At 57.6% G+C, this 57671-nt stretch carries 47 protein-coding genes and 9 pseudogenes (1 of these 56 running past the window's edge); 42 read left to right on the top strand and 14 right to left on the bottom strand.

Features of this window, described 5'->3' with window-relative positions:
- The 3 genes from nifE to AB4Y32_RS33950 all read right to left on the bottom strand — a co-directional run.
- Positions 1–124 carry the 5' end (the start) of a nitrogenase iron-molybdenum cofactor biosynthesis protein NifE gene (gene nifE, locus AB4Y32_RS33960; RefSeq protein ID WP_368725497.1) on the bottom strand. 1370 nt of this gene lie to the left of the window's left edge, so 124 of the gene's 1494 nt are visible here — the first part of the coding sequence; it begins with the start codon at positions 122–124; its stop codon lies off the left edge, out of view.
- A 187-nt stretch (positions 125–311) separates the two neighbouring features.
- Positions 312–1955, bottom strand: coding sequence for a nif-specific transcriptional activator NifA (nifA, locus tag AB4Y32_RS33955; protein ID WP_368725496.1), 1644 nt, complete (start codon positions 1953–1955; stop codon positions 312–314).
- A gap of 766 nt (positions 1956–2721) precedes the next feature.
- Positions 2722–3618, bottom strand: coding sequence for a LysR family transcriptional regulator (locus AB4Y32_RS33950; RefSeq protein WP_342937501.1), 897 nt, complete (start codon positions 3616–3618; stop codon positions 2722–2724).
- A gap of 555 nt (positions 3619–4173) precedes the next feature.
- On the opposite strand from AB4Y32_RS33950, the gene AB4Y32_RS33945 reads away from it, so the two are divergent.
- The 3 genes from AB4Y32_RS33945 to AB4Y32_RS33935 are packed head-to-tail and all read left to right on the top strand — an operon-like array spanning position 4174 to position 7424.
- Positions 4174–4872, top strand: coding sequence for a hypothetical protein (locus AB4Y32_RS33945; protein ID WP_342944294.1), 699 nt, complete (start codon positions 4174–4176; stop codon positions 4870–4872).
- An 11-nt stretch (positions 4873–4883) separates the two neighbouring features.
- Complete coding sequence (locus AB4Y32_RS33940) at positions 4884–6119, top strand: ATP-grasp domain-containing protein (RefSeq protein ID WP_368725495.1); 1236 nt, start codon at positions 4884–4886, stop codon at positions 6117–6119.
- Positions 6120–6131: 12 nt separating this feature from the next.
- Positions 6132–7424 (top strand): acetyl-CoA carboxylase biotin carboxylase subunit family protein, encoded by a 1293-nt coding sequence (locus AB4Y32_RS33935; protein WP_368725494.1) that lies wholly within the window; start codon positions 6132–6134, stop codon positions 7422–7424.
- Positions 7425–7435: 11 nt separating this feature from the next.
- Here the strand turns inward: AB4Y32_RS33935 and AB4Y32_RS33930 are convergent, their stop codons facing one another.
- Complete coding sequence (locus AB4Y32_RS33930) at positions 7436–8350, bottom strand: LysR family transcriptional regulator (RefSeq protein WP_368725493.1); 915 nt, start codon at positions 8348–8350, stop codon at positions 7436–7438.
- A gap of 280 nt (positions 8351–8630) precedes the next feature.
- Here AB4Y32_RS33930 and nodB point away from each other — a divergent pair, with 280 nt between their 5' ends.
- From nodB to AB4Y32_RS33815, 22 genes and pseudogenes are all read left to right on the top strand, one after another.
- Positions 8631–9263 (top strand): chitooligosaccharide deacetylase NodB, encoded by a 633-nt coding sequence (gene nodB / locus AB4Y32_RS33925; protein WP_342944290.1) that lies wholly within the window; start codon positions 8631–8633, stop codon positions 9261–9263.
- A gap of 460 nt (positions 9264–9723) precedes the next feature.
- The gene (nodC, locus tag AB4Y32_RS33920) at positions 9724–11064 is read left to right on the top strand and encodes a chitooligosaccharide synthase NodC (protein WP_368725492.1); all 1341 of its coding nucleotides are present in this window, start codon (positions 9724–9726) and stop codon (positions 11062–11064) included.
- 47 nt (positions 11065–11111) lie between these two features.
- Positions 11112–12044, top strand: a complete 933-nt coding sequence (gene nodI, locus AB4Y32_RS33915) for a nodulation factor ABC transporter ATP-binding protein NodI (RefSeq protein WP_342944304.1) — start codon at positions 11112–11114, stop codon at positions 12042–12044.
- Positions 12045–12836: an ABC transporter permease gene (locus AB4Y32_RS33910; RefSeq protein ID WP_342944288.1), complete on the top strand. Its 792-nt coding sequence runs from the start codon at positions 12045–12047 to the stop codon at positions 12834–12836.
- A gap of 98 nt (positions 12837–12934) precedes the next feature.
- On the top strand, positions 12935–13690 hold the full coding sequence (locus tag AB4Y32_RS33905) for a sulfotransferase (protein WP_368725491.1): 756 nt from the start codon (positions 12935–12937) through the stop codon (positions 13688–13690).
- Positions 13691–13904: 214 nt separating this feature from the next.
- Complete coding sequence (locus AB4Y32_RS33900; protein ID WP_342937492.1) at positions 13905–14495, top strand: NodA family N-acyltransferase; 591 nt, start codon at positions 13905–13907, stop codon at positions 14493–14495.
- Between the two features lie 89 nt (positions 14496–14584).
- Positions 14585–15214, top strand: coding sequence for a nodulation methyltransferase NodS (gene nodS / locus AB4Y32_RS33895; protein WP_368725490.1), 630 nt, complete (start codon positions 14585–14587; stop codon positions 15212–15214).
- Between the two features lie 12 nt (positions 15215–15226).
- Entirely contained in the window at positions 15227–16945 is a 1719-nt protein-coding gene (gene nodU / locus AB4Y32_RS33890) for a nodulation protein NodU (RefSeq protein ID WP_368725489.1), read from the top strand.
- A gap of 202 nt (positions 16946–17147) precedes the next feature.
- Complete coding sequence (gene cysC, locus AB4Y32_RS33885; protein ID WP_209938033.1) at positions 17148–17747, top strand: adenylyl-sulfate kinase; 600 nt, start codon at positions 17148–17150, stop codon at positions 17745–17747.
- 214 nt (positions 17748–17961) lie between these two features.
- Entirely contained in the window at positions 17962–19560 is a 1599-nt protein-coding gene (locus tag AB4Y32_RS33880; RefSeq protein WP_368725488.1) for an efflux transporter outer membrane subunit, read from the top strand.
- Between the two features lie 109 nt (positions 19561–19669).
- Positions 19670–20821: an efflux RND transporter periplasmic adaptor subunit gene (locus AB4Y32_RS33875; protein ID WP_368725487.1), complete on the top strand. Its 1152-nt coding sequence runs from the start codon at positions 19670–19672 to the stop codon at positions 20819–20821.
- Between the two features lie 11 nt (positions 20822–20832).
- Entirely contained in the window at positions 20833–23886 is a 3054-nt protein-coding gene (locus tag AB4Y32_RS33870; protein ID WP_368725486.1) for an efflux RND transporter permease subunit, read from the top strand.
- Between the two features lie 215 nt (positions 23887–24101).
- Positions 24102–24446 carry a hypothetical protein gene (locus AB4Y32_RS33865; RefSeq protein WP_368725485.1) on the top strand — a complete coding sequence of 115 codons (345 nt, stop codon included), beginning with the start codon at positions 24102–24104 and terminating at the stop codon, positions 24444–24446.
- A 66-nt stretch (positions 24447–24512) separates the two neighbouring features.
- Entirely contained in the window at positions 24513–24677 is a 165-nt protein-coding gene (locus AB4Y32_RS33860; RefSeq protein WP_368725484.1) for a LacI family DNA-binding transcriptional regulator, read from the top strand.
- Between the two features lie 16 nt (positions 24678–24693).
- Positions 24694–24894, top strand: a complete 201-nt coding sequence (locus tag AB4Y32_RS33855; RefSeq protein ID WP_368725483.1) for a hypothetical protein — start codon at positions 24694–24696, stop codon at positions 24892–24894.
- Between the two features lie 456 nt (positions 24895–25350).
- Positions 25351–28020 carry a glycosyltransferase gene (locus tag AB4Y32_RS33850; protein WP_368725482.1) on the top strand — a complete coding sequence of 890 codons (2670 nt, stop codon included), beginning with the start codon at positions 25351–25353 and terminating at the stop codon, positions 28018–28020.
- Complete coding sequence (locus AB4Y32_RS33845) at positions 28020–29459, top strand: radical SAM protein (RefSeq protein WP_368725481.1); 1440 nt, start codon at positions 28020–28022, stop codon at positions 29457–29459. The genes AB4Y32_RS33850 and AB4Y32_RS33845 overlap by 1 nt, the downstream gene beginning before the upstream one ends.
- Positions 29460–29600: 141 nt before the next feature.
- Positions 29601–30481, top strand: a pseudogene (locus AB4Y32_RS33840) (IS5 family transposase); the annotation flags it as partial.
- Positions 30482–31368: 887 nt separating this feature from the next.
- Positions 31369–32847 (top strand): aldehyde dehydrogenase family protein, encoded by a 1479-nt coding sequence (locus AB4Y32_RS33830; protein WP_368725480.1) that lies wholly within the window; start codon positions 31369–31371, stop codon positions 32845–32847.
- Positions 32848–32935: 88 nt separating this feature from the next.
- Positions 32936–34999 (top strand): maltose alpha-D-glucosyltransferase, encoded by a 2064-nt coding sequence (treS, locus tag AB4Y32_RS33825; RefSeq protein ID WP_368725479.1) that lies wholly within the window; start codon positions 32936–32938, stop codon positions 34997–34999.
- A 25-nt stretch (positions 35000–35024) separates the two neighbouring features.
- Positions 35025–35287: pseudogene (locus AB4Y32_RS33820) on the top strand (TOBE domain-containing protein); the annotation flags it as partial.
- A pseudogene (locus AB4Y32_RS33815) lies at positions 35274–35586 on the top strand (ABC transporter permease); the annotation flags it as partial. The pseudogenes AB4Y32_RS33820 and AB4Y32_RS33815, both read left to right, overlap by 14 nt.
- On the opposite strand, the pseudogene AB4Y32_RS33810 reads toward AB4Y32_RS33815, so the two are convergent.
- Positions 35577–35771: pseudogene (locus AB4Y32_RS33810) on the bottom strand (ATP-binding protein); the annotation flags it as partial. The pseudogenes AB4Y32_RS33815 and AB4Y32_RS33810 overlap by 10 nt on opposite strands.
- Here AB4Y32_RS33810 and AB4Y32_RS33805 point away from each other — a divergent pair.
- From AB4Y32_RS33805 to AB4Y32_RS33760, 10 genes and pseudogenes are all read left to right on the top strand, one after another.
- A pseudogene (locus AB4Y32_RS33805) lies at positions 35771–36112 on the top strand (ABC transporter permease); the annotation flags it as partial. The pseudogenes AB4Y32_RS33810 and AB4Y32_RS33805 sit on opposite strands and share 1 nt — an antisense overlap.
- Positions 36113–36130: 18 nt before the next feature.
- Positions 36131–36499: pseudogene (locus tag AB4Y32_RS33800) on the top strand (ABC transporter permease); the annotation flags it as partial.
- A gap of 316 nt (positions 36500–36815) precedes the next feature.
- Positions 36816–36953, top strand: a complete 138-nt coding sequence (locus tag AB4Y32_RS33795; protein WP_368725478.1) for a hypothetical protein — start codon at positions 36816–36818, stop codon at positions 36951–36953.
- A 52-nt stretch (positions 36954–37005) separates the two neighbouring features.
- Positions 37006–37437, top strand: a complete 432-nt coding sequence (locus tag AB4Y32_RS33790) for a hypothetical protein (RefSeq protein ID WP_368725477.1) — start codon at positions 37006–37008, stop codon at positions 37435–37437.
- A 133-nt stretch (positions 37438–37570) separates the two neighbouring features.
- Positions 37571–37893: pseudogene (locus tag AB4Y32_RS33785) on the top strand (4Fe-4S dicluster domain-containing protein).
- 87 nt (positions 37894–37980) lie between these two features.
- Positions 37981–38130, top strand: coding sequence for a hypothetical protein (locus tag AB4Y32_RS33780; protein ID WP_368725476.1), 150 nt, complete (start codon positions 37981–37983; stop codon positions 38128–38130).
- Between the two features lie 181 nt (positions 38131–38311).
- Positions 38312–39499, top strand: coding sequence for an NAD(P)/FAD-dependent oxidoreductase (locus AB4Y32_RS33775; protein WP_368725475.1), 1188 nt, complete (start codon positions 38312–38314; stop codon positions 39497–39499).
- Entirely contained in the window at positions 39477–40127 is a 651-nt protein-coding gene (locus AB4Y32_RS33770) for a HutD family protein (protein WP_368725474.1), read from the top strand. The genes AB4Y32_RS33775 and AB4Y32_RS33770 overlap by 23 nt, the downstream gene beginning before the upstream one ends.
- A gap of 44 nt (positions 40128–40171) precedes the next feature.
- Positions 40172–40921 (top strand): electron transfer flavoprotein subunit beta/FixA family protein, encoded by a 750-nt coding sequence (locus AB4Y32_RS33765; RefSeq protein ID WP_368725473.1) that lies wholly within the window; start codon positions 40172–40174, stop codon positions 40919–40921.
- Positions 40922–41851: an electron transfer flavoprotein subunit alpha/FixB family protein gene (locus AB4Y32_RS33760; RefSeq protein WP_368725472.1), complete on the top strand. Its 930-nt coding sequence runs from the start codon at positions 40922–40924 to the stop codon at positions 41849–41851.
- 1392 nt (positions 41852–43243) lie between these two features.
- Here AB4Y32_RS33760 and AB4Y32_RS33755 read toward each other — a convergent pair.
- The 7 genes from AB4Y32_RS33755 to AB4Y32_RS33725 are packed head-to-tail and all read right to left on the bottom strand — an operon-like array spanning position 43244 to position 50375.
- Entirely contained in the window at positions 43244–44098 is an 855-nt protein-coding gene (locus tag AB4Y32_RS33755) for an ABC transporter permease (protein ID WP_368725471.1), read from the bottom strand.
- 2 nt (positions 44099–44100) lie between these two features.
- Complete coding sequence (locus AB4Y32_RS33750) at positions 44101–45375, bottom strand: ABC transporter permease (RefSeq protein WP_368725470.1); 1275 nt, start codon at positions 45373–45375, stop codon at positions 44101–44103.
- Between the two features lie 2 nt (positions 45376–45377).
- Positions 45378–46532: an ABC transporter ATP-binding protein gene (locus AB4Y32_RS33745; RefSeq protein ID WP_368725469.1), complete on the bottom strand. Its 1155-nt coding sequence runs from the start codon at positions 46530–46532 to the stop codon at positions 45378–45380.
- 10 nt (positions 46533–46542) lie between these two features.
- Entirely contained in the window at positions 46543–47625 is a 1083-nt protein-coding gene (locus tag AB4Y32_RS33740) for an ABC transporter substrate-binding protein (RefSeq protein ID WP_368725468.1), read from the bottom strand.
- 52 nt (positions 47626–47677) lie between these two features.
- Positions 47678–49021, bottom strand: a complete 1344-nt coding sequence (locus AB4Y32_RS33735) for an amidase (RefSeq protein WP_368725467.1) — start codon at positions 49019–49021, stop codon at positions 47678–47680.
- Entirely contained in the window at positions 49018–49227 is a 210-nt protein-coding gene (locus AB4Y32_RS33730; protein ID WP_368725466.1) for a hypothetical protein, read from the bottom strand. The genes AB4Y32_RS33735 and AB4Y32_RS33730 overlap by 4 nt, the downstream gene beginning before the upstream one ends.
- A 5-nt stretch (positions 49228–49232) precedes the next feature.
- A complete protein-coding gene (locus AB4Y32_RS33725; protein WP_368725465.1) occupies positions 49233–50375 on the bottom strand; it encodes a M24 family metallopeptidase in 1143 nt (380 codons plus the stop codon).
- A gap of 364 nt (positions 50376–50739) precedes the next feature.
- Here AB4Y32_RS33725 and AB4Y32_RS33720 point away from each other — a divergent pair, with 364 nt between their 5' ends.
- From AB4Y32_RS33720 to AB4Y32_RS33700, 5 genes and pseudogenes are all read left to right on the top strand, one after another.
- Positions 50740–51444 carry a GntR family transcriptional regulator gene (locus tag AB4Y32_RS33720; protein ID WP_368725464.1) on the top strand — a complete coding sequence of 235 codons (705 nt, stop codon included), beginning with the start codon at positions 50740–50742 and terminating at the stop codon, positions 51442–51444.
- A gap of 77 nt (positions 51445–51521) precedes the next feature.
- Entirely contained in the window at positions 51522–52274 is a 753-nt protein-coding gene (locus AB4Y32_RS33715) for an arylmalonate decarboxylase (RefSeq protein ID WP_368725463.1), read from the top strand.
- A 215-nt stretch (positions 52275–52489) separates the two neighbouring features.
- Positions 52490–53476 carry a LysR family transcriptional regulator gene (locus AB4Y32_RS33710; protein WP_368725504.1) on the top strand — a complete coding sequence of 329 codons (987 nt, stop codon included), beginning with the start codon at positions 52490–52492 and terminating at the stop codon, positions 53474–53476.
- Positions 53477–53485: 9 nt separating this feature from the next.
- Positions 53486–53686, top strand: a pseudogene (locus AB4Y32_RS33705) (N-formylglutamate amidohydrolase); the annotation flags it as partial.
- 236 nt (positions 53687–53922) lie between these two features.
- Positions 53923–54483: a hemerythrin domain-containing protein gene (locus AB4Y32_RS33700; RefSeq protein ID WP_368725462.1), complete on the top strand. Its 561-nt coding sequence runs from the start codon at positions 53923–53925 to the stop codon at positions 54481–54483.
- 616 nt (positions 54484–55099) lie between these two features.
- Here AB4Y32_RS33700 and AB4Y32_RS33695 read toward each other — a convergent pair.
- Positions 55100–55222 (bottom strand): annotated as a pseudogene (locus AB4Y32_RS33695) (IS5/IS1182 family transposase); the annotation flags it as partial.
- Between AB4Y32_RS33695 and AB4Y32_RS33690 the strand changes: the two are divergent.
- Both AB4Y32_RS33690 and AB4Y32_RS33685 read left to right on the top strand, forming a co-directional pair.
- On the top strand, positions 55166–55393 hold the full coding sequence (locus AB4Y32_RS33690; protein WP_368725506.1) for a hypothetical protein: 228 nt from the start codon (positions 55166–55168) through the stop codon (positions 55391–55393). The pseudogene AB4Y32_RS33695 and the gene AB4Y32_RS33690 sit on opposite strands and share 57 nt — an antisense overlap.
- Positions 55394–55844: 451 nt before the next feature.
- Positions 55845–57209 carry an MFS transporter gene (locus AB4Y32_RS33685; RefSeq protein WP_368725461.1) on the top strand — a complete coding sequence of 455 codons (1365 nt, stop codon included), beginning with the start codon at positions 55845–55847 and terminating at the stop codon, positions 57207–57209.
- Positions 57210–57396: 187 nt separating this feature from the next.
- Here AB4Y32_RS33685 and AB4Y32_RS33680 read toward each other — a convergent pair.
- The coding region (locus tag AB4Y32_RS33680; RefSeq protein WP_368725460.1) for a response regulator transcription factor at positions 57397–57671 on the bottom strand (275 nt) is incomplete at its 5' end.

Genomic DNA, 57671 nt, shown 5'->3' with positions numbered 1-57671 from the left:
CAGCCGCCGCTCCCGGCGAGACTTGTTTCGCGCAGCCCTGCTTGCGCTCCTTCTCGCTCTTGGCCTGGTTCTTCGCGCAACCTGGCTCCTCGAACACTTCGGCAGTCCTCGTCTTGAACAACATCGTCGACTCCTGACAATCTGCGGTCCACGACGACAGGCAAGTTGCATACCATCGATGTAGAGCGCATGCGACACCATTGCGGCGCCGTGCAGGACCAGGAATTGTCGTCATTGGCATCATCCAGACGGAGTTGAACGGATCGCGACATTGCACGGCAATGCAGATGTACTCGCGGGCCTTGTGTCTATCAGAAGCGACGTACCTTGATCTCGTGCTTGCGCAGCGCATAACCGATCTGCCGCGGCGTGATGCCTAGGAGCCGTGCTGCTTTCGCCTGCACCCAGCCACAACGCTCCATTGCCCAGACGAGCCGCTCACGCTCGCCCTCCGGCCTGCCGTCGCCGCGAGGGACGTCGAACCGGCCGCCGTTAAGATCGGCGGCGTGGCCGCTTGCGAGCGCGTTCGACGCTTCGCTCGCAGCAAGCTCCGACGGGGGACCGGGACGCACAGCATCTTCACGCTCGATGTGATGCAATACCTTCGTCAGGCACTGGTCGATCTCGCAGAGGAAGCAAAGGCGATCTATGATCTGATGGTGTGTCATCGTCGCAGTGCGCTCAACACAGTTCTCGAGTTCGCGCACGTTGCCGGGCCAGTAACAGCTCGACAGCACGCGCAATGCTTCGTCGCTGAAGCGCAGTGAACGACCGTTCTCGCGATTGAAACGATCGAGGAAATACTGCGCCATTGCCGGAATGTCTTCGCGACGCTCGCGCAGCGGCGGCAAAAGAATACTTACCACGTTGATGCGATAATACAGATCCGCGCGGAACTCCCCGTCCCTCACCATTCGTTCCAGATTGCGATTCGTCGCAACAATCAGCCTTACGTCGACTCTTACCGGCGTCGCGCCACCTACCCGTTCGAACTCCCGCTCTTGCAAAACGCGCAAGAGCTTGGCCTGGAAGGACGGAGAGATATCGCCGATTTCGTCGAGGAAAAGTGTCCCGCCGTGCGCTAGCTCGAAACGCCCCTTGCGTTGAGATTGCGCCCCAGTGAACGCGCCCTTCTCGTGGCCGAACAACTCGCTTTCGAGCAGCGTTTCCGTGAGCGCCGCGCAATTCACCGCGATGAATGGCTGCTCCTTGCGCGGGGATAGACGACAGATTGAACGCGCGATCAATTCCTTGCCCGTACCGCTCTCGCCGCGCAACAGCACCGTCGTTCTCGACGGCGCCACTTGATGGACCTGCGCAAAAACCTGCTGCATCGCCGTCGACGCACCGATCGTGTTATCGAGCTGATATGCACGAATGGTTTCCTTACGCGGGCGCCTGACCGGCTCTGCGCCGTCGCGCATGGGCTTCTCGTCACGATGAAGCAGCAGCGCCTGTGCCATCGGCGCCGCTACAATCTTCATAAGCTGAAGGTCATCGCCGAAAATGCGTTTGCCGTCCGCATTCTCGCAAAAAGCCACAAGCACGCCGAGCGGCCGCCCTTCGTGCCGGATCGGAGTCCCGAGCAGAGCGACATGTTCACCTTCCGATACACCGAAGGCTCCGATGTCGTCCGCGAAAAGCGGTTCTTCATTCAGCTCAGGCACAACCACTGCCGCGTCGCTCGAGTGCAACCGTCCTACGATCCCTTCTCCAGACAAGAATCGCGCACTGTCGCGCCATCCCTCTGACAACCCAGTGCTGCACAAACTGCACAGATGTCCATTCGGTTCCCTGACGGCGATGAACGCGGAGCGCCATCCGAGCGCATATGACAGATAACGCAGCGACCTGTCCAACGTCCGCTCGGCATCACGGGACGAGACTAGCGTCTTTACTACTTCGTACACTACATCGAAATCTCGAGGTCTCTCGTTGACATGAAAATGCGGCATCGATTTGAACTCCGGCGCTAGCGCGCCAAGCGCCGCCGGAAACACGGCTCGACAAAAAAGTCGATACTGTGCTCGCGTCGGCGATGACAAATTTGCACGCCACAACTAAGCGCGTGTCGATGACGCCGACAAAACGGACAAAGTCGCAACTGCGATATCGAATAGGGGCGACAACCACAACAACGTGCCTGTATGCGCGCCTAGGATACTAACGGAAAAAATTGGAGGTTTTACTACAAATTCACGTCGTCTTCAGCATCGGGCAACTTATGAGGCTTGCTTATTAACTTGCACCGAAGCTCGATACAAACTGGACGGGGGCCATGTTTAGCCGGAACACGACATACGAGTGTGACGCCATGTTACGAGAACTACGCCTCGCCTCGCTCATTTCTTCTGCAACAGGTCATCTCTCAAGCACTGCGCCCGGCAGGCAGTCGGCCTTGAGCGTATGAATCGACCAATCGAGCATCCGCTTACTGTTCGAATGCACGAATAACACGAACGACCTGCTTGAGGGAAGGAAATCTGATTGCATCTCCGACTAGATTTTTCAATGACATTTGTCAAGCTTCATTCACCGGCTTGCTGGAATATCGCCGTTGCCCCCAGAGATTCCCCCTGCGCCTGGACGGTGGCAGCCCGGCGCATTTGTCTCGCGCATATACCGCGAGTTCTGATACGTCGAAAGCTTGCCCCGTCCGACGCAGCCCGCCGGAAGACGCGGATAACATGGAAGCCTGCGTAGCGGCATGCCGGTACGCCCTTAGTTGAGTGCGCCGTCGTCTGTAGATCCCAATTGCAACGCGCGAAAGAGGAAGCGCTGCAGAGCCGCTGCTGCGGACGTGCTGTCGTGTGCATTCGCGGGACTAAACAGGCCGAACTCCGCGACAGGTGGTATAGGCAGCCCGGCAGAACACGGATCGATTGCCCGCATCGTATCGCGGCGCACATGCCAATCGAGAAGCAGGGCAATACCGAGCCCGGCCTCAACGGCCGACTGGATTGCGGACAAACTGGTGCTCGTGCACGCGACGCGCCACGCGATGCCGGCTTCAAGCAATGTCGCAAAGAAGTTCTCCTGCCATCGACATGCTCCGCCGAATGCAACGATAGGAAGGGGTCCACCTCGCAGGTCAGCGTTTCGCGTGCGTGCGACGGCCCAGCGAAGCGGATGCCGCCAGGTAACGAGCGGCTCGACGTGAATCAGCGCAGGATCGCCAATCGCAAAATCCAGCGTGTTGCTTGCGAGCCGCTGGGATAACGCAGGGCTGGCGTCGACGACGATCTCCAGTGCGACGTCAGGAAACGATGCCGAGAACTGCCTGAGTGCATGGCGGAGGTGACTCATTGCGACGTCTTCCAGAATGCCAATCCTGACGGTACCTGAAACGTCGCCTGCATTGAGTGCGGAGCGGGCGGCAAGCCCAATTTCGAGCAACTTGTGCGCATACGGTAGCAGCACACTGCCCGCCGAAGTCGGCTTCACGCCGCGCGGCGAACGTTCGAGCAGGCGTTGGCCGACTTCGTCTTCAAGACGACGAAGAGCCATGCTGACGGCAGCCTGGGTGCGATGAAGTGCCATTGCAGCGTTGCTCACGCTGCCGGCCTCAATCACCGTCACGAACGTACGCAGCAGCGCGCTGTCGAGATCGCGAATCATCAATTTCCCTCATGCAGACATAAAGATTATCAGCTTATACCACGCATACACCTGGGGTTAATATCCTTCCGTCACTCACGCAGAGAACATGCGCGAGCGAGAATTTGAACGCAAAACAAGTCGAGAGCGACCACTTCGGGCTCGCGCCCAATCGCGCCGATGTGCGCTGCCACGTCCGCCCGCAGGGGTCGGCCAAAGACTGCACCATTGCCATTCATTAGGGCATACGGCACGATTCGCACAACGTGGCTGCGGGTATGCGCCGCCAATCTGGAAGGAGTTCTGCGTGTTGCCGAGCTACTAGCAGGAAGACCCGGGCAAGTCGGTTCTAATCTAATCAAACATCATTGAGAAGCATTTGAAAGTCTTGCGTCTCACCACACAACGACTGCGGCCTGCGCAACTCCGGAGAACAAGAAGCCTCATAAGTCCCGAGGTACATATTGCGTTGCTCAAAAATCACCCGGTGTCTTTTGGCTCTTCCAGCCAGCGAATAAAGAGTGGCCACAGCGCTGTTTTCTCCGTTCTTGTTTTTCTATTTTACTTGGAGGTTATATGTCAACAAGCAACGATCGCGTTCATCTAGAGCAAGTCGCTGAGCAGGCGATGAAGCAGATTTTTGCCACTTCGCCGGAAACAGCTGCGTTCCATCGTGGAGATTGGATCGACAGTGAATACTATCGCCGGCATCTCGTCGAAACCGTGTTGCGAATCCGGCTCAACAACGAAGTCGACGCATTCGCACTTTACAAAATCAGCTACAAGGACAACGTGCTCGCGCAGTTTCTCGCGCGATACCTCGCAGAAGAATACGGGCACGATGGGCTATTCTTACGTGACATCGAGAAATTCGGCCTTTCCGCAGCCGACGTCGATCGCACCGCGCCCTTTCACAGCACCGACAAATTAATTGGCTACCTCTATCTGAGCATCGGCCGCGACGGGCCGCTGCCGACGATGGTGTGGAATTGGTTCGTCGAATGGTATTCGGATCGCTACAACAAGGTCATCACTGAAGCTGCGGCGCGCGCGTTCGGACACGATTATGTGAGGGGTTCGCTCGGCCACATTCACTACGACGAATCGCGCGATCACAATGAGCGGATGTGGGTCGCCCTGCAGCGGGCAATCGACAACTGGGGCGGAACGGAAAAAGCGGAGACCTATCTGTGCCACTTCGTCGAACTGATCCACGAATACTTCGACGAATTGCTTGTGACAACAGTGCCTCAAGCTGAACCGGTTGCCACATAAGGAGCATCCGCGTGACCGCCGTCATCGTAATTGAACCGGCGTCGTCGGGCGCGTCGCTTATCGCCGCTGCTGCGCGCCTCGGTGTCGCCGCGCATGTGTTTTCGGCCAACCGTGACGAGCGCGTCGTTCTGCCTGCACTTCGCAACGCCGCCGCATCGGTCACCGTGGTCGACACCGCTTCCCCAGACGCGGTCGCCGCAACGGCGCGCGCCATGCGCGTCGACGCAATCGTGCCCGGGTTCGAATACACAGTCGGCGTAGCCGCGCAAGCGGCGGCCCGGCTCGGTCTTCCCCATTTGCCGCCTGAAGCGGCAGCGCTAACTCAAGACAAGTACCACAGCCGCTTGCACCTCGCAACTATGGGAGTGGCGGTGCCACAGTTCGCTCAAATCGCAGATCCCCGCGACATCACGACGGCCGCCTCGCAGGTCGGCTTCCCAGCCGTTCTCAAGCCTGTGGACGGCTGCGGTAGCCAACTGGTGACGCGCGTCAACTCGCTTGCCGAGCTGCAGTTCGCGGTCGAGCGCGCCATACACCAAGGCGTTGTAGACATGGGCCGCAAGATTGGCAACGTTTTGCTGCTTGAGCAATATCTCAAGGGTCCGGAGTACAGCATTGAAGGTTACATCGACGGGCGCGGGCCGCGTGTTGTCGCTGTAACCGAAAAGCTGCTGAGCGCCGAGCCGTATTTCGTCGAGATGGGACACACGGTTGAAGCAGCGCTGAGGCCAGAGCACCGAGCGGCGCTGGTCGCATACGTCGAAGAAATCACAGCACGAATGGGCCTTACACTCGGCGTCTTCCATGCGGAGGCCCGCATCACACGCGACGGTCCGGTGCTCATCGAGATCGCCGCGCGGCTCGGAGGAGACCGCATCTACCGTCTGGTTGAACTCAGCAAGTCACTCTCGTTGCCGGAAGTGATGATACGCAGCCATCTCGGCGACACCAATCCGGCGCCCGGCTACGACACAGAGGTTACGACGTGCGCGAGCGGTGTGCGGTTCCTCGCGCCTGTAACGGGCCGCTTCTCCAGCGCCGCCGCGGTCGAACGGGTGCGCGCAATGCCTGGCTTCGAGGAGATCGAGGTCCATCCCGACATCGGCGGTGCCGTGCCACAACTGATGGATTTTCGCGGCCGGGCCGGACATGTGCTGTTTACCGCTGCCGATCGCCCGACGCTTGATTTACGTCTCGCCGAGGCGCAAAGCGCTCTTAGATTTAATCGCACCCTTGACGATATCTGAAAACTTCTCGACATGACAATCAGCCTGTCTTCCAACACTAGACGCATCGTTGTGCTTAATCGTTGGTCCGACGACTTCGCGGCCTACCATCGCTATATCGACCATGCCGTGCACGACGTGGCATACGTCTGCACGCCAAACGCTGCGGCAGCACTGCGCGCGTCGCGCATCACTCACATTGAACAGCTACCCGATTTCGGCGATGAAGATGCGCTGCACGCGGCCGTGCGCGCCTGCAGCTCGGCACTGGGCGGCATCGACAGGCTCGTCGCGCTGTCCGAATTCGACCTGATGGCGGCCGCGCGGCTCCGCAATTCGTTCAGTATCCCTGGTGACCTGCCTGATGCAGTCGTCCGGTTTCGCGACAAAGCGGTCATGAAGCAAGCCGTCGCGGCAGCCGGCCTGCGTGTGCCGCGCTTTGCAGCGCTGGAAAATCTGACCTCTCCCGATGCGGAGCCGATCAATACAATGCGTTTTCCGCTCATCGCAAAGCCGCGCACCGGTGCCGCAAGCGTAGGTGTACGGCGCGTCGACACGGAGGCGCAGTTCAATGCACTGTTGCCGACTCTACCGCTCGTTGAGTACGAATGCGAGGAGTACATCGAAGGAACGATTTACCACGTTGACGGCTTCGTTGTTGACCGTGCATTTGTGATCGCGCGCGCGTCACGCTATATCAACACCTGCCTTGAGTTCGCGCAGGGCAAACCACTCGGCTCCGTAATGCTTGATCCCGGGCCGCTGAATGATGCACTGCTCGCGTTTGCAGATGCCAGCCTCCGCGCGCTCGCGTTGGTCAATGGACCGTTCCATCTTGAGATCATTCGAGGCCCCGGCGCCCTGTACTTCCTCGAGATCGGTGCGCGCGTGGGCGGGGGGGAGATCCCTTTCCTGTTTCGCGATCTGTACGGTATTGACCTGTTCGCCTTGTGGGTCGCGCAGCAGTCAGGTGACGAGGCATGTTTCGCGGAGCAAGCACGAGCCGCGTTCGCCGCATCGACGTTGCGCGCGCGCGGCGGATTCCTGATGCTACCGGAGCCAGTCGGCAAGGCGTTCGTCGATGCGCAATTGCCGCAAGGAATCGCGGCGCTCTATGAAACCGTCTTGCCAAAACAACATCATGTCTTCGACGGCGCTGGCGGCTACGATACGATCCTCGCGCGCTTTCGCTACCGGGGTGCATCAGAACACGAAATCGCCGTGGCAATTCACGCGACGCTGCGGGATTTTCGCTTCACCCTCGCGGAGGTCGCGACACTCGCGACCTTTGAAAAAGGAATTCGGCCCGGCCCGAATTCGCCGTGAAGCCATCGATACTAGCCAGCCACAAGGCTTTGCGCCTCCTGTAATAACAGCTCGCGCAACCAGATGCTTGCAGGGTCAGCGTTGTGCAGCGCAGGCCATTGGATCGATTCAGTGAACGAGGAAAGGGGCAGTGGTACCTGGACGATCCGGAGGGGAACCACTTCGGCGAAATGCCTTGCCAGCCTCATAGGGATCGTTGCTATACGGTTGGTACGCGATAGCATGGATGGAACCAGATCAAAGGTCGGCACGACAACCTCTTCGCGCCTCTTGAGACCGAGATCGAGTAAGAAAAACTCCTCGATCGAGGGCCTGCGCGCCCGTCCGAACCTCACTGTCACGTGTCCCATCGACATGTACTTCTCCAACGGGAGCCGCCGCGACAACTGTTTGTTTGTTGGACATCCGACACATACGAGCTTCTCCTCGAAGAGCGCCGCTTTGGGGTGAGAATCTGCCAGCAACAGCTCCGGCAAAATCAGAAAATCGGCGTCACCTCGACGAAGCAACTCGCCGGGCTCGTCGTCAGGAAAAAGCAGTTCAAAACTCACTGAGGGAGCTTCGCGCGCGACACGTTTTACGACATCCTGGAAATAGACAAGTGTCATGAAATCAGAAAGGCAGACCCTAAAACGGCGATTCGATTTGGCCGGTTGGAAGACGTCGCGCGAAATGATCGAAAGCTGTATGTGCGACAGAGCTTCCCGAACCGGGCCTGCGAGCTCCATCGCCCGAGCTGTCGGAACAAACTCGCGGCCCCTCATCACGAACAGGTCGTCAGAAAAATAGTCTCGTAACCTGCCGACCGCGGCACTCATGGCAGGTTGACTCAAATTGATGTTCTGCGCCGCGACAGTCAGATTGCGTTGCGTCATCAGCGCATCCAGCGCAACAAGAAGATTGAGATCGAGGCCTTTGAAGCGCATGTTCAGGTATTCGCTGTGTGGATGCGACGTATCGAAACAATCGATTGTACAAATTAATTGTCGTCCCGCAAAGTTACGCCTATCAAGACTAAAGCTGCAAGAGGTCGCACGAAGATTTTCTTCGAATTACTGACCGACCGTTTTTTGCAAATTCCCAAATTGTGAGTCATAGACAGATTTTCACCACCGCGACGTTTTCTGCGCACCACCATGAATACTCGATGACTTAGAGATGAAGGATGACATACCACAACGAGACGGGTGCGAACCGATTCGATTAGTGTCCGAAGTGCCGGACAACTTCGACCGCCAACACCAATCCCGTCAGGTTTACCTTACTTTCGATGACGGTCCAGACCTAGTATGGACGCCAAAGATACTTGACGTGTTGGGGCAGCACAAGGTGCCGGCAACGTTCTGCGTACTTGGCTTCTACGCGGCAAGTCATCCACAGTTGATAGAACGGATCATCGCTGAAGGTCACGAGATCGCCAATCACACGATGACGCATCGGGATCTTTCAAAATGCGAACCGGAACAGACACGGCGTGAGATATTGGAAGCGAACGCGATATTCAAGCGGACATGCCCTGCCGCAACGGTGCGGTATGTGCGTGCGCCATACGGAATATGGACGAAAGAAGTAATTGCCGAATCGGCAAAGGCGGGACTGACGGCACTTCACTGGTCGATAGACCCGCGAGATTGGTCTCGCCCCGGTGTCGACGCGATTGTGCACGCTGTGCTGGCGTCCGTGCAGCCAGGCTCTATTGTCCTTTTACACGATGGGAGCCCTCCTGGAGAGTGGTATCCGGATGCTCGCGCCACATCGCGCGATCAGACCGTCACGGCGCTGTCGCGCCTGATTCCAGCTTTGAAGGAACGCAGGTTTGTAATCAGTTCACTGCCTTGATGTCGACAAACTGAACCGATGAGCCCCCGCAAAAACCGGCGCCATCTATCAAGGCTGGTGCGCCTCATTACAAGAGGTTTCTCAAATCATGAGCAGCAGCTTGTAAACGGCTTCGACACGGATTAATCGATATGAACGCATCAGGAAATCCTGACGCAATAAACAGGAATCACTGACCGAGCTTTCTGCATCGGCCGATGGATATATTACTTGCCAGCTCGCTATCATGGCCGTGCACTAGCTGAGAAACCGAGCGACAAGAGAGCGCAAGATTCTGCGATCTCGCCAAGACATAGCGAGACATCATCCATGGATCTAGGCGGATTGGAGAGACACCCTTGCCCACTACCGACAGGAACTTCGCAAGCAGATCTTTGGCGTTTTCCACCTGTTCATTCTCTGGATCACGGCAGGCCTGTAATCAGATCATTTCTTAACGCCACTTAGCAAACTGACCTCGATGAACATCCCTGCCACGATCAACACGACCTCCATTTTATTGTACGCACTACTTTCGACCATTTATAAAAGCGCGCAGGTTCTACACGCCATGCCGGCTAGCGGGCCACCGGCGAGAAGTAACTCGACCAACTGCAACTCCCTGCCCGACGTCGACGTTATTGTGCCGTGCTTCAACGAAAACCCGGACACACTGCGGGCATGCCTCGCTTCAATCGCGACTCAGGAGTATGCTGGCCCCGTTAAAGTCCACGTGGTCGATGACGGTTCAGCCAATCGAGACGCGTTGAGAATGGTGTACGACGAGTACGAGCACGATCCGAGATTCAATTTTGTCCTCCTTCCCCGGAACGTAGGAAAACGCAAGGCACAAATCGCTGCGATCCGCTCTTCGTCCGCGGAACTGATACTTAACGTCGACTCAGATACGACCTTAGCGCCCGACGTCGTGAAGAAACTCGTACTAACAATGAGCGACACGGCGATCGGGGCCGCCATGGGTCAATTGACAGCAAGCAATCGCAGCGACACATGGTTGACCCGTCTGATCGATATGGAATACTGGCTCGCCTGCAACGAAGAGCGTGCCGCTCAAGCCCGTTTCGGTGCCGTTATGTGCTGCTGCGGTCCATGCGCCATCTATCGGCGATCCGCGCTTCTTTTGCTGCTGAACCAGTACGAGACTCAGACGTTTCGCGGAAAACGCAGTGACTTTGGCGAAGATCGTCATTTGACAATTCTTATGCTGGCAGCTGGTTACCGAACGGAATATGTTCCAGACGCGATCGCAGCTACCGTTGTACCAGACAAGTTGTGGCCGTATCTGCGTCAACAACTACGTTGGGCGCGCAGTACTTATCGCGACACGCTGCTTGCGCTGCGCCTCCTGCCTCGTCTTGATCGTTACCTTACGCTGGACGTGATCGGGCAAAACGTAGGGTCGCTTTTGCTTGCCGTTTCAATGCTTGCCGGGTTCTTGCAGATCGTTCTGACAGCCTCGGCACCTTGGCACGCATGCTTTCTAATAGCCTCAATGACTATGATCCGCTGTTCCGTGGCCGCAGTTCGGTCTCGAGAACTTCGATTTCTCGGATTTTCCGCGCACACATTTATCAACCTTTTGTTATTGCTTCCAGTAAAAGCCTACGCATTGTGTACGCTGAGTAACAGCAACTGGCTTTCCCGAGGGTCTGCCGCCGACGACTGTCGCGAATACGTCGATCCGCCTGGACACCCTGCGACGACAGACCCTAATGCATCGACGGGTATGGATGCGCAGTGTGACAGACAGTGCAAGCCACCGTCATTCAGAACGTCGAACAATGTAGTCCGTAGTGAATAATGCTTAGATCTCGCGCGCAAATCACGCTCTTCTTTTAACAAAGCCACATTTCGACCTTCCGTTCAATGGCTGCTGCAACGATAACGTTTACTGGCGTGAGAAAGTTATATGACGGCAAACAGGTCGTTAACGGACTTTCATTTCGCGTCGAGCAGGGCGAATGCTTTGGCCTGCTGGGACCCAACGGCGCAGGCAAGAGCACGACCGCGCGCATGATCCTCGGTATGGCGTCGCCTGACGCAGGTGCTATCACTGTCCTTGGAGAGCCCGTGCCCGTACGCGCACGTCGGGCACGGCGGCGTATCGGTGTAGTTCCGCAATTTGACAACCTTGAGCCCGGGTTTACGGTCCGCGAGAACCTGCAGATATTCGGGCGCTACTTTGGCATGAGCGCGGGCGAAGTCGAAGCGGTGATTCCGTCGCTGCTTGAATTCGCGCACTTGGAGAGCAAGGCTCACGCGCGCGTCTCAGAATTATCCGGCGGCATGAAGCGTCGGTTGACCATCGCCCGGGCACTTATCAACGACCCACAACTGCTGGTAATGGACGAGCCTGCGACCGGCCTTGATCCACATGCGCGCCGCCTCGTCTGGGACCGCTTGCGCTCTCTACTTGCGCGCGGCAAGACAATCCTTCTAACCACTCACTTCATGGAAGAGGCCGAACGATTGTGCGATCGGCTCTGCGTGATCGACAAAGGACGCAGCATTGCGGAAGGTGCCCCTCATGCGCTAATCCAGGAACAAATTGGGAGCCACGTGCTGGAGATATATGGCGGCGATTCGCACGAACTGCGTGCATTGCTCGAGCCATACGCGCAGCGCACGGAGGTGAGCGGCGAGACGCTGTTTTGCTATGCAGCCGATCTGGAACAGGTGCGCATGCAGTTGTGCAAGCGAACGGGTCTGCGCGTTCTGCAACGTCCCGCAAACCTGGAAGACGTGTTTCTTCGGTTGACCGGACGCGATATGAAGGACTAGATGATGCGTGAACTATTCACGATGACTATGCCCACCAACACTTGGAACTGGCGCATGGTATGGCGCCGCAATTATCTGGCGTGGCGAAAAACTGCACTCGTTTCGCTTATCGGTAACCTTGCGGACCCGATGATGTATCTGTTTGGATTGGGTTTCGGCGTGGGAATAATGATAGGCCGCATCGAAGGCACTTCTTACGTAGCCTTTTTGGCGGCTGGAATGGTAGCGACAAGCGCAATGACTTCCGCGACGTTCGAAACGATTTATGCGACTTTCGCTCGCATGCACATTCAGCGCATGTGGGAAGCAGTCTTGTGTACTCAACTCACGATCGGCGACGTCGTTCTCGGTGAATTGGCTTGGGCAGCAACAAAAGCCCTTTTGGCCGGCACGGCTGTTACGGCGGTTGCCACGACGCTGGGCTATGCGGCCTTTCCGGGCATTCTTTATGTCATTCCTGTCGTTATCTTAACTGGCCTCGCCTTCGCGAGTATTGCCATGGTCCTCATCGCGATCGCGCCGAGTTATGATTACTTTATCTTCTATCAAACACTTGTTCTGACACCCATGCTTTTTCTGAGCGGTGTCGTCTTTCCGGTCGCCCATCTTCCAGGTGCATTTCGACAGCTTGCGCGATTTTTGCCGCTCACACATTCCGTTGAACTCATCCGCCCTGCGATGCTTGCGCGCCCAGCCGCCGGAATCGGTCTGCATGTGATTGCGCTTTGCGTCTACACAGTCTTGCCATTCTTTCTGTCGGCAGTACTGTTTCGCCGACGTCTCCTATCTTGACGCAGATGATTGGAAACCGAGCAGGATCAGATCTTGTAATGAACTAGACAGGAATCAGTTTTTAGAACCATCGCTTCCGATTCTGTTGAAGATACGCTATGACCCACCCCATGCTGATAATTAATCCGTTTGTAATCCTCGGGATGCCAAGGACGGGCACACATTATCTTGAAGAATTGCTAAACGAACATCGCAACGTATCAAGCAATGGCGAGTTGCTCAATCCTTACGACGCGATCTGGCACAATCGCAAACGCTTGCTACTTACCGATCACGAACTCCTCGAACTCGCCTATCTACACTATCCCGCCAGAGCCGGAAAGAACGCGATCACACACGTCGGTTGCAAGATCAACCAACCTCAGCTTCAGGAACGTCCTGGGTTCTTTGATGAGTTGGCTAGATGGCCATACCTCAAGGTGATGCTTGTGATCCGCAGAAATACATTGGAATCACTGCGATCGTTGGTGCAGGCAAGGCAAAGTGGTCAATGGTTAAAGTTTGGCGCAGGCAACGACTCCGGTCCGCCTCCTCAGGTAACCTTGAAAATTAAAGACTGTGAGGACTATCTCAAAGCTGCTGACGATTTCCACCGACTGGTGATGGACTCATTCGCACCAGCGAACATTCTTACCGTCGAGTATGAAAGTCTGCTGGACAATCCTGCTTCATGTCTGCAAGCGGTTTGGTCTTTCCTCGAAATTCCTGTGCGTCCATACTCTGGCAGCACAGCCCTTCAACGTCAGGAAGTGAGGCCACTGGAACAAACGGTACTCAATTTTGAGGAGTTGAAGCGTCACTTCGCAGGCGGGCAGTACGAGAGCCTCTTCGAAGGTGGGAAGATCGATTTTTAAACACCCCTTACGAATAACTCGATCGTATAACCCGCCTGTTGACAGATCATTTTAAGTGTCGTCTTGTCTCTAAGCGAGATCTGTTTAGCTAACGAATGATCGGTTTGATTAATCCTTGCGTTCCCTTATAGCCATAGAAAACTGATGCGCACCATCGGTATGTCTGGCCGCTCGCGCAGCAGGCGATGAACGCGTCAAAACGAGGTAACTGTGCATGTCCTCAAAAGTGCAGTGGAGATTGTGCTGGGAAAATGAGCTTGAACTCACCGATCACATCGAGTTGGCCCGATTCTTCCGAACGACGTATGGGCCGACCGGGGCTTTCAACGCGAAACCGTTCGAGGGTGGCCGAAGTTGGGCCGGTGCGCGGCCCGAACTCCGCGCCATCGCCTACGATTCGAGGGGTGTTGCAGCTCACATGGGATCGCTTCGTCGTTTCATCAAGGTAGGCTCGGTCGATGTACTTGTAGCCGAATTGGGACTGTATGGGGTGCGTCCGGATCTCGAAGGGTTCGGAATCGGTCATTCGATCCGCGCGATATATCCAGTGCTGCAAGAACTCCGCGTCCCATTTGCGTTTGGCACAGTCCGGCATGCCTTAAAGAATCACTTTGCCAGATTGTTTCGGAATGGAATGGGGACAATCTTGGATGGGGTGCGCGTGCGATCAACGCTCCCAAACGTTCACCTTGACTTACCTCCTACGCGCATTGAAGACGTGCTGGCTGTGATTTTGCCGATCGGTAGCCCGCTGAGCGAGTGGCCCGACGGCGCCGCCATCGAGCGCAACGGACCCGAGCTGTGAGGCACGCCGGTTCTGTCCGGAAAGCGACGCGTCCCGCATAGCGCGTCGTACAACGACGTTGTAGTGGACTACTAGTAAGGTAGACCAAATTGAGAAATGTAACGAATTTTGAATTACTGCGTCGAGAATTGGACGCGGACGACCCGTGGCAACTGGACAGTAATCCCTTCGAACTCCAACGCCATGAGCAAATGCTCCGAATGTCACTCGTCGACGGATCTGTCTCCAACGCGTTAGAAGTCGGATGCGCGGGAGGAGCGTTTACGGAAAGATTGGCACCTCATTGCCAACGGCTCACCATTATCGACGTTATGCCACAAGCGCTCTCGAAAACACGCGAACGTCTGAAGGAGCCACCGAACACGGTCTGGATTGTTTCAGACGTACAGCATTTTTTGACCCTCGACAAGTTCGATCTGATCGTAGTGGCGGAAGTCCTTTATTACCTCGGCAACATCGAGGAGGTGCGCGCCGCTATTCGCAATCTCGTACGGATGCTTGTACCTGGTGGCCGATTGATATTCGGGTCGGCGCGTGACGCCAGTTGCCGGCGGTGGGGACACCTTGCCGGTGCAGAAACGGTCTTGGAAATTCTGAAAGAAGAACTGACCGAAGTTGAGCGCGTGGAGTGCGTCGGTGAGTCGCCCAATGAAGACTGTCTGCTCGCGCGCTTCCGGAACCGGGCTTTCCTTTCGCCTCAACCCAATTACCCTCTTTGAGTAGGGGATACTATGCGCATTTGTGGCCTCAAGCTGACACACGACGGAGCAATCGCCGTTGTCGAGGATGGAAAACTCGTTTTTTGCATCGAACAGGAGAAGCGGGAAAACAACCCGCGATACCAAAAAATCGAGAACCTGGATGCAGTTGCGGCCGCATTGAGCGAAGGTGGCTTGCGTGTCGAAGATATAGACCAGTTTGTTGTCGACGGCTGGGACGGCGAAGTGGAGTCACAGTTTCGGATGGTCAGTGGCTCCACGCTGGTCAGCCTAAATGGCGCCCCCTATATCGAACGCAAAGTAGACCATCTTCTTGCCTCGGTCGACGGCACCGGACTGCTGGTCGGCGGAGCGTCACGTACATATAAAAGCTATCCTCATGTGTCAGGCCATGTTGCCTCCGCGTACTGCACCAGCCCGTTCGCGCGGAGCGGGCAGCCCGCGTTGTGCCTGGTCTGGGATGGTGGAATGGTGCCGAGGCTGTACCACGTACAACGCCACGGAGCGCGCCTCGTTGACTGCCTGTTTCCGGTCATCGGCCAAATATACGCTGCGGCAGGTCATCATTTTGGGCCCTATAAGAAGGCGGACGGCGCGGAGTGGGATCTTGGCGTGGCCGGCAAGCTTATGGCATATATCGCGCTCGGGTCCCTCGATGAAGACATCGTCACTGAGTTTCATCGGCTTTACCAGGAACGCTTTGCCGGCGATACGGAAATTGCGCGAAATTACCGCCAGAATGTCCATCTTCCGGAAACATCGCTCGCAGCTGTACGCGACTTCTTCGAAGCAAGCCTGCCACAACTAAAGACCAAGCCTCACGAAGACGTACTCGTCTCCTTTCATGTATTCCTTGAGCGTCTTCTCGTTCACGAAATGGGAATGGCGCTCCAGCGACATTCGATTCCGGGGCCGCGAAATTTGTGTATCTCTGGCGGATGCGCACTCAACATCAAATGGAATAGCGCATTACGTGCGAGTGGCTTGTTCGACGCAATCTGGGTCCCGCCCTTTCCGAATGATAGTGGATCGGCGATTGGCGCCGCTTGTTGCGCGATGGCCGCGGACAAAGGCTTCGTACCGTTGGAATGGTCGGTCTATAGCGGACCAGCCGTGAAAACTGGCGACGTGCCGGCCGGATGGACGGCGTCTCCTTGCTCCATTGCGGAACTCGCCCGGATACTCGCGGATAATGAACCCGTCGTTTTTCTTGCCGGCCGCGCCGAGCTGGGGCCTCGGGCATTGGGTGCCAGAAGCATCCTGGCCGCTGCGACTTCGCCCGCTATGAAGGCTATCCTCAACGATATCAAGTATCGAGAGCATTTCCGCCCCGTGGCACCAATATGCCTCGAAGACCGTGCTCCTGCCGTATTTTGCCCCGGCACTCCAGACCCCTACATGCTGTTCGATCATCAGACGCGCGCGGAATGGCAGGACAAGGTTCCTGCCGTTGTGCACCTCGACGGGTCGGCTCGATTGCAGACGATCGCAAGAACTTCCGAGCATCCGGTAGCCCAACTGCTGATCGAATACGAAAAGCTCACAGGTCTTCCATTGCTCTGCAACACCAGCGCCAATCATCACGGGCGAGGCTTCTTCCCGGACGCTGCTTCAGCCTGTAAATGGGGACGCGTCGAACATGTATGGTGCGACGGTCTTCTATTGAGCAAGGCACGCGGGAACGGCCTGCCATCGTCAACCGACGAACCCGCATGCTGTGCACCAGTATGAGTGGAAAACGACTGCACCGCTCGGAATATTCCGATTCGTCGCGCTTGGGCCTTGAATGATAGGCGGCAACCTGCCGCGTCGACGGCAGATCCGTGGATGTCCATTTCCTGATCGTCCACGTTCAACTGACGTCACACTGCTGCAATGCTTGAGCGCGGACCCGAATTCCAGCAACCATCCCAACCCGCTTACGTAGGCGTGTATGACGAACGAGGCATCGACTTCACATCTTTACGCACACGACTTTCGCATTGATCCTGAGTCTAGACGACGGTTGCTACGACAAACGCCCGCCATTCTGTGGTTCACCGGTCTGTCCGGGTCTGGAAAATCGGCTATCGCTGACAGGGTTGAGGCGCGTCTTCATGCGTCCGGCCGCCTCACCTACACTCTCGATGGCGACTCCGTCAGGCTCGGTCTTTGCAAGGACCTCGGCTTTAGCGATGAGGATCGACACGAGAACGTACGGCGCGTGTCGGAAGTTGCAAAATTGATGGCTGACGCCGGCATCGTTGTACTGGTGTGCCTCATCTCCCCCTTCCGCTCGGACCGAGAACTCGCCAAATCCAACGCAGGGAAGCATAACTTCGCTGAAATTCATGTCCACGCATCTTTGGCCGTAGCCGAGGCTCGTGATCCCAAAGGGCTCTATCGGCTCGCGAGACGTGGCGCAATCCAACATTTCACCGGCGTCGACTCGCCGTACGAACAGCCGACGGCACCAGACGTCTTCATCGACACTTGTTTGCTGTCGATTAATGAGGGTGTCGAAATTGTTTTGAACTGGCTTGACAGGCATTGACCACGCGCGAAGGATGTTCGCAACCTGTTATCAGATATGCGCGCCCGAAGTTCGCTGCGGAGGCGAGCCAAATATCGCTCCAAATGAAGTCACTCATGCTTACATTGACCGCCTCGCAGGAAGACCAGCGCAGCGGGGACGGATAAGTTCTGCATCCGCAATTTTGACAACACGCCGCTCACGCGAACTAAGGTGGAAGGTGGATAGGTGTTCCATGACGTCAACCGCAGTTGGTCGCAGCCGATTGCATCGGCAATTTAGTGGTGCATTTCGGCGCCGCATTGCGCATCGCGTTTGCGCGCGCATCGCACTGGTTACAGTCCTGCTTTCACAGTTTTGTTCGCTGTCGGGTTGCGTGTTGGGTCCCGATTACCAAACGCCCGCGCCGCCCGCCACCGAAACCTACACACCCACGCCGCTGCCCGATCAAACGGCGTCGTCGCCGGGCGCATCGGGCGTGCCCCAACAGTTCGTGACCGGCCAGGACATTCCCGCCCAATGGTGGACGCTCTTTCATTGCGAGCCGCTCGACGCGCTGATCCGCGAAGCGCTCGCCAACAGTCCCAACGTCGCCGCGGCGCAAGCGGCGCTCAGGCAGGCCAGCGAGAATCTGCGCGCGCAAATGGGCACCACGCTGTATCCGTCCGTCGATGCGAAGGCCAACGCGACACGCGAGAAATTCAACGGCGTCACGTTCGGTCAGCCCGGTCTGCATAGAATACTGAATCTGTACAACGCATCGGTGAGCGTGTCATATAACCTCGATGTGTTCGGCGGTGCGAGGCGCGAGCTCGAATCGCTGCGCTCGCAGGTCGATTACGAGGGCTTTCAGTTGCAGGCTGCGTATCTCGCGTTGTCGGCGAACATCGTGACGGCGGCCGTCAAGGAAGCGTCGCTGCGCGAGCAGATCGAAGCGACCGAGCGCATCGCCACCGACGAGGACGCGCAGCTCGGCGTGTTGCGCAAGCAGTTCGAACTTGGCGGCGTGAGCCGTGCCGCCGTGCTCTCGCAGGAAACGCTCGTCGCGCAGACGCGCGCGACGTTGCCGCCGTTGCGCCAGTCGCTCGATCAGACGCGCCACCAGCTCGCCGTGCTCGCGGGCAAGCCGCCCAGCGACACGGGCGTGCCCGAGTTCACACTGGCGATACTCACGCTGCCGCAGAGCTTGCCCGTCAGCGTGCCGTCGTCGCTCGTGCGGCAGCGGCCCGACATCCTCGCCGCCGACGCCACGCTGCATCAGGCGAGCGCGCAGGTCGGCGTGGCGACGGCGAACATGTATCCGCAGCTCACGCTGTCGGCGAGCTACGGCCCGCAGGCGCTGACGCCCGCGGGCCTACTCAAGTACGCGGACATGATCTGGAACATCGGCGCGGGCGTCACGCAGCCGATCTTTCACGGTGGACAGCTGAGCGCGCAAAAGCGCGCAGCCGAAGCCGCCTTCGATCAGGCCAACGCGCAATATCGGCAGACGGTGCTGCTCGCGTTCCAGAACGTCGCCGATACGTTGCGCGCGCTCGAACACGATGCCACGGGCCTGCGCGCGCAAACGGAAGCATGGCGCGCGGCCCGCGATTCGCTCGATCTGACGCGCGGCCAGTTTCGCATCGGCGGCGTCAGCTATCTGGCGTTGCTCGATGCACAGCGCCAGTACCAGCAGACCGTAGTGAATCTCGCGCAGGCGCAGGCCGCGCGCTATGCGGACACGGCGGCGTTGTTCCAGGCGCTCGGCGGCGGCTGGTGGAACGACACGGCGACAAGTCAGGCAGCCCAGGCCACGCCGGCGGCCGCTCCGGCGTCTGCCAGGCCGCAGTGAATCCTTTCGCAATAGCCGCGGGTCGCATGCGAGCGGACGGCAGCGCCACCGGACGAGTTGGTTTGTGCCTCATCAGTACCTCAGCAGTTTGCCGTGCAAGGACGAAACGATGACAACGAAAAGACCGATGATCAAGCGGATGATCATCATGCTGATCTGCGTGGGCGTACTGCTCGGCGCGCTTGTCGGCTTCAATCTGTTCAGGGCGCACATGCTCAAAAAGTTCATGGCGAGCAATGCCGTGCCGCCCGCGACCGTCACGGCCGCTGTTGCGGGCTATCAGACGTGGCAGCCGCAGCTTGCCGCGGTGGGCAGCCTGCGCGCGGTGCGCGGCGTCGACGTGACGACGGAAGTGGCCGGGCTCGTGCGCGAGATCGCGTTCAGCTCGGGCCAGGAGGTGAAGGCAGGCCAGGTGCTCGTGCGCCTGAACGACGATTCGGACCGCGCGCAGCTCGCGTCGCTGCAAGCCGCTGCGGAACTCGCGCAAACCGTCTATAAGCGCGACAAGGCTCAGTTCGACATTCAGGCGATCGCGAAGGCGCAACTCGACGCCGATGCCGCCGATCTGAAGAGCAAGAAAGCCCAGGTCGATCAGCAGGCCGCGCTCGTCGAAAAGAAAACGATACGCGCGCCCTTCGCGGGACGCGTCGGCATCACGACGGTCAACCCGGGCCAGTACATCAATCCGGGCGATGCGATCGTCACGCTGCAAGCCATCGACCCGATCTGCGCCGACTTCTACCTGCCGCAACAGCAGCTCGGGCAATTGCAGGTCGGCCAGGCCATCGTCGTCGATACGAATGCGTTCAGCAACCGCACGTTCGACGGCAAGATCCGCTCGATCAATCCGCGCGTGGACAACACGACGCGCAACGTGCAGATCGAAGCGACCGTCGACAACCGCGAGCGCAAGCTGCTGCCCGGCATGTACGCGAACGTGAAGATCGACGCGGGCACCGTGCAGCGCTATCTGACCCTGCCGCAAACGGCGATCACCTATAACCCGTACGGCGCAACCGTATTCGTCGTGAAGCCCGGCGCGCAAAAGAACGCGCAAGGCAAGATGATGCCCGTCGCACAGCAGGTGTTCGTCACGCCAGGGCCGACGCGCGGCGATCAGGTCGCGATACTCAAGGGCATCAGCGAAGGCATGCAGGTCGTGACGAGCGGCCAGTTGAAGCTGAAGAACGGCACGCCGCTCGTGATCGACAACCGCGTGCTGCCTGCGGACAACCCGAATCCGATGCCTCAGGAACAGTAAGAGGCCACCCGATGAAATTCACCGACATCTTCATTGAACGCCCGGTGCTCGCATCGGTGGTGAGTCTGCTGATCCTCGTGCTCGGCTTGCGTTCGCTCTCCGCGCTGAAGGTCGGCGAATATCCACAGACCGAAAACGGCGTGGTGACGATCAAGACGTCGTACTACGGCGCGAGCGCAGACACGATGGCCGGCTTCATCACGCAGCCGCTCGAATCCGCAATCGCGCAGGCCCAGGGCATCGACTATATGTCGTCGAAGAGCAGCGCGGGCGTCTCGACGATCACCGCGACGCTGCGCCTGAACTACGACTCGAATCGCGCGCTGACGGAGATCAACACGCAGATTGCGTCGGTGCGCAACCAGTTGCCACCGCAAGCGCAGCAGCCGGTGCTGACCGTGCAGGTGGGCCAAACCACCGACGCGATGTACGTGGGCTTTTACAGCGACGTGCTGCCGAGCAACAACGTCACCGACTATCTGCTGCGCGTCGTGAAGCCGAAGCTCGATTCGATCCAGGGCGTGCAGACGGCGGAAATTCTCGGCGGCCGTCAGTTCGCGCTGCGCGCGTGGCTCGATTCGAACCGGCTCGCCGCGCACAACGTCACGGCCGCCGACGTCTCCACGGCGCTGGGCAACAACAACTATCTGGCGACGCTCGGCACGACCAAAGGCCAGATGATCAGCGTCGATCTGAATGCGGGCACGGACCTGCATTCCGTCGACGACTTCAAGAAGCTCGTCGTCAAGCAGAAGAACGGCGCGATCGTGCGCCTCGAAGATGTCGCAAACGTGGTGCTCGGCGCGGACAACTACGATTTCAACGTCGCGTTCAGCGGCAAGCGTTCGGTGTTCATCGGCATCAAGGTGGCGCCCGATGCGAACGTGCTCGACGTCGCGAAGCGCGTGAGAACGATCTTCCCGGACCTGCAGAAGCAGTTCCCGACAGGCATGACGGGCGACATCGTCTACGATGCGACCGACTTCATCAACACGGCCATCGAAGAAGTGGTGAAGACGCTCGTCGAAGCGCTGCTGATCGTGACGGTCGTGATCTTCCTGTTCCTCGGCAGTTTCCGCGCGGTGATCGTGCCCGTGATCGCGATGCCGCTCTCGCTGATCGGCACGTTCTTCGTGATGCAACTGCTCGGCTATTCGATCAATCTGCTGACATTGCTCGCGCTCGTGCTCGCGATCGGGCTCGTCGTCGACGATGCGATCATCGTGGTCGAGAACGTCGACCGGCATATGAAGGAGGAAGGCAAGCAGCCCTTCGAAGCCGCGCTGATCGCCGCGCGCGAACTCGGCGGACCGATTCTCGCGATGACGGTCGTGCTGGTTGCCGTGTACCTGCCGATCGGTTTCCAGGGCGGACTGACGGGCGCGCTCTTCACCGAGTTCGCATTCTCGCTGGCGGGCGCCGTGACGGTATCGGGCGTGATTGCGCTGTCTCTATCGCCGATGATGTGCTCGCGCTTCTTCCGCACGGATCAGGAGTCGGGCCGCTTCGCGCGCTTCGTCGACCGGCAGTTCCAGCGCGTGCATCGCGGCTATGGGCGTCTTCTGCATGCGATGCTCGACACGTGGCCCGTGTTCATCGTGATGGGCGCGCTGTTGTTGTGCGGCACCGTGTACCTCTTCACGACGTCGAAATCGGAGCTTGCGCCGCAGGAGGACCAGGGCATCGTGCTGTCGCAGATCCAGGGGCCGCCGAACGCGACGATCCAGCAGATGCAGACCTACGCGGACCAGGTGTTCGATATCTCGAAGCAGTTGCCCGAGTACTCGCAGATGTTCCAGCTGACGGGCGCGCCGACACTGAACCAGGGCTTTGGTGGCGTGCTCTTCAAGACGTGGGACAAGCGCAAGAAGGGCGCGACACAATTGCAGAAGGAGCTTCAGCAGAAGTGGGACAGCATTGCGGGCGCGCGCGTCGCCGCGTTCCAGTTTCCGCCGCTGCCGGGCGCGCAAGGGTTGCCCGTGCAGTTCGTCATCAGCACGACGGAGCCGTTCGAGAACCTCAATGAAGTGTCGCAAGCCGTGCTGCAAAAAGCGCGCGAAAGCGGCATGTTCTTCTTCGTCGACAGCGACCTGAAAATCGACAAGCCGGAAAGCGTGCTGCTCGTGGACCGCGACAAGGTCGCTTCGCTCGGCCTGTCGCAAAGCGATGTCGGGCAGACGCTGGGCGCGGCGCTCGGCGGCAACTACGTCAATTACTTTTCGATCGCGGGCCGCTCGTACAAGGTGATTCCGCAAGTGCTGCAAACGGACCGGCTGAACCCGTCGCAAGTGCTCGACTACTATTTGCGCACGCCCGATGGCAGCGTGATTCCCGCATCGACGGTCACGCATCTGAAGCAGACCATCGTGCCCGAGTCGATCAATCACTTCCAGCAGCTCAATTCAGCGACGATTTCCGGCGTGCTCGCGCCGGGCATCTCGCAGGGCGAAGTGCTCGACTTCCTGCGCAAGGCCACCACCGACGTCGCGCCGACGGGCTATACGGCCGACTATTCGGGCCTGTCGCGGCAGTTCGTGCAGGAGTCCGGCGGCTTCGTGATCACGCTGCTGTTCGCGACGATCATCGTGTTTCTCGCGCTCGCCGCGCAGTTCGAGAGTTTCCGCGATCCTGTCGTGATTCTCGTGTCGGTGCCGATGGCGCTGTTCGGCGCGCTCATCTTCATCAACATGGGACTCTCGACGCTCAACATCTACACGCAGGTGGGTCTCGTCACGCTAATGGGCCTCATCAGCAAGCACGGCATTCTGATCGTGCAGTTCGCGAACGAACTGCAACGCGCGGGACGCGGCAAGCGCGAGGCGCTCGAAGAAGCGGCCGGCGTGCGCTTGCGGCCGATCCTGATGACGACGGCTGCAATGGTGCTGGGCGTGCTGCCGCTCGTGATCGCATCGGGCGCGGGCGCGGCGGGCCGCAATGCGATGGGGCTCGTGATCTTCACGGGGCTGTCGATCGGCACGCTGTTTACGCTCTTCGTCGTGCCCGCCATGTATATGTTGTTGGGCGCAGACCATCACCTGAAGTCGAACCAAACGGGTGCAGTTTGATCCGACAATCTGCACAGGTGGGAACGATTCGTGCACAATCGGATGCTGAACACCGATCCTTACTGGTACAGCCGCCTGAAGCAGATGTATTGGAGGACTAGGCCTTCCGCGCCTCCCGAGTCTTCGCAGCCCCGAACGGCGACCGTTGGCACATGATGTTCATCACACGAGAGCCCGTGGGCCCAGCGATCGGACGCGGCGTGCGCGGGCATGCGATGTCGCGCGATCTCGAGCATAGATCGCTGCGCCCGCCGCTGTTCCGCTCGAAAGTGTTCGGGCAACTGGAAGTACCGCAGGTCTTCGAGCATCAGGGCCGCTGGTACTGCCTGTTCTGCACCGCGAAGGACCATATCGAGCCGACGTATTGCCGCAAGCGCATGTCCGAGTCGATGAAGGGCACGCACGATCTGATTGCCGATCATCCGCTTGGCGAATGGAAGCTGGTCGAGGAAGACTTTCCAGTCGGCAATGCAGCAGATCGCTCTGTTCCTGCCAGATCGGGGAGATCTCTGACCCGATGCCCGTCCATGCACTTGATGATGGCAGGGGTTGCAGGTTGACGCGTCGCGCTACGGGGTCTGTGGCCCCGACAGGTTGGCGGGACAGCGGCAAGACCGGGACACGCGATGAAACTCAAAGATCTTGCGCACAAGCTTGGAATGTCGCGAACCCGGGTCAGCCGTGCGCTCAACGGCCACCCGGGAGTGAGTGAGCGCACAAGTGAGGGAGCCGTTGCGGTTGCGGCGAGCGTCGGCTACCGCCCCAATACCGAACACAACACGGGCGCGTAAGGGCTACATTGACGCGATGGCCGCCGCCGGTCTGCCCGTAGACGCGCGCTACATGATCGAAGGTACGCTCAGCCGCGCCAGCAGATTCGAAGGAATGACGCGTATTCTTTCATGCAATGCGCGACCGACTGCCGTGATCGTGGAAAACCCTCCATGCGGTGCCGGCGCCATGCGTGCGCTTGTTGTTGTGCGGCAGGCGTTGTTCGCGGTCGCGTAGCACGGCTTCCTGAGTGACCGGGTGTCACAAGCTCGGGCGATCGTCCTCGCTGACACTTGCCGTGCGAGCGGCCGGTGTCTGCTCCCGCAGTATGGTGGATTCATAGAATGCTGTCACCCTACGAGTCTCTCCTTTCCAACTATCTATCTGCATTCCTAATGGTTCGGCTGCGCGCGGCCCACAATTTGTCACCCGCTTGACGAGCGAGTCGTCGGTGAGGATCTGGGAACGATACCGGGGGAGATCTCTGTCATCCCGTACGCGAACGTCGCGTCGAGGAGATGTATCTGCGACACGACGCGCTTCATCGTCTCGACCGGCATAGTTCGAAGCCCAGCGCGCCATGAAGCACTGCCGGAAATCGCGCTCGAAGCCACGGCGACATTGTGTCGCAAATGGATGGTTTTTGGTGGCGGTTATGATTCGTATTCACAAATTGTTTTAGGGTGATTCGGAATGTGTCGCAAAGATATGCATGCCTCGGCCATATTTATATCATTTGACGCCGTCGCCGTATCAGGCATCACAGTTGAAGCGTCAAAAATGGCCAAAATTCTTGCGCAGAATCAAATTAAGTCTTATCTCGACTTAGGCTACGATATAAAGATAGATAAAGGAAAATTCGGCAAACCGTATGACCACGAAAACGAGGTCTATAGGGGTATATTCGATCTGGTTCGCATTGACGATATCGATTCTATTCCCCACTACAGCGTTGATTTCCTAACGCACTCGCATAATGTTCTGATGGGTCGAGTTCCATCAGCTTCTTCCAGAGAGCAGGAAGAACTCCTGCTTGCAATTAGCGAATCTTCTCTGCGACTGGCACATCGAATCGTTCAGCTATGGGAAAAGCTAAGTATCAGTTATGTGGTTGTTGAAAATGGAACGCTTCCGGAAAATATTATCTATACCAAGGCGCTATACACAGCGATTGAAGATTACGGGAAACGTTATTGCTTAGGGAATTACGTCATCTGGCGCGATCACGATCTAATGTGGAACAGTGAAAAAAATGCGATGAAATACGGCGCGGCACCTTATCCTCATGCCGTTAAGCCTGTTAAATCCAAGTATATAACGTACGTCACACTCAATAACCACCTGAAAAATGAACTGGAAGCGTGGTGTGATCACGAAGTAAACGTCAAGGTTAAAAAAAATACCTATAGTTTCACCGAACAAGGTAAACATACCAGTATCAGGGAGAATTTCCTTATCCGCGACAGCGACATTTTGATCGCCCGCACCACTCGCATTATTCCGCAAAAGCGTTTGGACCGGGACGTTTGTCTGGTCCATCGATTAAACCAACTTTTTAGTCAGAACGATATCGACCGGAAAGTTTATTTGGTTGTGGCAGGCGATCCCGATGAAAACCGTTCTTACCATCGGGAACTGAATGCATTAGCCAAAAAATTAAACGTTGAGTCATTTATCAAATTTGTTGGTCCGCTTCGGCACAAATATATGTCTTCACTGGGAGAAGCGACGACTATTGAGGATTTATATTACTCCTGCGATCTGGTCTCTTTCCTTACTTCGTGGGATTACGACAGCTATGGAAATCCTGTTGGAGAAGCGATTAGTAACCAGCGCTGCTACATCACTACCAGCTACGAATACTATTGGGAAGTGTACGGTCAGTATGGATTTGAGGCGCCGGTTATGCCGATATCAGAGGAGCAGGACGGTTTGCCTGATGAAGCATTTATTAGGGAGGTGTACCGGTTCCTCAATAATAGGCGGTTGATGTATGACGTTGCTGGGCGGAATTTTTCCATTGGTAAGCAGTTACTCTCCAATAATGTAATTGACATTCTCGACGTGGACTGTTCTGAAGGAAAGATGCGTGATACTGTATTTGTATCAGTTGCGCTGCCAGTTTATAACGAAGGCAATCGCATCTGTGAGGTATTGCTCTCCCTGTTTAACCAGAAAACATATAACAGCATGATTACTCACAACAGCTATGAACTGATTCTTGTCGATAATAATTCTACGGACGATTCCGTTGAAAAAATTAACACTTTCAAAGCCCAAAATCCATCCATGGAGATTCATGTCCTCCATGAGCCCATTCAGGGTGCCTCGTCCGCCAGAAAACGCGGTATGGATTACGCTTCTGTGCGCGCAAAAGCCCGCGACAACCGGCTAGGAGTTCAGAAAAAACACTATATTGTGTCGGCCGATGCGGACTGCACCGTAGATCCTTACTGGCTGCACGCGCTGATTAACAAAATGGTGGAGGCAAATGGGGATCTTGGCACGTGCAATTACTACTACAACGAAGAATCCTTCCGCAATCGCCCCAACCTTTTTCGGGAAATCCAAAAAACCTTGCGCTGCCGTGACGTGTCGTTTTCACTGTTCGGCGGCTTTCCGGACGGCAAAGGGTTTGCCGTTGAGCGCAGCCTGTACGACAAAGTGGGAGGTATCGAAATTTTCTACCAGCTGAACAATGGCCGCTTTGTACAACACCTCTCCGATGACTGGGACTTCGGGATCCGAGTAATCGCCGGGGGCGGAAAGCCGGTTTACGCCCGGGATTCCCGAGTGGAAATTAACAGCCGTCGCGTGGATACCATTCTGGAGGAAGTGATCGGCGGCATCGCCTATGGGCAGGATGGCATCATCATCATGAAAGACGTACGCCCGGACGAGCAAAAGCAAAAGTCAACACTCTCCGACACCACTCCCGCGCAGTCGCAGCAGGCCTGGTGTTGCTCCATTAAAGACTACGTTCCCAAAAACATTGTATTGCCGGCACTGCTCAATCCGCAGATTTTGCTGGAGGACATCGCCGTGCGCGAATTTTTTACCGGGCCAGTGGCTGACCGTCTGTATCACCGCATCCATGAAATTAAGCACGATTCAAGAATTATCGACTTCAAACCGATCCATGCTTACAAAACCCCGGCCTATCGGCTCTATTTCGAGTTCTGTGATGAAATTTTCAGTGCCATGCGCCGCGCCGTTGGTGACGATATCGGTTTTCCGCCGCCGTTGCCAGAGTGTTTCGATGTGGTCAAACCGGAAGATTTCGAGCGTTTTGTCTACTATTTCTGTGAAGATCGTGAGTCCGGCGAAGCGCACAACTACTTCGCTAACGGTGGGGTCTTCTGATGAACAGCGAAACTCTGAACTCACTAAACGATATCGATACAAATTATCCGGTGCCGCGAGTATATAGTTTTCTCTCCCGCCCGGAGAACATCGCATTCCTGGAGTATGTCTTTAAAGATCCGTTCGGTTGCCACGTTTTCCCTGGCGATATCTGTGATTATCCACTCGCGGCTTTCCTTGATGACATGGAGCGTGATATCAAACAGGCAAAGCAGATTCATCTTTGGTCATATATCCCCACCTGCCGTTACCGCTGCCATTTCTGCCAGTACCCGACGCTTATTCTGAATCCACAGGCCACTTCATCACAGCCAGTGTTCCGGGATGTGGTGGATTACAACATTAAAGAGGCCACTATGTGGCTTCGGAACGTCCCATGTCTCGCACATGCCGAAGTCGGCGAATTCAACATTTTCGGCGGTACGCCATCGCTGCTTCCTGAGTCTGACTTGCGGCGTCTGATGGATTTTTATCAGGGCCATTTTAACCTTTCTGTTGCTACCATGCGCTTTGAAGGCGAGCCGGGTACCCTGACCAAACAATACCTTCGACTGTTAAAAGAGTTGGGCTTTACCAAAATCAGCTTCGGTGCCCAAGCCTTCGACGACCGCATTATCTCAGCCTGTGGACGTATGCACTCTGCCGAACAGTGCTTGGATGCAATTTTTAACGCGCGTGAAATCGGCTTCGATTGGGTCAGCGTCGACCTTATCTACGGCATGCTTGGCCAGAGCGTGGATGATGTGAAATATGACATCGAGAAAACCCTCGAACTGGAACTTTCTCACGTGGTCTGCACCAAGCTACACATGGAAAAGTTTCTGAAAAAGCGTACCGGTGTTTCCGGAGAACGAGAAAGTCTGTGGCAGAAAAACGGGCTTATTAACATTCATAACATGAATTTCCCGGGGCTGGGTAAGCAGTATCAGATGCGCGATCTAATCGAGCAGTACCTCTCGTCCGGATATCTCGAACATCCGACTACGTACTTTCACCAGAACCATCAGCATCCGGAGAAATGGAAAGGGCTAGTGACCGACCTCGATAAGCAGTACCCGGAAGTGGCGATCGGACTCGGCGGCAGCTCGAAATGTACCCGGGCCGAGGCCATCAACGTCACCGGCTACAGAAAATACAAGGAAGCTCTGGATGAAAACCGTCTGCCCATTGAGGAAAGCCGAGGGGTCTCCCCACTTCAGCGCGAAGTGAACGCTTTCAAAATGGCTCTCTCCACACTGGTTCCGGTGAATGACAACGTGTTCAGGCGGCGTTTTGATGGCAGAAGCTTCTTCAACAACCCGATTATCCGCCCCACGCTCAGAACGCTGGTTGACAAAGCGTTGGTCATAATCGATAGGGATGTGGTAACACTTACCCCCAACGGAGTTACGCTGGTCGAAGCCGTGATTAACACCCAATTCGTGACGCCTGACGTCTAAGGAGTCGGGCCTGAATAATTCGAAGCACGTTGTACAGCAAGGGCTTGAAGTGGAAAGTGGTTGATGCATTTGCAGGGACCTGGCAGATTATGGGTAGTTTCCTGCAAATTCCGGTGAGCGAAGGCGATCTTTTCCTAGCAGATCAACCTTAAGCGCCCGCTGGTACGTCTGGCCGATCTGATCAACTGGGATCGGCTGGGTACCTCAATGAGCGCGAGCTTCGTCTCCCGCAAGGGTCGTCCGGCAACGTCACCGAGGTTGATTGCTGGGCTGCTGTATCTCCAGCATGCGTTCGATCTGTCGGACGAGGAAGTGGTCTGGCAATGGGTGGAGAACCCGTATTGGCATGTCTTTACCGGCGAGACGTATTGCAGACCGAGCCGCCGGTCGATCCGTCGAGTCTGACGGGCTGGCGCAAGCGCCTGGAAGAAGCCGGCGTTGAAGAACTGCTGGCCGAGACGATCGAAGCGGCGAAGCGCGCAAACGTGATCAAGGCCTCAAGCGCGAAACGCGTGATCGTCGACACGACGGTCATGCAAAAGCCGATCGCCCATCCAACCGATTCGCGCCTGCTCGAACGGTGTCGAGAATATCTGGTGAAGGCTGCGGCACGGCACGGACTGAAGCTGCGTCAGAACTACAACCGCGAGGCACCGCACCTGGCGCGTCAGATTGGTCGCTACGCCCATGCGAAGCAGTACAAGCGCATGAAGAAGGCCCTGCGTACATTGCGCTCGCGCGTTGGCCGGGTGATGCGTGACGTGGAGCGTCAGCTCGAATCGGTTGCTGACACCGGGCGCAATGCGCTGCAGGAGTTGATCGGCCGCACCAGGTGGATCCCGTCGCAGAAGCAGAAGGACAGGAACAAGCTTTACGCCTTGCATGCACCGGAAGTCGAATGTCTGGCCAAAGGCAAGGCTCGTACGCTGTACGAATTTGGCGTCAAGGTGTCAATTACGACAACCCACAAGGAAGGGCTCGTGATCGGCGCGCGTTCGATGCCGGGCAATCCGTACGACGGCCAAGCAGGATTCCGTGCAAATCAACACCGACCGCTATGAACCTCGCGCGGGCGACACCGTACTGGACTTTGCACGTCACTACGGCAAGTCATTTCTCGCTGCCACGCGTATATCGCCCGATGGACGAGCCGAAAGTAGAAGTTGCGGTCCAGGTGGGGTTCCGCGCGGTTCCGGCAAACCTGCTGCTGAGACAGAAATGCTCCGGGGGCACGCCTACTCCGTCAGTTGCCATGACGCCGAGCCCGCGTAATCCTGCTCGGCGCGTAAGTCGTATGCCCGTTTCAGCGGGCAATGTCGTCGCCGGAATCTCTACGGCCGCCGCACCGCATCCAACCGTTGCCGCTTTTTTCGTCTGGCGATGCTGCCATGGATATGACGCGCACGCCAGATGTCCTCGGTTTTTCTTAGTGATTCCAGGTCATTCGATACGGCTACGCGCATAAGACCGACCGACACAACGTAACTCCGGGAGTGGAAGCGCCGACGATGTATTCAGTAGAACATAGTCATGCGTTGATTGCGATCAAAGGCACAAAAAGCCTTTTCGCTATACTGCACATTAGGCGACTCGGGAGTGCTGTTTGTTTTGATTTTTACACGCTCCTTCCGAATAATTTGCATGCCATGGAGGACATTTCAAAAGACCTCTTCGGAACATTGAAGATCTCCACCGGCAAACCAGGTGGCATCCTATCGTCAGCAATCCCTTGTAAATGTCGACGCGTCTTTCAAACCATATGCGCAGACGACGAAAGTCGGGGAGCCATGCATCACTACGCCCAGCTACCCAGCTCACCCTAAAGAGGCTGCGGTCGAAGCTAACGGGTTTGGCTCTGGATTAACAATCCCGGCAGTTCTTCTTGAAACTCTCTCGGACAGAGAAGCAGATGTTGAATGCACAGAAGTTTTACATCGATGGCATCTGGGTCGCGCCGTCGGGCGACGCGCGCCTCGCCGTTGTCGATCCCTGCACGGAAGAGGCGTTCGCGCAGATCGCACTCGGCAATGCCGACGACGTGGAGCGCGCGGTGACAGCCGCAAAGCGCGCGTTCGCGTCGTTTTCGCTGACGCCGCTGACCGAGCGCGTCGCACTGATTCGCCGCATACTCGATGCTTATACGGCGCGTTACGACGAGATGGCCGATCTCATTTCGCGCGAGATCGGCGCGCCGAAAATGCTTTCGCATACATGGCAGGCCGCGCTCGGCAGACGTCACCTCGAAGAACTCCTGCGTACCTGCGAGCGCTTCGCATGGCAGCGCAAGAAGGGCACGACGCTTGTCAATTACGAGCCGGTCGGCGTGGCCGCGCTCATCACGCCATGGAACTGGCCGATCAATCAGATTGTCTGCAAGGTCGCCCCAGCGATTGCCGCCGGCTGCACGATGGTGCTCAAGCCGAGCGAGATCTCGCCGCTGAACGCCGTGCTGTTCGCCGAGATTCTCGATGCCGCGGGCGTGCCGCCGGGCGTGTTCAATCTCGTGAACGGCGACGGCCCGACTGTGGGCGCGGCGCTCTGCAGTCATCCGGACGTCGACATGGTGTCGTTCACCGGGTCGACGCGGGCGGGCGTGGAAATCGCGAAGCTCGCGGCGCCGACCGTCAAGCGCGTGCATCAGGAACTCGGCGGTAAGTCCGCAAACATTCTTCTCGACGATGTGGACCTGGAAGCCGCCGTCACCTCGGGCGTCTATGAGTGCTTTGGCAACAGCGGCCAGTCGTGTAACGCGCCGACACGCATGCTGGTGCCCGCAGCGCTGCACGACGAGGCGGTGCGCATTGCACAGCATGCGGCGGCCTCTCACTGTGTGGGTCCCGCGAACGACGACCGCACCACGATGGGCCCTGTGGTGAGCGACGTGCAATATACGCGCGTGCAACGGCTGATCAAGAAAGGCATCGAGGAAGGCGCACTGCTCGCAGCCGGCGGGCCGGGACGTCCCGATGGCCTGACGCGCGGCTACTACGCGCGGCCCACGGTATTCGCAAACGTCGACCCTTCGATGACGATTGCACGAGAAGAGATTTTCGGTCCAGTGCTCGCCATCATGCCGTATCGCGACGAGGAAGACGCGATCGCGATTGCCAACGATACACCGTTTGGACTTGCTGCATACGTTCAATCCGCGGATCCGGCGCGCGCCCGGCGTGTGGCGTTCCGGCTGCGCGCGGGCAGCGTGTATCTGAACTATCCGGCGTGGGACGCGGGCTCGCCGTTCGGCGGTTATAAGCGATCGGGCAACGGCCGTGAATATGGCGAGTGGGGTCTGGAGGCATTTCTCGAAGTGAAGGCTATCGTCGGCTACGACGATCAGGCGGGACCCGGCACGCGCGGTGACGTGCGCGCAAACTGTAGCGAGGCATGAAGACTCATTGGCCTCAGGGTATCCAAGGCGCTGATTGAGCGCGCCCAAACGCTGATATCGCCTCAAGAATATCTCGAGGAGGTCTGCCATGAATGTTCCGGCTTCAGAGCATATCCAGTGGCTCGTGAGTCTTTCAATGCTCCGTCAGGTTCGCGCACGGGCACGCAGTTATGCGGGGCAAGCCAAGCTTTGGCTCCACCCCTATGCCGAGGCCCGCCCGCGTGGGGTGTGCGCAAATTCGTCTGTCTGGTTCACCGCGTACCCGAGCGCGGTTATAGCCGCGCCGGGACAGTCGGTACTCCAGGCATTGGGAAGCGAGACACTGTGGCGTTCGTTGTCCTCGATAGGTATTAATGCTATTCACCCGGGTCCAACCAAAGTCGCCGGTGGTCTTAATGGCGAGCGCTTTACCCATTCGGTAGACGGCAACTTTGATCGCATCGGCCTGGAGATCGATTCCAGATTCGGTACCGAAGAAGACTTCAGAGCAATGAGTCGCATGGCGGCATCGCACAACGCTGTTGTCATTGACGATGTCATTCCTTTGCATACTGGCAAAGGCCCCGACTTCCGGCTCGCTGAGATGAATTACGGGGACTATCCGGGCCTTTACCATATGATCGAGATCATGCCTGGCGACTGGAACCTTTTGCCAGACGTACCGGGAGGAAAAGATTGCATCAATCTGCCGGCTGACGTGGTCGACACCCTGAAAAGCAAGTGCTACATCGTTGGCCAACTTCAGCGGGTAATGTTTTTTGCGCCAGGCGTCAAGGAAACAGACTGGAGTGCAACCGCGCCTGTACTTGGCGTAGACGGCGTAACGCGCCGGTGGGTATACCTTCACTACTTTAAGGAAGGTCAACCGTCACTAAACTGGCTCGACCCAACATTCGCCGCCCAACAAATCAGTATCGGTGATGCTCTGCACTCCCTGGACGTCCTCGGCGCTCGCGGACTTCGCCTAGATGCCAACGGCTTCCTGGGCATCGAGCGAAGACCACACGGCAATGCATGGTCGCAGAGCCATCCACTCGCGGTCGCGGGCAACCAGCTTCTCGCCGGGGCGATTCGTAAGGCCGGTGGGTTCAGCTTTCAGGAACTCAATCTCACCCTCGACGACATGGCGGCAATGTCCAAAAATGGCCCTGACCTGTCTTACGACTTCGTCACACGTCCTGCGTATCAGCATGCACTTCTGACGGGAGACACTGAGTTCTTGCGACTGATGCTACGCAAAGTCCATCAGTACGGCATCGACCCGGCGTCTCTCATTCACGCACTTCAGAACCATGACGAACTGACGCTGGAGCTCGTACATTTCTGGACGCTACACGCTAACGCAACTTTTATTTTCCAAGGGCAGACATGGAACGGCAACACCCTTCGAGAGCATATCCGGGAGAAGATGTACGAGCGCTTGAGCGGCGAGCATGCACCCTACAACCTTCCTTTCGTGACAAACGGCGTGTCTTGCACGACAGCCAGCGTCATCACTGCGGCACTCAATATTCGGGACCTGGACGCCATAACGCCCGGGGACAGAGACAATATCCGACAAATTCATCTTCTTCTTGCGATGTTCAATGCTTTGCAGCCCGGCGTTTTTGCAATATCGGGGTGGGACCTTGTCGGCGCACTGCCCTTACCCATTGAGGCCGTCGAGGAGCGAACGACTGACGGAGACACGCGCTGGGTACAACGCGGTGCTTATGATCTGACGGGAGAAAACCCACACGCATACACATCTGAAGAAGGCATACCGCGCGCAGTGGCCTTGTACGGTACGTTGCCGGAGCAGCTCGCCGACCCTGCCTCTTTCGCCTCGCAACTCAAGCGTCTCCTCGCTGTGCGTGACTCGTACGGCATTGCCTCGAGTAGGCAAATCGAGATTCCTGACGTTGTCGCGCCAGGCCTCCTAGTAATGGTTCACGAACTTCCTGGAGGGAAAGAGACTCAGATTACAGCTCTGAACTTTGGCGCAAGCACCGTCGATGAGACTATTACGCTACCCTGCACCGCGCCAGGACCTGTCATCGACATGCTCGCCGATTCAGTTATCGGTCACCTCGACGAACTGGGTAAGCTGCGAATACTGCTTGAGGGTCACCGAGGTGTATCACTGAGAATTGCGAGTTCTCTTTCCATTTGACGTGCATTAAGGGCGCACACCCGGCGTGCAGGGCGCGGCGCACGGGTACATCCGTCCGGAGAAAATGCGTCCGACGAACGGCGACGCACGTATGCACGGACGCATCGCGACCCGCGTGTTCATCGGAATCAATGGCTGCTCGAAGTCGACACCGAGCTCGGCAAGCTGCATATCGCGCAGCCGAACTACGGCGCGCCACCGCCCGAGGAAGGCCGCGAACTCGGTCTCTCGTTCACCGACGACGATCTGCGCGTGCTGACAAGGGAAAGCGCCCATGGCAACGCTTGATGACTCGCGCGCGGGCGCCGCGCCGTGGCTGCTGTCGTTTCGCGTCTTCAGCGACGTGGCCGGCCCGCGTACAGGCCGCCTACACGCTCAAGAACTACGCCGAAGTACTGAGCGATCCGTACTACGGCGAGATCTTCCTGCGCACGGCGGGCCTCGCGCTGACCTTGACGCTGCTGAGCGTGCTGCTCGGCGTCCCCGAGACGATCATGCTCGCGCGCATGAAGCTGCCGTGGCAGCCGCTGTGCCTGCCGATCGTGCTCGGCCCGCTCCTGATTTCGGTCGTGGTACGTACGCTCGAGTGCCCGCGCCGGCAAGCATATTGGGCTAAGGCGCAAGCGAGCCACGATTTCCACGCGCCGGTTGCGCCGCTGATGAGCAAGCTTTAGGCAGTTTCGACCCAATCGCCAAGTGCGAGGCTCGTGAGCGAGCGCGGGTCCACGTCTCGGCCGGCACGAGTGTCGAGGTCTTCAATTGCGGCCTGCGGACATGGTGATGTCCGTGTGGGCGACGCTGCAAAAGCTCGATCCCCAGGTCGAATGGGCGGGACTGTCGCTCGGCGGCTCGCCTCTGCGCGTGTTGCGACCGCGTGGTGTTGCCGCAGATCATGCCCGGCATGCTGTCCGGCTCGATCATCGTGTTCGCGCTGTCCGCGTCCGCTTTCGCGACGCCCGCGCTGATCGGCGGCCGCCGTCTGAAGGTCGTCGCGACGGCCGCCTACGACGAGTTTCTCGGCACGCTGAACTGGCCGCTCGGCGCGAGCATCGCAGTGCTGCCGCTGATCGCGAACGTCTCGCCGAACGCCGCTTCAAGCACATTTTCGAGTGACGCGATGAGGATGACGCCATGAAACAGAACGGATTCTGGGGCCTGCTGTTCAACGCGCTGTTCCTCACTTTCATCCTCGCGCCGCTCGTCGTCGTGCTGCTGGTAGCGTTCACCGACAAGGGCTTCATCTCGATGCCGTTCGACGGCGCGTCGCTGCGCTGGTTTCGTGCGATCCTCGACAACGGCGACATCGTCCCGGCGTTCTGGCTGTCGGTCCGGCTCGCGTTCGCGATCGCGGTACCGCTCGCGGGCCGCGCCGCACTGGTGAGCTTCTTCCTCTCGCCGATGACGATTCCTGCCGTCGTGCTCGGCATCGCATTCCTGCGCTTCTCGCTGCTGAATCTGAGCGGCTCGTTCTGGGCACCCGTCGCAACGCACGTGATCATCGCGTTTCTGTCTGAGGCCAACGCGAAGTCAGTGCCGGTCTGGCTGCTTCCGGACAACTTCAAGAACCACGGCAACCTCGTGGTCAGTCTCGGGAATGTTACGCGTTGGCTTGGCCACCAGGCGGAGGCGCTCGGTGCCGAGATTTTGCCGGTTTCGCGGCTGCGGAAGTGCTGTACAGCGACGTCGCCTCCTTGAAGGGCGTTGCGACGGGCAATCCCGGCATCGGCAAGGACGGCGAACCTACCGAAAACTTCCAGTCCGGCATGGAACTGCTTGCGAAATACACGCTGTTTTGCGAAGGCGGCCGCGCGGGCATATGGGCCGCCAGCTTTCGGAGAAATTCTGCTTGCACGGCGGCGTCGATCCACTGGTATACGGCATGGGCATCAAGGAACGGCGGGAAAACGACCCGAAACCCAAGGCCGGCCTCGTGATCCAGACGGCTGGCTGCTAGATATGCAAACGTATGGCGGCTCAATCCTCTATCACATTGATATCAATCGGTGATGGTTGCCTTCGTCGTTGGCCTCGGCTATTCGAATCCATACCTCTCGCCGTTCGAGAAATTCCAGCGTTACAAGAAACACCCGGAGATTCGAAAATTCCTGGAATGCGAGGCGCCTGTCTTATTCGGCACGAGCGCTCACAGCTGGCGGTTTGAAGTCACTGCCGAAGCTGGCATTTCCCGGCGGCGCTCGCTGGCGACGAAGCGGGCTTTCTCAACGCCTCGCGCATCAAAGGTTCTCACGGAGCAATCAAGTCCGGCATGTTGGCAGCGCAGGCGACCTTCGATGCGCTTCAGGAGGGACGCCAGGGCGACGAGCTGCACTCGTATCCTGAAGCATTCAAAAGATCGTGGCTCTACGGGAGCTGTACCACGCGCGAAATTTCGTGAAATGGATGAGCAAACGACTGTATGTAGGCATGGTCGGTATTGAGCAAAAGTTGTTCAAGGGCAATGTGCCATGGACGCTTCATCATGCTCAGTCGGATCACAAGATGCTCAGACCTGCGTCGGAATGCAGGAAGATCGATTACCCAAAGCCAGACGGCTAGCTGACGTTTGACCGGTTGTCTTCAGTATTTTTATCGAACACGAATCACGACGATAATCAGCCGGCGCATCTCACGCTCAAGGATCCGGCAGTTCCGATCAATGTCAACCTGCGGCAATATGCGAGTCCGGAAAGTTGCTATTGCCGGCTGGCGTCTATGAGTTCGTCGAGATCGGAGATGGTCACGAGCGGCTGGTTATCAATGCGCAGAACTGCGTGCATTGCAAGACATGCGACATCAAAGATCCGACTCAGAACATTGTCTGGGTGCCTCCCGAAGGAGCGGCGGAGCCAACTACACGGATATGTAGCAGCGTGTGTGTGTCCTATAACCGGTGACCTCCGTTGCATTCCTGTCCATGCGGTGGATGGTTGGCTCGACTATGCTCCCCGCCGCTAAAATAATAAGCACACGAGACAATCAGCATGGACAGGCCGATCACCTCGGAAACCACCGCCGCGCGCGGCGGTGACAGGAAAAGCCGCAACAAACAGCGCGCAGCCACGCAACTTGACAATGCGATCGCGATTGCAGCCATCGCCACGAAAGCACCTCTTGCAATCTCTTGCATCTAGATTTTTTCACCCGCCCGAGTACATGGTAAGACTCCATAGTGCCACCCATCGGAGTGTTTCTGTCACATCTCTCGCGCCTGAGCTTCATCTTATGGGCGATTAGCAGATTTGCTTATGCAAACGTAGGCCTCCGCGGTGAAGCGCAGACTGGGCACATCAATCTCATAAGGGGCGTGCGTCCGTGAACAAGTACGATGTGGTTGTGATAGGCGCGGGTGTGATCGGGACGTCTGTTGCCTTTCACCTGTCAAAGCTCGGTGCAAAGCGTGTGCTGGTGCTTGATCGGGCGACGGTAGGCGCCGGCACAACGGCTCAGTCGTCCGGGATCCTGCGTACGCACTATTCGGTAAAGGAAAACGTCGAACTGGCGCGCAAGTCCTGGTCGGTGTTCAATGACTTCGCCAACTATCTCGGAGATGACGAAGCGTCGTGCGGCCTCGTCAGATGCGGCTACATGATCGTCGCAGCCGACGATGACAAGCTCGAACCACTGCGCGCATCGCTCGATCAACAGAAGCAGCAGGGCATTCCTCTCGAACTGCTCGACGCGCGCCAAGCACAAAATCTGATGCCGATCGCGACCTTCGACGACGCTGCGCTCATCGGCTACGAGCCAGAAGCCGGTTTCGCCGACGCCTATCTCACGGCGACCGGTTTTGCGCGCGCCGCACGTCGCGGCGGCGTAACGATCCGCGAAAACGTCGCCGTCAACAAGTTGCTCATCGAGAATGGAAAGGTGGTCGGCGTATCGACCAGCGCCGGAGATTTCGCGGCCGGCATCGTCATCAGCACGCAAAACATCTGGACGCCGGAACTGGCTGGCTGGACCGGCAAGACGTTGCCAATCGCTCCCGAGCGTCACGCGGTACTTGCGCTCGAATGTGCGGAAGCGCCCTACACATTCACGATGCCCGTGTTTAAGGATCTCGCGTCGGAAGGCATGCTCTATTACCGCAGCTACGGCGGCAACCAGATGCTGGTCAGCGAAGGCGTGATCGGAGAAAAACTGAACACTGCCGACACCGAACAGGGTGACATTCCGATGGACTACATCGTCGACGTCGGCGCGCAGGTCGCGGAGCGGTTCCCCACCTACGAGACCGCGGGCATTGCGTCGTCGTGGACGGGCGTGTACGACGTGACGCCGGACTGGAATCCGGTGCTCGGCCCGTTGCCGGGCATCGAAGGTCTGGTGGTCGGCTACGGCTTCTCGGGCCACGGCTTCAAGCTCTCGCCGACGGTCGGCAAGATCCTCGCGCAATGCGCGCTCGGTTTGCAGACGGATGTATCGCTCAAACCGTATTCGATCGAACGCTTCGCAACCGGCAAGCTCCTGACCGGCAAGTATGGGCTCGGCGCCGTCTCCTGACGCGAAGGCAGCCGTCGGCCTTGCGATCCGGCCGCTCACGTCGTTCGCATTGCAACCTTGGCGCAACGGCGGCGGCACCATGCGGATGCTCGCGGAAGACGTCGACGGCGGCTGGCGCATCAGCCTCGCGGACGTCGAACGCGACGGTCCATACTCGCGGTTCGCCGGCATGACGCGCGTGTCGCTCGTGATCCAAGGTGCAGGCGTCACGCTAGACGAAGGCACGACGCGCGTCGAACTGCAACCCGGTCGCCCATCCGAATACGACGGTGGCACCACCTGGCAGGCCACGTTGCGCGACGGCCCTGTCATCAAGCTCAACGCGATGGCCGCGCGCGGGCGCTACCGCGCGCACATCACGCCGCTGTACGAAGCGGCGTATGTACAGGCCGGCTGCTTCGTGCTTATTGTAACGCTGTGCGGCAGTTGCATCGTTAGTGCGACAGACAGCGGAGACGCCATTGTGCTCGACGCTGCGCACGTCGCGACGCGACTCGCCGACGGCCCTGCGCTCGATATTGCGCCATCGCGCGACGAAGACACCGGCAAAGTCTCAAACGAAGCACCAACACATGCCCCCGCGCCATACGGTGCGCTTGTCATCATCGAACCCGTGTCACGCGGCTAGCACGCCGCGCACGCCGACTCTCTCCCCAGCAAAGGAAAGCATGCATGAAGGTCATGGCAGCAGTGAAACGTGTTGTCGATTACAACGTGAAGGTTCGCGTGAAGGCGGACCAGACGGGCGTCGATATCGGCAACGTGAAGATGTCGATGAATCCGTTCGACGAAATCGCCATCGAAGCGGCGACGCTCCTGAAGGAAGCCGGCCACGCTAGCGACGTCATCGCAGTAACGTGCGGCCCGGCGCAGAGCGCGGAAACGCTGCGCACGGCGCTCGCCATCGGCGCGGACCGCGCGCTGCACATTCAGACAGACGTTGAGCTGCAACCGCTTGCGGTCGCGAAGCTGCTGAAGGCGGCAGTCGAACGCGAGCAGCCGCAACTGGTCATTCTTGGCAAGCAGGCCATCGACGACGACGCCGGACAGACAGGCCAATTGCTCGCCGCGCTGCTCGACTGGCCGCAGGCCACGTTTGCGAGCGCCATTGAGATTCAGGGCAAAACGGCAACCGTCACGCGTGAAGTGGACGGCGGCTTCGAAGTGATTGAGCTCGACCTGCCGGCTATCGTGACAACCGATCTGCGCCTGAATGAACCGCGTTACGTGACGCTGCCCAGCATCATGAAGGCGAAGAAAAGGCCGCTACATATCCTCACACCGGCCGAACTCGGGGTCGATCCGGCGCCGCGCCTGAAGACGCTGAAAGTCGTCGAGCCGGCAGCGCGCAAGGCCGGCGTGCGCGTCCCTGACGTCGCCACGCTGATTGACAAACTCAGAAACGAAGCGAAGGTAATCTGAATGACCACTCTCGTCATTGCCGACCATGAAGCCTCTGTGCTCAAGGCCCCCACGCTGCACACGGTGAACGCCGCGCGCCAGTTGAATGACTGTGTGCACGTGCTCGTCGTCGGGCACGATGTAGGCGCCGTCGCGAAAGCGGCCGCCGCGATACAAGGCGTCGATAAGGTGATCCTGATTGACGCGCCCCACCTCGCAGACGGTCTCGCCGAGAACGTCACCACGCAGGTGCTGATGCTCGTGCCGTCGTACACGCACGTGCTGTTCTGTGCGACCGCCTCCGGCAAGAACGTCGCACCGCGTGTCGCCGCGAAGTTCGACGCCTCGCAAATTTCCGATGTCACCGCAATTCATTCGGCCGATACCTTCGATCGCCCGATCTACGCGGGCAACGCAATCGCCACGGTGCAATGCGACGACCCGATCAAGGTTGCCACGATTCGCACGACCGCCTTCGATGCGGCGCCCTCGGATGGTGGTGGCGCGCCGATCGAAGCGCACGACGCCGGCGAAGGCACGCGCCGCGCACGCTTCGTTCGTCGCGAGGTCGCGAAGAGCGAGCGGCCGGAACTGACGTCGGCACCCATCGTCGTGTCAGGCGGGCGCGGCATGGGCAGCGCGGACAACTTCGCGCTACTCGATCCGCTGGCACAGAAGCTCGACGCGGCAGTAGGTGCATCGCGCGCCGCGGTGGATTCAGGCTTCGCGCCAAACGACTGGCAGGTCGGGCAGACCGGCAAGATTGTCGCACCGCAACTTTACATCGCGGTCGGCATTTCCGGCGCGATCCAGCATCTCGCCGGGATGAAGGACTCAAAGGTGATCGTCGCCATCAATAAAGATGCGGAAGCGCCGATTTTTAGCGTTGCCGACTACGGCCTTGTGGATGACCTTTTTACCGTCTTGCCAGAACTAACGAGCCGGATTTGACGGAGAGTGTTTGCAGAACAACCCTCCCGGCGCAAGCTCAGGAGGCGCCCCGGTTCCCCGAAAAACACATTATCTATGGTTCCCGAAGCGTGGCCTTTCAGGACCGCTGTTCCCGCGTCGCGCCAGCTCGGCGCACCGCATTCACATGAACCGTAAAGTGCAATGCGATCGTCGTCGCGTGCGGCAACGACCAGCCGCACGCCCTCCATAACGCGCTTCAGGGCATCTGGTACGCCTGTTCCGACGCAGTACGACGTATGACCGGATAACCCAACGCGACAGACACGCTCAGTGACGGAAATGCCCCCTCGCGACCAGATGGCGTGCGCCCCCGACCGAGACCACGCTGCCTAACTTGAGCCACTGCATGCAACTGAGCCGTTAGTGGCGCTACAAGTGCTCGACTGAAGTCACCACGCGAAGCAGCAGAAAAAAGAGTTACCCATGTTTGAGGATACTCACGCGCAACGATCTCCGCATGAAATCCCACCGCCACAATCACAACACGCATCGCCCCCCGCAATCAGCGCAAGTCGCGAGTCTTCGCACCGCGAACTCGCGCTACCTCGATGGACAATCGTTTAGCGACGTCTCCGCGATCAATCTCTATTAGCCTGAAGCCAAGGGTGTTGAGCACGTTTGCGAGAATCGAAGCCAAACCCTCCGGGCCGTCCTCGGTTGACTACTGCTGGTCGCAGACTGGAGTCGAACGTACAGCCTGTTCGCCATTGCGTGCCGATCTCAACCTCGATAAAGTGCACTCCCTTTCCCGGATTGCAGTGTGCCTGCGCGGCGACGCCACCGGCGTTGCCAGGATTCAGTATCCACGAGTACCCGCCTCGCCCGTCGGTGCGTCGACCAGGCGGATGTCGGCGGATCGGCCTAAGTGCGTCGAAAATGTGAAATCTGCGAGGTGAGCTCGCTTGTCAGGATAATGACCATTGTCTCGGATGAGTGACAAATACGAGCATGCGGCTGTACATGGACTGCAGACGGCAAAACTCCTCAGTGACGGCGTCGTGAAAAGGTCGCCCCCTCGCGTGCACCGTCCGTTCGTATCCGACGTCGCCATCCTAGCGCGCTTCGCCATCGACTGGGTGAGACTGGCAGACCCTCAGCCGATTGAAATGCGGCGTTAGATCGGAATGGTCCTCGTCAACATTCAGATCGATTACGCATGGCTAATACGCTCCGCCAATCAAGGACGCGTTGAGGGTTCTGCCACTCCCCGGACGGTTTCGCCAGCCGCTCTGCAATTTGCATAGCCTCCCCACGTCGCGGCTGGATGAGATCTTGCGGGATCTGCCTGCCGGCAGGGAGTCAAGACGAGCAGCGGTGAATTACCGCATTCGATTCGACGATTACCCGACCGAGACGGGACACGGGGCACCCCTACGACGATCGCCGCACAAGCGCCGCTCTTTTGCGAAGTGCGCCGACCAGCCACATCATGACCAATGAGAGCAATATCCAGAGCGTCGCCGCGGCCAGAATCGCGGGACTGATTTGCTCGCGAAGGCCGGACCACATCTGCCTGGGCAATGTGAAGTACTGCGGACTTGGCAAGAGAAACAGCGCGAAAACAACCTCGTCGAAAGACGTGATGAAGGCCAGGACGGCGCCCGCCGTTACGCCCGGCATGATGAGTGGTAGCGTGACCTTGTGAAAAACCATCCACGGTGGCGCCCCCATGATCGCGCCCGCTCTTTCGAATGATCGATCCAGGCCGCTGACAGAAGCAAGCACGGTGACTACGACGAATGGAATTCCAAGCGCAGTATGCGCTGCAATCAGCCCCCAGAGATTATCGACCAGGCCAACTTTTGCGAACACGAAATAGGTTCCGGCGCCTGTAACAATTGTCGGCACCACCATCGGTGCAAGAATGAAGCTCATCATGAGCGATCTGCCAGGCAGAAGGCGCTGCCTTAAACCCAGCGCTGCCGCGGTCCCAATCGATGCCGCCAGAACGGTAGTCGCGACGCCTACAAGGAGGCTGTTCCTTACCGAAAGCAACCAGCGAGGGTTGCTGAAAAACGAGTCATACCAACGAAGAGACCACGCATCAGCGTGTAAATGCAGCATTGCCCGTGTAAACGTGAAATAGGGCTCGGCGTTGAGCGATAACGGAATGATTACGAGAATTGGCGCAACCAGAAAGAGGAAGATCGTTGTGCAGATCAGTACAAAAAGAACATTCCATCCTTTCTCGATGGGGGAGCGGAACGGCTGGGTATGAATGTTCATGCTTACCCCATCCTCAGATTTTCAGCACCAACCAGACGGTTGTAGACGAAATAAAGGGCGAGCACCACAACCAGTAGCACGATGCTCAGTGCAGCCGCGAGACCCCAGTTCAGCGAGGTCTGAATATTGAAGGCGATCATATTGGAGATCATCTGTCCCGACTGCCCACCAACAAGAGCCGGTGTGATGTAGTAACCAAGGGCCAAAATCAGCACCAGTAGCGCGCCTGCCCCGACGCCCGGGAGCGTGATAGGGAAATAGACCTTCCAGAAGGCACTAAACCGTCCGGCACCAAGTGATTGCGCGGCCCGCATATAACTGGGAGGAACGGCGACCATCACGCTGTAAAGCGGGAGTATGAAGAACGGCAACAGGATGTGCGTCATTGCAATCAAGGTGCCGGTGAGATTGTAGATCAGCATTACGCGATTATTCTCGTTTACCACGCCAGCGAGCACGAGAAGATCGTTCACGACGCCTTGGGATTGCAGCAGGACCATCCATGCGGTAACCCGAACCAGCATGGATGTCCAGAATGGAACCAGCACAAGGATCATCAATCTGTTCGCAGTTGCCTTTGAGCTCGTCGCCATCAGGTAAGCGATCGGATAGCCCATTACACCGCAAAGCACCGTGACGGCGATAGCTACCCCAAAGGTCTTAAAATACAACGATCGGTAAATCCGCTCATCCTGCGGTTGGGAGGCGATACTTCCGCTTTCATCGCGGCGGAAGTCTAACGCCGATAGATAGTTGTCGAATGTGAAGGTGCGCGTGGCACGCGTCAACATGGGAATTATTTCAGGCTCACCCCAAGTCGGATCGACACTAGCGAACCACTGGGCGGTAGGTGCATCGTCAGTAGCCGCAGCGCGCCGGGCGGTACGCTCGACGACGGATCGCAGCCCTGGGCGCTCGGCGTTCAGCCGGCTCGCGATAATTCCGAGCTTGCCCTGATCTCGGGCCGAAACGAGATCGCGAGCCAGGCTCTGCCAGACCTGGTTCCCCGTTTGCGCGTTCGAAGCACTCTCGAGCGTACGGGCTGTATTCGGCAGAAGATCGCACAATGTTGGATCGTAGATGCTGACCTGAAACATCTTGGCGATTGGCACGAGGAAGGTCAGCATCAGGAACAGAATCACGGGCGCAACCAGCAACAACGATCTGCGCGTCTCGCGCCGCCGTGCTTTTTGAACGCGCGTTTTCAATGCGGTGCTCCACTGTTCCTGAAATGAAGCGTCCGTGTTGTGCGTCTCGACCATAGTCATCGGATTCATCGCTATCCTCCTACTGCCAGTAGCGCACGGCTGTCAGCGGAGCGCCAGCCGATAGGCACTGTCTGCCCGGCCTGAAGGGAACCAAGACTCGACGTATTCGCCAGTTTCACTATGATTTCGTTGCCGCTGGGGATCCGGCATGTCAGGCGAACGTGATCGCCGAAATACGTAGACTCTACAATCTGGGAACTCACCTGATTCTCAAAAGATCCGTCCTGTCCAGCAAGCGACACCCGTTCCGGCCTTAACACCAGGGTGATATGCGTACCCGACGCAAGTGGCTTGGTGGCCACCGCTTCAAATCGACAAGCTCCGTGCGTAATCTTTGCGCGATAGCCCCCGCTTTCTGACACATAACAGTCGTCCACAACGCCTTCCAGAAGATTGTTGTCTCCAACGAACCGCGACACAAACTCCGTGTTCGGTGATTCATAAATCTCAGTCGGCGGCCCAATCTGTTCGATCACTCCATTGTTGAAAATGGCAACCCGATCGGACATCGCCAAAGCTTCGTCCTGATCGTGGGTCACATATACGACCGTAACGCCCAGCAACTTGTGCAGGTGCTTGATTTCAGTCTGCATGTGCTCGCGAAGCTGCTTGTCCAGCGCACCGAGGGGTTCATCCATCAAGACAAGAGTTGGCTCAAACACAAGAGCTCGAGCCAGCGCAATACGTTGTTGCTGTCCTCCTGAAAGCTGAGCGGGTCGACGGAACGCAAAGTCCTGCATTTTGACCATCTCTAACGCCCGTGCCACGCGCTCGGCGATCTCGCTCCTTCGCATCTTCCTTGCGGCCAACGGGAACGCCACGTTGTCCGCAATCGACATATGAGGAAACAGGGCATAGTTCTGGAACACCATACCGATGCCCCGCTTATGTGGTGGCGTGTTTGTCAGATTCACGCCACCAATGCTAATCGTCCCCGCAGTGGGTGCCTCGAAGCCCGCAAGCATCATCAGCGTCGTCGTTTTGCCCGAGCCTGACGGACCCAGTAACGTGACGAACTCGCCACGTTTGACTGAGAGCGAGAGTGATTTGACGACGTGCGTATTGCCGTCGTAGCTCTTCTCTACCTGCGAGAAAACAACGTGGTTACTATCGGCTCGTTCAGCATTGCCTTGTTCTCGCTGGTGGAAGACGTTTAGCATGTTCATAACGTTCCTCTTAGTGGGCCATCCATGCAGCCCAACGGCGATTAATTTCGTCCTGCTCGTCGTTCCAGAACGCCGTGTCACTGGCGAGGCCGACCTTCAGATTCGCAGGCGATGTCGGCAGATTCTCTCGCAGAGATGCGTCCACCAATGGCAATGCGGAACGACGCGCGGGGGCATAGCTGATGTATTTGGTCTGAGCAGCAAGTTGAGGCGCCGAAGTTGCGAAGCGGATAAAGTCGAGCGCGGCCTCTTTATTTTTACTGGCTTTCGATACAGCGAATACATCACCGTTGATGATCTGGCCTTGCCAGAGAATACCGAAAGGCTTCTTGTCCTTGGTGATGGCGTCTGTGAATCTGCCATTGCCGCCTTCTGTCATCACGACCTCTCCATCGGCGAGAAGCTGGACGGACTGTGCCTGCGCCCCCCAGAAGATCGCGTTGGCCTTGATAGTGTCGAGTTTCTTGAACGCGCGCTCGAGGCCGGCCGGCGTACGCAGGGTTGCATAAACCTTGTCTCGCGGTACGTCATCAGCCAGGAGCGCCCATTCCAGGTTTCCGTTCGGTTTGTTGCTTAGCCCGCGCTTGCCCGGGAACCTCTTCAAATCAAAGAAGTCGGCAATTGTTGCAGGCTGCGCCCCGCTAAACTTTCGCTTGTCATACGCAATCACGTTCGACCAGAGGATCGTTCCGACGCCGCAGTCCATCAGGGAACCCTGCACGAAGTCGGAAGACGCGGACTTGCCATCCTGACCGTTTGGAAGCGAACCCGGCTTTATCGGTTCAATCAATCCTTCGTCGCATGCGCGAGCTGCATCCTGAAATTCAAGATCGATCACGTCCCACGCACCGGAGCCCGCCTGCACCTGCGAACGAAGCTCTGCCAGCCCGCCGTTGTAGTCAGCGGGAAGGACTTTGGTCCCGGTTTTTACGGCGTACGGCTCAAAGAAGGCCTTCGACTGGCTTGCGGTATATGCCCCACCAAACGAGGCGACGACCAGTTGTTGAGCACTGGCAGACGTGACAGGGAGAATCGCGCTCAGCAACACGAAAAGACAGGTCCGAGCGTGCTTCGATGTTTTGAGGATTTGCATACTAGCCCCTTTACATTGCGTTGAAGTTGAATTCGCTATGGAGCAGGCACGTCTATGTTGGCGCCAGTTCCTGTTCAAGATGTCGTGCAAGTTCAAGAATCGCTACGTCCTTGCCTGGTGCGCCGATGAGCTGCACACTGACTGGCAATCCTTTGTCATCGGTGCCGGCAGGTAGTGCTACAGCCGGTGCACCGACCAGATTGAAGAAGGACGTAAAAAGCGTCAGCGCGTTACCGATCGGGAGAAGTTGATCGCCGACTGGTATTCGACTACTGCCTGTTTCGGGCGCGACAATCGGGCATGTGGGAGTCAGGATCGCATCAATCGTCTCAAAGTGCCGAATGAACGACGCCCGGTACACGCTCAGCAGCCGTTGGCATTGCACATAGCTTTCAGCGGATAACTGTTGACCAAGGACGAAGCCGCTGCGGATATCGTGCCCATACTTCTCACCTGACGACGCTATCAATGGCGTGTGATACGCCAAAGCTTCGGCCAGTTGAATCGTGAGAGATACGGTCCGAGATTCAGCTTGTTCCGGCAGCTCAATCTCATGGAAAGTAGCGCCGGAGGACTTTAGAGCAGCAACTGCCAGTTCATATCCGGCTCGAACGCCGGGTTCCAGAACAGAGGTCCATCCCCTCGGAATCCCTATACGAAGGGATTCCAGCGAGCCGTTAGCACCGAAGACATCCAGGTCAGTCAGCGAGTCGATCACGACGGAAACGTCATCCGCATTCCCTGCGATAATGCCCACATGGTCAAGCGTCCAGCAGAACGGAATGACGCCAGTGGAGTCCAACAGTCCGAACGTCGGTTTGAAGCCGGTTACTCCGCACAGCGCTGCCGGTACACGCACTGACCCCCCTGTATCAGTGCCCAACGCAAAGGGAACGATCCCGGCTGCAACCGCAGCAGCAGAGCCGCCACTGGAGCCCCCTGCCAAACGCCGTTGGTCCCACGGGTTCACTGTCGTGCCGGTGAACTGATTCTCCCCGGTAGCACCATATGCGAACTCGTGCATGTTCGCTTTACCAACGAGGGCTGCGCCCGCTTCTGCCAGCTTCCGCACAACGACGGCATCTTCTTGCGGATAGTGCTCAGCCAATACCTTGCTTCCCGCCGTGGTCCGGATCCCTTCCGTTTTGAAGACGTCTTTCGCCACGTACGGGATACCGTCGAGTATCCCCCGCCGTTTACCAAGTTGGCGGCGCTCATCGGCCGACCTTGCCTGAGCGCAACCGCGATCACCGGTCACCGTAATCAAGCTCCTGAGCAACGCATTGGTCGCTTCCGCGAGCGCCAGGCTGTGATCAACAACCTCAAAGGCTGTGACATCTCCACGCGAAAGCGCCTTTGAAAAGCTCCTCAGGGTGTTGCCCTTCGCTGGCTTCATGGCTGACGCTCCGTGATCCAGAACGGGGGCTGGTCGGCAAGATCCTTCGCCCGGATTACTGACAGCCGCTCTGCCAGGCTGGATAGGTCCGAGACGACACCAAAACGCGGGTTGACCAGCTCTTCGAGATCTTTCTCGCTCCAACGACTGCCAAAGAACTCGCGATTTACCGCGATCAGTGTTTTGAGGGTAACCCGATCGTCCATGGCGCTTACACCACTGTCAGTTTGCGCGGATAATCGGTCAGATATTCAAATCCATCTGGCGTCACGACGATCGAATCTCCTACTCGCCCGCCAAACTCTCCTTCGATCGTGATGCCACCGTCGACCGCGAAGGTCATACCCGCTTCCAGAGTCCGCTGCTCGCCGCGCTTGAGCTCCGGAGTCTCAAGGAACGAGTAGCCGATCGAGCGTCCGGTCCGATATCCCGGGGCAAATCCCGCGTCGCGATAGACCTCTTCAGCGGCAGCGTTGACATCTTCACAGCGCACACCTGGCTTGATCTGCGCGAGTGCGGCTTGCTGTGCCGCAACGGCGGCCTCATAGACCCGAGCTTGCTCGTCAGTCACAGACCCGACGAAGAACTCGCGGTCGAAGCCGAGCTTGTAGTTCTTGAAGTTTGCGATGCCACAGAAGCACAGATAGACCGGGTCGCCGCGCTTCAGTGCGCGAACCGAGGATCGACGGTGCACAAGACAGACATCGCGCCCGGACTGGAGGATTTGAAGGTTGTAGATCGTCGGCGAAACGAATCTATCCTCGTGTCCATCAAGAAACGAAGCAGCTTTTCGTGTACCTCCAGCAATGACTGCCAGCGCAATCTCGTACTCCGGTACGCCCTCCCGGATGACTTCCTTTGCCGCCTCGACCATCGCAACAGCCACCTGCCCGGCTTGCCGCATGACCGCAATTTCGTTTTCAGACTTGATCGTCCTCAGATCAAGGATGATCTGACCCACATCGGTCAGGCTGTCTGCCTCAACGGGAAGTACACCCGAAACAAGCGGAGGCATTTTCGCGCGCTCAATTCCCACGCGCTTTGCCTTCGAAGCCTGCAGCACCTCTCGCAGCGGCTTGCGCCATTCATCATCAATACCATCGGCCCAAGGACGGATATCTTTGACCCAGGTCATCAGACCGCACATCTCGGATTCCATCAACGGCGTGATCAGGACCGGCTCACGATCCTGAGAAATCACCATCAGCGTAGGGCGGCCAAATTCAACGCCCAGATAGTTCCAGAAGCCCCCGAAGTAGGCCACTGAGTCTGGGTCGCTAATCAACGCCACATCGATATCGGCGCGACGCAGCGCGTCACGCAGTTTGCCCGCCCGGCATGCATATTCGTTCACATGTCCTCCTGTTGTTAAGCTGTATGCAGCAAGTACACAGCTCGACTCTAGGAGCACCAATTTGCCATGTCAAGTGGTATGTTCGCTTAGGTTAACCAAGGTATCGCGAACCGGAAAAATCGGATAATAACGATATTTATTGCGCTTATTCAGTTACTTACAACCAAACGATATTCTCCTAACTCTCTGCACATCCCGCAACGACCGGCTGGTCTCATCGCCCACCCTTCCGTAAACTGTGCTAACCTGTGTACAGGTTGCGGACAGCTACCGATCCTGGTTATTATCGGGCAGATTGCAGCACCAGCGCAGTCATAACTCGGCGGCGCCGACTATCTCATTCACACTTGTGAAGGATTTTTCAATGGCACGCGTGGTCAAATTAAAGGGGCAAGCTTTGCGGCCCACCTCGAAAGCGCCGGCAGTTCGCGGCCAGATGCCGGACATCTATCTGACGTTGCGCGATCGCATCTGCAGCCTCCACTATCCGCCTGGCACATTGCTGGGAGAGACCGTGCTTGCCGAAGAATTCGAAGTTAGCCGTACGCCTATTCGTCAGGTCCTGCAGCGGCTCGAGTACGAAGGTCTGGTTGAAACAAAAAACGGCGTCGGCACGATCGTGAGCGGTGTTGATTTTCGGGAGTACCGTGACACCTACAATTTCCGGTTGAGGCTGAGCGAGATGCTGGGTGACTTTTGTTCACCCACCGATGCCCCGCAGGCACTTGAGCGCATCGAGCGACTGGTTCCGCGCGCTGCCGCGCTATCGAACGCCTCTCGCGACTTTGACGAGTTCTGGGCAATCCTTCACGAGCTACATTTCGCGATCAATGAACTGATCAGAAACAGGGAACTGCGACAGACGCATGATCGGTGCTATTTTCAGGCATCACGTGTCTGGTACAACTTCGTTAGCGATCTTTGGGAAGAAGAAGTCGAGTATTTGAAACGTGAACTGGAAGAGTGCTGCCGGGCGCTCCGAGCGGCAGATATGCGCGCCTTGGGCCTGGTGCAGCGCAACTACATCTCCTTCGGCTTGGCTCGCATCGCACGATTCATAACCGGCTAGTCGCTCACATCCCTAGCTTACCCGTAGGTGGACTATGTCAAAACGCTTGCAATTTTCCGTAACGAGGAGTCCGCGTCATGACCGACAAGACTGGATTTAAAGCCAAGCTTGATGGTGGTCGCCATGACCGTGCAAAGGCCGGATTTGTACTGCTTGCTACCGAGCAGACGATTGAAGACGACATGTTCACCTTGCTTCCGAAGGGGATAGGAATCCATTTCACAAGGGTCCCCAATCCGGATAGCATAACGAGGGAGTCCCTCGACAACATCGCGTCCAGCCTTGCTGATGCGGCGGCTCGAATCCTTCCTGACGGCAGCCTCGATGTCATCTGCTACGGTTGCACCTCCGGCAGCCTTGTTGTTGGTGAGAAGAAAGTTTTCGCGGAATTGACCCGAGGCGCTCCGAATGCGAAGACCACAAGCATGATCACAGCGGTGATTCGCGGACTTCGTGCCATCGGTGCCAAACGGATCGTTATCGGTACGCCCTATCTCGACGAGATCAATATCATGGAAAAGTCCTATCTGGAAAACGAGGGCTTTGAAGTATTGGCTATCCATGGTCTTCAGCTAGAGAAAGACAGCGATATGGTGCGAGTCACGCCCGACAGCATCGTGCAAATGGCTCTCTTTCTGGATCGGCCAGACGCCGACGCGATCTTCATCAGCTGCGGAGCACTCAGATCGATCGAAGTCATCGAGGAGATTGAACAGCGGACCGGAAAGCCAGTCATTACCAGCAATCAGGCAGTCGCTTGGGACGTCATGAGGCTTGCAGGGTTGCCGGACCGTATGAACGGGTATGGTCGGCTTCTTTCCTCGTACTGAGCACATTGCCGAAACGCGGCACTGAGGCACGAAAACCCGTTCGGGTCTCAAGTCAATCACTGAGCACACTTCGGCAGCGGTTTTAGCACGAAGGCTTTGGTTGATGGCGATATGAGCGGCTTCGGGCTCAAACGAGCGTCGTGCTCATAGCGGCCGGCATGTGCGGCGTTTCAGGATGGTACGTCTCATCAAAAGCCTTCATGTTGGGAGCAACAATGAAACGCTCTCGGTCACCTATCGATGTTCGCGCTTTGGAAGCGTTCGTTGCGGTGTGTGAGACCGGCTCAATGACGGCAGCCGCGAAGCGCCTCCAAGTCAGCCAAAGCGCGGTAAGTCAATCCATCGCTGCTCTCGAGCGCGAGCAGGGTGCAGATCTGGTCGACCGGGACAGCCGTCCACCGCGTCCAAATCTGGCTGGGCGCGCCTTGCTCGAACTTGCCAGTCCACTGCTCCAACGTGCGCATACGGTCAGCGGCCGGATCAAGGATGCTTCGTTAGCTGGCACCCCGCCTGTGCGCCTCGGATGCGTCGATTCATTCGCAGCTACCGTCGGGCCGGAAATCATCCGCGCGATGTCCGGGTCAACTCGCCAGATCGAAATGTGGTCGGGGCTCACGCCTGCACATTCCAGACAAGTGCACGATGGTGAGGTCGATGTCGTGGTGTGCACGCAGACGGTGGTCAACGACAACCGCATTGTCGAGCTACCTCTTCTCTCGGAGGCTTTTCTAGCTGTAATGTCTCGCCGCTGGCTTGATGGACGCGCGCCCAAAGACTCACATTGGAGGCAATTAGCCGCTGAGCTACCGTTGATACGGTATACGGCCCGATCGGTGATTGGACAGCAGATCGAACGCTTGGCACGACATCTGGGCATCAATGGCCCGCGTCGATACGAATTCGATGCCACCGATCCGATGCTTAGTCTGGTCAGCGCAAACCTTGGATTTGCGATCTCAACGCCGCTTTGTCTATGGCAGGCACGACATTATCTCAACGAGATCGCTGTTTTTCCACTCCCGACAGGACGGCTCAGTAGACGCGATTTTTTCATCCTGCACAGGCAGGGGGAGTGGGTTGAGTTCGTGGAGAATATCTCTTCGCTCACCGGTCGGGTGTTGGATCAGCTTATCTGCCCCGCGCTCACCCGCAGTTTGCCCCAGCTACCGGCAGACGCATTGCTCCCGAAACCGACGAACTAGAAAGGTTTCGTGAACGACTTCTACACATTAACGCGCGGAAACGCCCCGCTTCTCATCTCTATTCCGCATCTCGGCACTTACATCCCCGACGCCCTTCGAAACCAGTACACGGATGCGGCGTTGACAGTCGCCGCTACCGATTGGCATCGGGATCGTCTTTATGCCTTTGCACTCGATTTAGGTGCGACGGCCATCGGCGCGCGCGTTTCACTGGATAGCGTCAAGCAGCACGGCCGGCGTGCTGCTTGACGCTGTTCCATGCCGTCCGTGCCGCGACCGATCTCTGCCTACCAATACCACAGTGTATTGATCCGTGTCAGTCCTTCTTGGCGGTGCACCTGGTAACATTTCGATTGTACCGGTCGCGCTGCGGCACTATCGATCACGCCGACAAGGGCTGCATTCACCGTTTGGTTCAGACAGTCTGTACTACCATGGAGCATGTCATGCCGGACTCACTTTCTGTATGGCACACCGAGCACGTTAGTTTTGCCCGGCTGCTCGATCTTCTCGAAGAACAGGTGGCTGCGCTCCATCGGGGCGAGAGTCCGAATTACGGGCTTATGAACGACATCCTTTACTACATGCGGAATTTTTCCGATCGTATTCATCATCCGCGCGAGGATGTCGCGTACGCTCGGCTTGCCAAACGCGATCCCGGGATTCAAGTCGTCGTGAATCGAGTCCTGCAGGAGCATCGCGTGATTGCCGCGGCCGGCGATGAACTCCTGAATCGCATCAATGAAGCCGCGGGAGATGTCATCGTCTCCCGCACGGCTCTGGAGGCGGCCACGGCCACGTACCTTGTGTACTATCGTCACCACATTTCTACTGAGGAGCGAGATTTGATGCCTCGCGCCGCGCAGGTGTTGACGGAACAGGACTGGGCAGCGGTCGATGCCGTCGTTTCTGCTAGCCCCGATCCGCGTTTTGGAGAAAAGGTGCTTGAGCGTTTCGAGGCGCTTCGCAAACAGATCGCAGTAGATGCGCGGATGCAATGCACATGAGCCCAGCCGCCGATCGCTCCTTGCGCAACTCGTACTGCAGGCAACCGGTTAATGGCTCTCCTTTCGCACATTCTGCCATCGTGGAACGGTCACGCATACGTGATGGCCGATCGATGATCGGCAGGAGTCCATCCATTCTGACATGAAGGCCGTCGTGGACGCTTGACGAATGATTCGCCTGCCGAAGATCGAGAGTCGAGACGAGACCTCGTCGCCCGACATCATTTGCCACACACGATATTGTTACGTGCGGCGAACTGGGAACGTTGCAAAGCAGACTTGGGTCGCGAACCCAATGAGCCGGGCACGGACCAGTAACCCCCAATTTGCTCGGGTGTAGTCGTGCATAAGTCAAATGCACCGGCACCCAACTCAGTAGGAATCAGGCAAAGACGATTGCCTCCATTGACACGCAGGCCCCGGCAGCCTGAAAACCAACTGGCTCTTTCGCAACAAGAAAATCGAGATGAGAAAGCTCTGAGACTAAAATAGGATCCTACGTAACGAGCGAGTGGGAACTGCTCTGCGGCGGTTCTGCCTATATCATCGTGTTGCAACTCCCCCCTTGCGGTCCATATGCATCAGTTCGATGCCGACAAGAACGATGCGCGCACACTTAACTAAATGATGTTTGAAGCTGTCGCCAGCATATGATGCAGCAGGCCAGCTTCAGGAAAGCTTCATGGATGAAAGCGAAGCGTTCGAAGCGGATGCGCAAGCGTCGGAAGTTGTGAAGCCAGACGACAAGCAAACGGCTGGTCTGAACCCTATCGACGAGCAAGATCTATTGACAGCAATTAGACGACAAGCGCAAGCGCCTAAGAATCGACACAATGACGGCAAACCGACATCTCGCAACCCGACATTGTCGGATGTTCGACATAGCGAAAGACTGGAAAATAACTTGTGAAAGAACTCGCAATTTTTTTGTAATCGTCCTAAAGAAGAACATTCACAATGGAACGTGGACATAATGTCCAATCTCGGTGTCAGTAAAGGTTATTTCATCTTCCTGCTATTTACGGGTGCTGGCTCAACTATTGCATGGTGAGAAGGAACAAAGGAAAGGAAACGCGAAAGTCGCGTACCGACTCCGTCCGCAACGAGGCAGTAGACTTCCCTTTTAAATCATTCGTGCGAGGAGCTTATAGCCTCTGTGACACAAGGCACAACGTTCCGTACACCAAGCATACACTCTTCGGCTACGCGCACACGTCGACCATCCGCGCTATCAGACCTGAGGGGGGATTGAGTCCAAACCTGCAGAAGCTCCATGGCCTGCTCTATGAACAGAGAGAGTCACGCAACTGAACAATCAAAATGTTAGCTCGAGTGTTGGCCGGAAAGCCCTGATCACGCCTATGATCGTCGCGTGCGCCATATTCATGGAATGTGTCGATGAGAACGTCATCGTCACGGCTCTGCCGACGATGGCACGCGATTTCGGGCGTGATGCGGTGACGTTAAGAGTTGCAGTGACGAGTTACGCCGTTGGGCTCGGCGCGTTTATACCTGTCTGTGGCTGGCTCGCAGACCGCTTCGGTGCGCGCACGGTGTTTCGCTCAGCGATTGGCATCTTCCTAGTCGGCTCTCTCCTCTGCGTGGCGACAAATTCCCTCATCACCTTCGCGCTCGCACGCTTCGTGCAAGGCGTCGGAGGCGCGATGATGGTGCCGGTGGGCCGGATCATCATTATTCGCGTTGTGCAGAGGGCCGATATCATACGCGCGATGAATTATCTCAGCGTTCCCGCGATGCTCGGCCCCGCCGCGGGCCCGCTACTGGGGGGCCTTATTACAACCTACTCGCATTGGCGCCTAGCTTTCCTTGTCAACGTGCCTATCAGCATTCTCGGCATCTGCTTGACGAATAAACACATGACAAACACCGACGAACCTCATCCGGGCTGCCTCGACTGGACAGGCTTTTTTCTGACAGGGGCGGGTACTGCTCTACTCCTGCTTGGCTTGTCCCTTATCGGTTCTGAACTCGTTACGAACCGCGATGCTTGCTGCATGGCTGCAATGGGCGTCGTATTGCTCGCCGGATACGTTGCACATGAACGGCGCACACCGCTGCCCCTCCTCGATCTGCACTTTTTCGACATACCGACATTTCGCGCGAGCGTCCTCGGCGGATCGCTGTTCCGCATCGGCCTTGGCGCAATGCCGTTCCTGTTGCCTCTGATGCTGCAGGAAGGATACGGCATGAGTGCCTTTGAGTCAGGCCTCATCACTTGCGCGTCCGCTTTGGGTGCCGTGTTCACACGCACGGTTGCCACACGCGTACTGCAACGCTACGGCTTCCGTTCGGTGCTGGTGGTGAATGCCGCGCTCTCGAGCGTGTCGGTCGCAGCTCACGGATTTTTTTTCCCGTGCACACCAACGTGGGTCATCTCGGTAGTTGTGCTGGTTGGCGGCTTCTTTCCGGCGCTGCAATTAACGGCTCTCAACTCGTTAACCTATGCAGAAGTCGCGAGTCGCGACGTTGGACGGGCAACGAGCCTCGGCAGTGCTGTGCACCGGATGTCGCTCGGTCTAAGCGTGACGATCGGCGGCATCATGCTGCAGATTTCCCGCCTAGCGAACGGGCACGCGTCTATCATGTGGTCGGATTTCTGGCCCGCGTTTCTGCTGGTGAGCTTGTGCTCGCTGGCGTCGATTCCCGTCACGCTGCGCTTGCCGCGTCGCGCAGGAGAGGAAATTACACGCGCCAGCCGTATCTGATCTTCAAGCGAATTCTTCGCCGCCCGTCGAATCGCACACTTCACGATAACCACTGGTGAAATGGTTCGCGCAGGTGGCACGCGTATTGCCAGCGAGCCTGGTGAAATCCTGTCGCGGGCCGCTGAAAAAAGATTCGGACGCCCCTGCAGAATGCTCGCCACTTATTCCTGCATTCCGCGGCATCCCGCTACCCGACGATCAATCCGTGCCGGATCGCGTACCGGATCACCTCGGCATTATTGGAAAGCCCGAGTTTCTGCATCAGTCGCATCTTGTGTGTACTGATCGTTTTCGCGCTGAGCGCGCAAGCGTCGGCGATTTCGTTGATGCTCCTTCCCGCCGCGAGCATCTGCAGCACCTGAAATTCGCGGTCCGACAGCACTTCATGCGGCGGCACGTCGCCGCGCTGTGTTTCGAAGACCATGGCATCGACGAGTTTCGGATCGATGAAGCGGCCACCGT

Source organism: Paraburkholderia phymatum, assembly GCF_040965635.1.
GTDB classification, from domain to species: domain Bacteria; phylum Pseudomonadota; class Gammaproteobacteria; order Burkholderiales; family Burkholderiaceae; genus Paraburkholderia; species Paraburkholderia phymatum_B.
Note: the sequence above shows the minus strand (reverse complement) of the source record. Positions and strands in the feature narration are given on the sequence as shown.

Excerpts from the sequence above, each read along its gene's own strand:
- nifA (WP_368725496.1), bottom strand. The coding sequence starts at position 1,955 with ATGCCGCATTTTCATGTCAACGAGAGACCTCGAGATTTCGATGTAGTG.
- AB4Y32_RS33950 (WP_342937501.1), bottom strand. The coding sequence starts at position 3,618 with ATGATTCGCGATCTCGACAGCGCGCTGCTGCGTACGTTCGTGACGGTG.
- AB4Y32_RS33945 (WP_342944294.1), top strand. The coding sequence starts at position 4,174 with ATGTCAACAAGCAACGATCGCGTTCATCTAGAGCAAGTCGCTGAGCAG.
- AB4Y32_RS33935 (WP_368725494.1), top strand. The coding sequence starts at position 6,132 with ATGACAATCAGCCTGTCTTCCAACACTAGACGCATCGTTGTGCTTAAT.
- AB4Y32_RS33930 (WP_368725493.1), bottom strand. The coding sequence starts at position 8,350 with ATGCGCTTCAAAGGCCTCGATCTCAATCTTCTTGTTGCGCTGGATGCG.
- nodC (WP_368725492.1), top strand. The coding sequence starts at position 9,724 with ATGAACATCCCTGCCACGATCAACACGACCTCCATTTTATTGTACGCA.
- AB4Y32_RS33910 (WP_342944288.1), top strand. The coding sequence starts at position 12,045 with ATGATGCGTGAACTATTCACGATGACTATGCCCACCAACACTTGGAAC.
- AB4Y32_RS33905 (WP_368725491.1), top strand. The coding sequence starts at position 12,935 with ATGACCCACCCCATGCTGATAATTAATCCGTTTGTAATCCTCGGGATG.
- AB4Y32_RS33900 (WP_342937492.1), top strand. The coding sequence starts at position 13,905 with ATGTCCTCAAAAGTGCAGTGGAGATTGTGCTGGGAAAATGAGCTTGAA.
- nodU (WP_368725489.1), top strand. The coding sequence starts at position 15,227 with ATGCGCATTTGTGGCCTCAAGCTGACACACGACGGAGCAATCGCCGTT.
- cysC (WP_209938033.1), top strand. The coding sequence starts at position 17,148 with ATGACGAACGAGGCATCGACTTCACATCTTTACGCACACGACTTTCGC.
- AB4Y32_RS33880 (WP_368725488.1), top strand. The coding sequence starts at position 17,962 with ATGACGTCAACCGCAGTTGGTCGCAGCCGATTGCATCGGCAATTTAGT.
- AB4Y32_RS33875 (WP_368725487.1), top strand. The coding sequence starts at position 19,670 with ATGACAACGAAAAGACCGATGATCAAGCGGATGATCATCATGCTGATC.
- AB4Y32_RS33870 (WP_368725486.1), top strand. The coding sequence starts at position 20,833 with ATGAAATTCACCGACATCTTCATTGAACGCCCGGTGCTCGCATCGGTG.
- AB4Y32_RS33865 (WP_368725485.1), top strand. The coding sequence starts at position 24,102 with ATGTCGCGCGATCTCGAGCATAGATCGCTGCGCCCGCCGCTGTTCCGC.
- AB4Y32_RS33860 (WP_368725484.1), top strand. The coding sequence starts at position 24,513 with ATGAAACTCAAAGATCTTGCGCACAAGCTTGGAATGTCGCGAACCCGG.
- AB4Y32_RS33855 (WP_368725483.1), top strand. The coding sequence starts at position 24,694 with ATGGCCGCCGCCGGTCTGCCCGTAGACGCGCGCTACATGATCGAAGGT.
- AB4Y32_RS33850 (WP_368725482.1), top strand. The coding sequence starts at position 25,351 with ATGTGTCGCAAAGATATGCATGCCTCGGCCATATTTATATCATTTGAC.
- AB4Y32_RS33845 (WP_368725481.1), top strand. The coding sequence starts at position 28,020 with ATGAACAGCGAAACTCTGAACTCACTAAACGATATCGATACAAATTAT.
- AB4Y32_RS33830 (WP_368725480.1), top strand. The coding sequence starts at position 31,369 with ATGTTGAATGCACAGAAGTTTTACATCGATGGCATCTGGGTCGCGCCG.
- treS (WP_368725479.1), top strand. The coding sequence starts at position 32,936 with ATGAATGTTCCGGCTTCAGAGCATATCCAGTGGCTCGTGAGTCTTTCA.
- AB4Y32_RS33795 (WP_368725478.1), top strand. The coding sequence starts at position 36,816 with ATGGGCCGCCAGCTTTCGGAGAAATTCTGCTTGCACGGCGGCGTCGAT.
- AB4Y32_RS33790 (WP_368725477.1), top strand. The coding sequence starts at position 37,006 with ATGGTTGCCTTCGTCGTTGGCCTCGGCTATTCGAATCCATACCTCTCG.
- AB4Y32_RS33780 (WP_368725476.1), top strand. The coding sequence starts at position 37,981 with ATGGACAGGCCGATCACCTCGGAAACCACCGCCGCGCGCGGCGGTGAC.
- AB4Y32_RS33770 (WP_368725474.1), top strand. The coding sequence starts at position 39,477 with ATGGGCTCGGCGCCGTCTCCTGACGCGAAGGCAGCCGTCGGCCTTGCG.
- AB4Y32_RS33765 (WP_368725473.1), top strand. The coding sequence starts at position 40,172 with ATGAAGGTCATGGCAGCAGTGAAACGTGTTGTCGATTACAACGTGAAG.
- AB4Y32_RS33760 (WP_368725472.1), top strand. The coding sequence starts at position 40,922 with ATGACCACTCTCGTCATTGCCGACCATGAAGCCTCTGTGCTCAAGGCC.
- AB4Y32_RS33755 (WP_368725471.1), bottom strand. The coding sequence starts at position 44,098 with ATGAACATTCATACCCAGCCGTTCCGCTCCCCCATCGAGAAAGGATGG.
- AB4Y32_RS33750 (WP_368725470.1), bottom strand. The coding sequence starts at position 45,375 with ATGAATCCGATGACTATGGTCGAGACGCACAACACGGACGCTTCATTT.
- AB4Y32_RS33745 (WP_368725469.1), bottom strand. The coding sequence starts at position 46,532 with ATGAACATGCTAAACGTCTTCCACCAGCGAGAACAAGGCAATGCTGAA.
- AB4Y32_RS33740 (WP_368725468.1), bottom strand. The coding sequence starts at position 47,625 with ATGCAAATCCTCAAAACATCGAAGCACGCTCGGACCTGTCTTTTCGTG.
- AB4Y32_RS33735 (WP_368725467.1), bottom strand. The coding sequence starts at position 49,021 with ATGAAGCCAGCGAAGGGCAACACCCTGAGGAGCTTTTCAAAGGCGCTT.
- AB4Y32_RS33730 (WP_368725466.1), bottom strand. The coding sequence starts at position 49,227 with ATGGACGATCGGGTTACCCTCAAAACACTGATCGCGGTAAATCGCGAG.
- AB4Y32_RS33720 (WP_368725464.1), top strand. The coding sequence starts at position 50,740 with ATGGCACGCGTGGTCAAATTAAAGGGGCAAGCTTTGCGGCCCACCTCG.
- AB4Y32_RS33715 (WP_368725463.1), top strand. The coding sequence starts at position 51,522 with ATGACCGACAAGACTGGATTTAAAGCCAAGCTTGATGGTGGTCGCCAT.
- AB4Y32_RS33710 (WP_368725504.1), top strand. The coding sequence starts at position 52,490 with ATGAAACGCTCTCGGTCACCTATCGATGTTCGCGCTTTGGAAGCGTTC.
- AB4Y32_RS33700 (WP_368725462.1), top strand. The coding sequence starts at position 53,923 with ATGCCGGACTCACTTTCTGTATGGCACACCGAGCACGTTAGTTTTGCC.
- AB4Y32_RS33690 (WP_368725506.1), top strand. The coding sequence starts at position 55,166 with ATGGATGAAAGCGAAGCGTTCGAAGCGGATGCGCAAGCGTCGGAAGTT.
- AB4Y32_RS33685 (WP_368725461.1), top strand. The coding sequence starts at position 55,845 with ATGATCGTCGCGTGCGCCATATTCATGGAATGTGTCGATGAGAACGTC.